Source organism: Pseudomonas sp. R4-39-08 (genome assembly GCF_003852275.1).
In the GTDB taxonomy this organism is placed as follows: domain Bacteria; phylum Pseudomonadota; class Gammaproteobacteria; order Pseudomonadales; family Pseudomonadaceae; genus Aquipseudomonas.
Map to the genome: position 1 here is coordinate 4,456,130 of NZ_CP027733.1, position 54,697 is coordinate 4,510,826.

Genomic DNA, 54,697 nt, shown 5'->3' on the forward strand with positions numbered 1-54,697 from the left:
ACTTCACGTCCATCTGCTTGCACAGGGCGTTGCCGATGTCGTAGTCAAAACCGACGATGCTGCCATCCGGCGCCTTCGAGGCAAACGGAGGGTAAGCGGCTTCGATACCAATTTTCAGCGGTTTGCCTTCAGCGAAAGCCTGCATGGACAGCACGGACAGCGCCAGGGCGCCCAACAGCACGAGTTTCTTCATCTTGGGACTCCATCGGTATAGGGCAAAACAGCAGTATGAGCCATGGCCCACGATGCGGCGAAGGTGAAACCGAAAGCGGTGCAGCGTCCTGCGCCAGTGCGTGCCAGCGACGACGAGCGAGTGATCGGCATTCTAACGACAGGCTGGAAGCCGATATTTCCTCAATGCGACAACAATTTACAGAAGCACCGAGAAAGCGGTTCCAACTCATTGACAGCCTCTGAATTTTATGCAGAGACAAAAGATATTAAACCAGCTGATGCTGCAAATTGCGGGCCTATTATTCGCAAACCCTTCTAGCACGGCAAGTGTGGCGTTTAATCTTATTTCAAAGGGTGTCTGAAACGCGGTTTTCCTGGGCGCGAGCGTAGCCGTTTGCCTCATGCGTGGGCGCGGGGTTACACATTTGCGTTAACCGGTAACATTCAGAAATGTCCTACTGTGAAAACCGATATTTATTTGTCAGCTGGCTATGCAGGCAGCAGCTGTACAGGCCTTGAAATGCAATCCAAATGTGGGAGGGGGCAAGCCCTAATGCCAGTCAGTTAAGGACGAACACTGTACCTGTGGCGAGGGAGCTTGCTCCCGCTGGGCCGCGAAGCGGCCCCAAAAATGGGACTGCTGCGCAGTCCAGCGGGAGCAAGCTCCCTCGCCACAGATTACTTTTTACCCTTTCTACTTCTTAACTGACTGGCATTAGGGCAAGCCCCCTCCCACATTGGATTTGTAGTGATTTCGAGAGACCATGAAAAAGCCCCACCCGGCCTACGCCGAATGGGGCTCTTTCCCATCCACTCCGCCTTACGCGACGTTCATGGTCTTGTGCGTCTCGATCAAATGCGCCACCACCCCCGGGTCGGCCAGGGTGGAGATATCCCCCAACCCGTCATACTCAGCCGTGGCAATCTTGCGCAGAATCCGCCGCATGATTTTCCCCGAACGCGTCTTCGGCAAGCCTGGCGCCCACTGGATCACGTCCGGTGAGGCAATCGGGCCGATTTCCTTGCGCACCCAGTTTTTCAGCTCCAGGCGCAATTGTTCGGTCGGCTCTTCGCCACCGATCAAAGTGACATAGACATAAATGCCCTGCCCCTTGATGTCATGCGGCACGCCGACCACCGCCGCTTCCGCGACTTTCGGGTGTGCCACCATCGCGCTTTCGATCTCGGCCGTGCCCATGCGGTGGCCCGACACGTTCAACACGTCGTCCACACGCCCGGTGATCCAGTAGTAGCCGTCCTCGTCGCGCCGCGCACCGTCGCCGGTGAAATACATGCCACGGAAGGTCTTGAAGTAGGTATCGACGAAACGGTCATGATCGCCAAACAGCGTACGCGCCTGGCCCGGCCACGAATCGAGGATCACCAGGTTGCCCTCGGCCGCGCCTTCGATCAGGTTGCCGAGGTTGTCCACCAACGCCGGCACCACGCCAAAGAACGGCCGCGCCGCCGAACCCGGCTTGAGCGCATGGGCGCCCGGCAGCGGGCTCATCATGTTGCCGCCGGTTTCGGTCTGCCACCAGGTGTCGACAATCGGGCAACGGGATTGGCCGACATTCTTGTAGTACCAGTCCCAGGCTTCCGGGTTGATCGGCTCGCCTACCGAGCCCAACAGGCGCAGGCTGCTGCCATCGGCGCCTTCAACGGCGGCGGTGCCCGATGCCATCATCGCGCGGATCGCGGTGGGTGCGGTGTAGAGAATATTGACCTTGTGCTTGTCGACGATTTTCGCCACCCGGGTGATGTCCGGATAGTTCGGCACACCTTCGAACAGCAAGGTGGTCGCGCCATTCGCCAGCGGGCCGTAGACAATATAGGTGTGGCCGGTGACCCAGCCCACGTCGGCGGTGCACCAGTAGATTTCGCCAGGGCGGTAGTCGAACACGCGCTCATGGGTCAGGGCTGCATACAGCAGGTAACCGCCGGTGGTGTGTTGCACGCCCTTGGGCTTGCCGGTGGAACCGGAGGTGTAGAGGATGAACAGCGCTTCTTCGGCGCCCATCTCTTTGGGCGCACACACAGTGCCCGCCACTTTCATCAGGTCTTCGTACCAGATGTCGCGATGCTGGTTCCACTTGATCGTGCCATTGGTGCGCTTGCACACAATGACCTTCTGGATGCTGCTGGTTTCCGGGTTGGTCAGTGCGTCATCGACGTTGGCCTTCAGCGGAATCTTCTTACCGGCGCGAATGCCTTCGTCGGCAGTGATCACCACCTTCGACTTACAGTCGATGATGCGACCGGCCAGGGCTTCCGGCGAGAAACCGCCGAACACCACGGAATGAATCGCACCGATGCGGGTGCAGGCGAGCATGGCGACCACAGCTTCGGGGATCATCGGCATATAGATAGTCACCACGTCGCCGCGATGCACATCCTGGCCGCGCAGGGCGTTGGCGAACTTGCAGACTTGTTCATGCAGCTCGCGGTACGTGATGTTGCGGCTCTCGGCAGGGTCATCGCCCTCCCAGATGATCGCGATCTGGTCGCCGCGCTCGGCGAGGTGACGGTCCAGGCAGTTGTAGGAAACGTTCAGGGTGCCATCGGCGAACCACTTGATGTCGACATGGTGATCGTCGAACGACGTCTGCTTCACCGTGGTGAAAGGCTTGATCCAGTCAAGACGCTTGGCTTGCTCGCGCCAGAAACCATCGGGATTGACCACCGATTGCTGGTACATCGCCTTGTAGGTCGCCTCGTCGGTCAGCGTGTTGGCTGCTACTTCGGGGCGAACGGGGTACAGGGAAGCCGCACTCATCTTTCTTACCTCGGTGACATAGTTGTTGTTGTATGGCCCCTGTTGTAGCCGGGGTGGGCCTATAGAACCATTCGACGATGGTAGTAACAAGACCCTACAAATTACCCAGCTATGCCCAGCTGCCGCTCTGGCCCGCGCCCCGTGGCGCTTCGCAGGTTTCTGAAAAAACCTTCATGGAGGGATTGTTACAAAAACTGCCAAAAGTGTTTATCAAAACCACGGGTATATGAATATAAGCCGCAGGCCTAGAATCAACCCCGTCAACACGACACCGAGATTAACACCGCAACAGCCCCCACGAAGGCAACGTTAATCCGAACTTCCCAACTCTCAAGTTACACACGCGGCCTCACAAGGGCCCCGTGACCCCTTTCGCCCTGAAGAAGGTAAATAGAGAAATGAAAGCGTTATTAGTTTTAGCCCTCAGCAGCCTGTGCGCCACCGCCGCCCTGGCCGACGAAGCCCCGACCGAGCTGGCTGGCCAGAACGCCCCGATTGTTGAGGACTATACCTACAGCACCCACTTGGACGTCGCTAAAGTGGTCTCCATGAGCAACATCCCGGAAGTATGCGAAGTTGTACCGGCGAAGATGGAATATGAAGATTCCCAAGGCCAGCGTCATATTCTTAATTATCATGTAATGGGTAATGGTTGCTCTAACGGTTGATTATTGGTTAGTGGATTCTTGTTCGCCGCAAGAAATCGTTCTTGCGGCAAAGAGCCGGTCCTTAATCCACCGCCCTCCCCTCCACAAAAAAACATCCCACCGCCCGTCAAAAAATTCCTCCCCCGCCAACCCCCTGCAAACCCTCGCCCTGGCCCAAATAGCAGCCTTTTTGTCCGCTCACCGGGACAATCCGCCACAACACAAACCCGAATTTTTCCCTATAATGCGCGGGTAAATCGGGCCTGCAATATCCCTTTACACAGGGACGAAGAGCCAGACCTGAGGCCTCCGCTGGAGCAAGCCCCCGCCGCTCCGCACCTCAAGCCTCATGCAGAACCCGTAACCCAATTGCGTTTAATGCCTGCGCTAGCTGCTGCAACAAACGATTCCTTAAGATCCACCGCGGCCCTGGGGCCGTGTGAACACCCAACCATCCGGGTTCACACGGGCACCTTTGAGCCCTCACGCAGGAGACGACACGTCATGCTGAGCTGGGACGAATTCGACAAAGAAGAAGAAGGCGAAGTAGCCACCAAAGGCGCCAACGCCGGCCACGCCACCGAAGCCAACATGGACCGCCTCGACGGGGCCGGCGCTGCCGCCGCCATCGAAGCCCGCGCCGTCACCGCCAATGACTCCGCCGCCATCGTGCGCGCCAAGGCCGCCCTGGACAAACTCGACGTCGCCGAAGGCCTCGCCGAACTCGAAGGCGCCTCCGCCCGCGTCGCCGTTGACGAAAAGCGCATGATCAACTGCCGCGCCGACCTCAACCAGCTCGTGCCCTTCAAGTACGACTGGGCCTGGCAGAAATACCTCGACGGCTGCGCCAACCACTGGATGCCGCAAGAGGTCAACATGACCGCCGACATCGCCCTGTGGAAAGACCCCGAAGGCCTGACCGACGACGAACGCCGCATCGTCATGCGCAACCTCGGCTTCTTCTCCACGGCGGATTCGTTGGTCGCCAACAACCTGGTGCTGGCCGTGTACCGCCTGATCACCAACCCGGAGTGCCGTCAGTACATCCTGCGCCAGGCCTTCGAAGAAGCGATCCACACCCACGCCTACCAGTACTGCATCGAATCCCTGGCCATGGATGAAGGCGAGATTTTCAACATGTACCACGAGATTCCATCGGTCGCCAAAAAGGCCGCCTGGGGCCTGAAGTACACCCGCTCGATCTCCGATCCGAAGTTCGAAACCGGCACCGTCGACACCGACAAGGAACTGCTGCGCAACCTGGTCGCCTACTACTGCGTGCTGGAAGGCATCTTCTTCTACTGCGGCTTCACCCAGATCCTCTCCATGGGCCGCCGCAACAAAATGACCGGCGTGGCCGAGCAGTTCCAGTACATCCTGCGCGACGAGTCGATGCACCTGAACTTTGGTATCGATGTGATCAACCAGATCAAAATCGAAAACCCGCACCTGTGGGATGCCGAGATGAAGGAAGAAGCGACCCAGATGATTCTGCAAGGGACGCAGCTGGAGATCGAATATGCGCGGGATACCATGCCGCGCGGTGTTCTCGGTATGAATGCGGCGATGATGGAGGACTATCTGAAGTTCATCGCTAACCGTCGTTTGTCGCAGATTGGGTTGAAGGAAGAGTATCCGGGGACTACTAATCCGTTCCCGTGGATGAGCGAGATTATGGACTTGAAGAAAGAGAAGAATTTCTTTGAGACTCGGGTGATTGAGTATCAGACTGGCGGGGCTTTGAGCTGGGACTAATTACAAAATAAAACAGCACTTAGCTGGTACTGATCAAAGTAATGAGTGAGCCCTCAAAGCGAGGGCTTATTTATCTTAAAACCGAACAAACCTTAAAGCGAACTTCCACCATTCAAAATTGTGTTCAGCCGAACCAACTCACTTTCAAGAAACTCATTGCGTTCTGACAACTTAAAATTCTCGTCTAATAGAAAATTTTTCGACGGCCTCTTGGGGTCATGATATACACCCAGGTCAAAAACTAACTCCACCTCATCTTTGTAAGGCATCAAAGGCTGATACAACTGATAAAAAGCTCGCCCCACCGCCCCTCTAAAGAGCTCAAGTTCCGGGCGCCTAGATCCCGCCGATAAAATATGGTCAGTTGCAATTCCAGGATACGGATCTATATAAACAATTTTCTTTAATCCTAGCTGATACGCTTTTTTGGCACAAAGCTCGCATGGACTAGCGGTAGTAAACAATACTCCGCCTGCAAGCTTTTGCCCTCCATGCTTCGATATTTGCATAAAGGCATTTTCTTCGGCATGTAAAGATCGAGTATGAACCTGATTTTTCTCACCTTCGATCTCGTTCTGTATTCCCTTAAAGCAGAACGATAGATTCCTATCCCCCTGCCCACTCTTAGCGATTATTTTGGAAAACTTATTACTTAATGCCGCCCTAAATTTAGGATCTTTTTGCTCGTAGTCACTATAGTCGTCTTTATTTAGCCCTAGCAGTAAGTCCTCTGCGCTTCTCAATATACATGGCGTTTGTCCTTGAGGTGTACTATTCCAACCAACTGATTTAATACTATAAGACTCATCTGTGACGACAGCCCCAACCTGTCTAGATATACAACCAGAATTTTGCTTCGCTGTGTACGCTATCTGCATACAGTTTTCCAAAGACGTAGGCATTATAATTCCAGGCCTAGCCATCAGCGTCACATACCAGGCTAACTGGCTTACCAAATCATTGTGATTAAACTCACTACCCTTCGAATTATGAATATGCACATCGGAGTTCTCTATGCACTCTTGCATATTTTGCGCAATGAATCTCTCTGCTCCGGAGAGCTTACTCGGATATTCCTTAGCATCTATTTCAGCAATCACTTCAATTGAAAACTTTCGAAACTCTCGCAAACTACGACGCCTCTCAACATCCGTAGTATTAATAGAGAACAAATAGAAGTTTGCATATCTACGCTTAAGAAAGAAAGCTTCATAAGGACTTCTGATAGCATCAATCACAATGCGACAAGGCAAACCCTCCAACTTCGTCTTCGCCCGAACAACTTTAATGATAAAATTAATATGCTTAGGAAAATTAAATATCTCCCCAGCAATAAACCCCGATACATCTGCTCGTGCAGATGCTCTTATATTATCCCCAGTTTTCTGGTAAAGCCGAGTAAAGTTCGCCCCACCTAGCACAACCCTTAATTTATTAGTTATTACGGGCAGCTCTTTCAAATAAAGATCAAACCAATCTAAAACTTGACTTTGAGCAAGCACCCCATAATTCAAATTAAGCTTAATTACTTTTTTTCTCACTGTATGAAATACCCTTGATGCCTCAACTATCTCTGACCTAGAAAAATCAGGAAAAAAATTCGTCAAATAAGTGCTAAAGGCACGAACAGATAAAATAGACAAGTGATACGTAATAACGCAACTAACCTCAACTCTATAAAATGATTGCCAGCCACTACCGTCGATATACCTCTTTATAATCCTATGTTTCTTTAACTCATTTTCAGTCAGCCCTTCATAACCTTCACCTGGAACATTTATCTCATCTGAAGACAATATCTTAGCTGCGGTAGTGCATCCTGATCCAGTTCGCCCTGTCAAGCCGATTATGAGAAAGTTTTTCGTTTCTTTATAAATATTGTCAATTGCTGACGCAGTACTACTATCCATAGATTCCTCGTTAGCACAGAAATTTTATTAATATCACAATCCAAAGAAAGTGGCGAATGGCCACTCTAGAGTAGATCACATATTGCACAACTGCACAGAAATCCAGGAAATTTCTTACTTATTTTTCACTACCTGAAGAGTTGATCGAAGTCCTTGTTTACAGCTAGCCTCGTTTCAGGTGCCTAAGAAACGCCCAACGTAGAAGCAACCCTCAATCGCACAGTCAAGAATCCGCCTGACCTCAGCTCAGCCGGAACTCATGTTGTATTGAGAGGCGCCCGTTGGGATTTCTTTAATCCACACTCTACGTTGGGGCTCTATCACTCCCAAAAATCACGTAGAGGTCATAAGAATGCATAGCCGGTATCTGCTCGACTCACCGACCACGGGAAGGGTGGCTATACCTGATCCGTTCATCGCTACCGTCTTCACCCGCCACACTCATTCGCTACATGCGCTTCTTCTAGAAAACCAACCCTGGTTCTGCGCTCGCGACCTTGGGCGTTTGATGGGCTGGTACCTGGATGAACGAACGACGCGCAAGCTCGATGAGGACCAACGAAGGACCATAAAACTGCTATTCCATGGTCAGCCGGAAGAAATGCTGATGATTAGCGAATCCGGCGCGTATGCATTGCTGGTCTATCACTACACACCGGGAAATCGCCTACTGCGTAGCTGGCTCACTCATGAAGTCGTCCCGACGTTGCGCGACGAGCGTCAGCCGCGAACGGTGGAGCGACCCCTATTGAGCATGCTGGATTGGCCAGAGATGTCGCTGAACCTGCTGCATTGGCAGGATGAAGGCTGGATTCGCCTCCGAGACATGCCATATCTGTTGGGCAATCGAACCTATCGGAAAGAGTCAGCAAGGGTTCCGTGGTGGCGCAAGGTTATTAAAACTTTCCGAATGAGGCAGCGAATCTACTAACGCAGACGACCGCCGAATCCCAGCGACTTGTAGGAAATTTCGTAGACGCAGTAGTGGCTACTCAGTATCGTCCGAGGGTTTTCTACCCTCGGCGGCTGTATGGATACGCAAAAAGGTAATCCCGGATGGAGCGATGAGGAGCTTGAAGCTTCCGTTGATGCTTATCTCAAGATGTTGAGGCTGGAGGACGCTGGCCAGCCATATAAAAAATCAGTCGAACACGAGCTTTTACGCGCCGGTGCGCTGGGCGCTAGGTCCTCTGCGTCAGTCGACTATCGCATGCGCAATATTTCCGCCGTGTTTGAGACTCTGAATCAGAAACCGATTGCTGGTTACACAGCCGCAAACAATGTCGGCTCGGGAATCGTCTCTCGTATCATTCGGATACTTGCACAGCGGGGCATCGTTGAATCTCAAGACAACGCCCCAACGTCTGATGACGGGTTACTGGAACGGCGTGCAGCAAAGCTTCAAAGCAAACCTATCAAGACCAAGCCCGAAGGCATCGCTACCCCCCAACAAGTCAGTACCACCAACACATCCTATGTACGCGACCCGGAAGTACGGGCCTGGGTACGCCAGCAAGCGGCAGGTATTTGCGAGGGTTGCGGACTGTTTGCGCCGTTTAATCTAGACGATGACCAGCCATTTCTTGAAGTACATCACGTCAAGCACCTAGCCCAGAAGGGTTCGGATCGCATCAGCAATGCTGTAGCCTTGTGCCCCAATTGCCATCAGCGTTGTCACCGGTCGAGTGACCGGGAGGCGTTCACCGAAGGGCTTTACGCCAAAATCGGAAGATTGGCACGGGAGTAGACTCCTGCTGTCACACCTGATGCACATTCAAAAAAATACTAGATAGGACCGAGGCCAACCCGTGAACCCAGACATGCTCGAAGCCGGCCCCGTTGACGCCAAAGTACTTTCCGTCTTTGACTTCGACGGCACCCTCACCCACCACGACAGTTTCGTGCCCTTCCTCAAGTTTGCCTTCGGCACTGGCGCGTTTTATGGCCGGATGGTCAAGCTGGCGGTGCCGGGGCTGCGCTTTTTGGTGCGGCAGATCAGCCGGGATGAGTTGAAGGCGCAGCTGATTCGCACCTTTATGACCGGGGTGGAGAAGGCGTGGGTGCAGCGCAAGGCCGAGGAGTACTGCCAGCGCAATTGGGCGCGGTTGATGCGCCCGGCGGGCGTGTTGTCGGTGGAGCAGGAGTTGGGCTCGGGGGCGGTGGTGACGCTGTGTTCGGCGTCGCCGGCGCTGGTGTTGCAGCCGTTTGCCGATCGGCTGGGGATCCGCTTGATTGGGACTGAGCTTGAGGTGGTCGACGGGGTGTTGACCGGCAAGCTCACCGGGAATAATTGCCGCTGTGAGAATAAGGTGCTGCGGCTTGAGGCGGTGTATGGGGATCTGGGCGAGTATCGGCTGCGGGCCTGGGGCGATACGCGCGGGGATCGGGAGTTGCTGGCGGCGGCTCAGGATGCGCATTTTCGGCATTTTCATGCGAAGAAGAAAAGGCGGGCCCGGTTGCAGCGGTGATGTGGGTCATTGGGATCGGCAGGGACAGCGAGGCGATCCCTTCGCAGCCTCGCTGGGGCTCGAGAGCTCTCACATTTGATCCCGTGCCGCTTATACCCAATCCTCTACCCGCAAACCTGGCACACGGTCGAACTCGCGCCGGTTGTTAGTGACCATAATCAGGCCCTGCGAACGCGCATGCCCAGCGATCATCTGGTCATATGGCCCTATCGGAGTACCTGCTCTCGCCAGCTCTGCGCGAAGCTGGCCTGTGTGCATGGCGGCATCCTGGTCGTATTTCAGGACTTCCAGACGTGCTGCAAAGCCTTCGATATCGGCCAGGTTTCGCTCTGGGTTGGATGATTTTTCCGCACCGTAAATCAGCTCCATCAGGGTCACTGTACTAATGGCCAATTGGCCATAGTGCTTTTTGAATGTTTCGCGCACCTGCTGGGGTCTGTTTTTGATGGTAAAGATGCAGATGTTGGTATCGAGCATGAACTTGAGCATTAAAAAGATTCCCGCTCTTGGTCAGCAGGCTGCTCGCGGTCGTTCATGAAGTCCGGCGTGACGCCCTCTCCATCAAACCAGCTGTCCCATGACTCACCAGCCGGAGTGATGATTCGTGCTCTGCCAATTGAGACAACATCTACACGTTTTACGTCATCCGGTAGTGCAGCGGCCTTTGGCAAACGCACAGCTTGGCTGCGGTTACTTTGGAATACAGAACCTTGGTCCATAATGACTTACCTCCAGCAATCAAGTGATTACGCAACGCTACACCACGGCATGGATATGTCAACGGGATATACATTTTCGTTACTGGTCAAGCGTCGATTGCTTCCTGAGTGGGCGACGGGTTGCAGGTTCTTGCTGATATTTGCGCAGGTTCTCGCTATTAATAGCCAAACCTCTCACGGACCCGAGCCCCATGAAATTCGACACGGCCTATAGCCTGAGTCTCGATGACAAACTGTCAATCTATGACGTACGAGACCTGAATTTCGACGAAACCGCCGATTTCGATTCCGACAACGACCGCTTTCTCTGCCCCAACGATGTGTGCCGTGCGGCATTTGATACGGGCAATACACTGAGCACCTTCAACGCGAAAAACGTCAACTACCAGCGCACGCCGCATTTCAAGAACAAGACCAGCACCCTGCATATCGATGGTTGCCGCTACGCCAGCACCCATAAGAGCGCGCCCGGTGAAAGCGATGACGAGCGCGAGGAAAATTTCCCGTCGGAGTTTGTGCTCACACGACGTCAATACACACGTAGGAGCCTTCTGACAGGCGCCGAGAACGTCGCCTTGCAAGACCCGGTGAAAGCCCCCGCGAATCGGGTCTCCACATCCCACGCCAACACCGACACTATCCCGGATAAAACCAGCGTATTCGCCCACCCGGTGGAATGCTACGTGTCGAATATCGACGACAAGGACAAGCTCAAATCAATGCCGTTGAAAATCGGCGAGCACACGGCGACGTACTGGACGTTTTTCAAGAAAATCGAATACCTGCAAGACAACCAGGGCCTGATCTATTGGGGCAAGATCAAAGCCATCAAGGACTACACCAATAGTGTTCGCATCGATTTTGAAAAGAAGGTATGGCTCGACAAGAAGCCCTACTCCGTCAACGTCTACCTGAGCAAGAAACTGCTCGATAGCTACCGCAAGCGCACGGCATTCCTGGAGCAGATCAAGGCCGCTGCAGGCAGCGAACGACCGTTGTATTGCTTTTTCTACGGCGTGACGCCGCAGCTCAAGCAGGTACCGAGCCAGAAGAACCCCGAACAGACGTTCGGGGTATTCAGCGCGAATATTGAAAACCTGGATCATCTGATCATCCGGGAGGCGCCGGGGATGGAGTAAACGCTCACTGAAAAATACCACCCATTGCCCTGAGTTGATGAGCGGTACAAACACCTGTATAAAAACACAGTATAGTTGTGCCTCCCCTGTCGAACCTGGAGAAATCCCCATGTCCTCTCTGGCAATGAGCTCTTACGTAGAACAGCAGATCGTCCTTCATCAATTCACCGCCAAACACTGCGCCCAGGCGCGCATCATGTTGGGCTGGAGCCGCGAAGACCTGGCCCGCGAGGCTGGCGTGGCGGTGCAAGCCATTCAACAATTGGAAAGCCACGGCGACGTGGATGATGACACTCGATTGGCCCTCGCATTTTGCCTAGAAGCTCAAGGGCTGGTGTTTTTCCCAGGGTTCGCACCGGGGTGGGGGATGAGTAAACGCCGGTTCGACAGCATATCGGCCGAACCGGCGGCGCCAGGCCTCCTCTCTCGGTTGCTGGGCTCACCCGCTGCAGCAAATGAGTCACCCACTCCCCAACCGAATGGTGCGTAGAGTCCAGCCTGATCAGCGGCAACGCGATGGATTAGCCCGCTTTCATGCTGCTTTCACGCAGAGGCTGAATCACATTCAGACGTTGCCTGCAGGCCCCCAACCGCGTTATCTGCCATTACGGGTGCTGGCGTAAAGGGAGTGCCAGGGCGGAATGCCGGCTGTTTAATCGCCCGTGTGGCTTGCTCATAAACATAGGCCGCCGACAGCACTGTGGCATCGTTGTTAGCCGACCCGTAAAGGTAAAGCGCCGTTGGCATCCCCTCATCATCAAGGCCGGACGGAATGGACATTGCCGGGTAACCTGCCGCAGCGCTGAAAAAATAGTTGTTTGAGAGGAAGTTCGACACCATCGCATCGAGCCTGTGCTTTTTCATCGGATCATCGATGGTTTTCTGGAAAACCGGAATGACGGCCGCCCACAGCTTATCGCGCTGGTCCTGAGTGCTCACCAGGCCATTGATAAGCTCCAACACTTTCTGGTCCGGCTCACCGGGCTGCTGGTGACGCTTATTAAAAGCAATCAGCTCCGAAAGCGATTTGACAGGCAAACCCTCGCGCCCGGCGAGATACTCTTCCAGTTGGTGCTTGACGTCTGAAAATAATGCTTCGTTGTAATCGGCGTAGGTTTGCTCAGCGACGCCATCCTCCAGCGTTCCCACGGGCACCAGGATCGCACCTTGAGACTTCAACACCTCAAGCGCATCCGCGTAATGCTTACGGTCCGCCCGCTTCGCGGGGTCTTTGGCCTCCTCTACGGACAATTCAGGCACAGGCGTGTAGCCAATTCGCTTGCCTTTCAAGGCATCGGAGCGCAGTCCCTCGGTGTAAAGCGTGGTCTCGGTCATGGCGTTGAGCGCTTCTGCCGCATCGCAGACATTGCGCGTGAACGTGCCAATCGTATCCATGCGTGAACTGGTCATGACACCCTCGGTACTCAGCAAGCCCACGGAGGTTTTCAAGCCAAAAACGCCGTTGTAGGCCGCGGGAGTAGTGATCGATCCGTTGGTTTCCACCCCTAACGCCAGCGGCACATGCCCTTGGGCAACCGCTACGGCAGAACCTGAGCTCGAACCCGCTACCGTCCCGCCCAGGCGATGCGGGTTCAGCGTCTGGCCACCTCGGGAACTCCAGCCATCCACCGGTAATTCAGAGCGGAAGTTCGACAGCTCGCTCATGTTGGTTTTACCTACAACCACCACGCCGGCCTTCAGCAAGTTGTCCACGACCTTGGCATTTTGAGTGGCGGCCTTGCCCACCAGAGCCTTGGAACCGGCGCTTGTCTGCATCCGGTCCTTGGTTTCGAATACATCCTTGAGCGCGATCGGAACGCCGTGCAAATACCCGCGCACCTGGCCTTTTTCCCGTTCAAGGTCCAGCGCCCTGGCTTGCTGGAGCGCATCCGGGTTGGTTTCTATGAACGCGTTACCGCCCTGCAGCCCATGATCAATATTGGCAATTTGTCGGAACGTGTCTTTCACCAGCGATTCTGAGGTGACCCCGCCGCGGCAGGCCATCTCCACAGACATTTGAGATGCGCCCTTGAAGCCCTGCGGCGGATTTGAAAGCGCTTGCAACAGGCCTGTCGCCCACCCACCTGCTGAAACTGGTCCGATCATGGAAATACCCCTAATTGACTGAAAGAGAGCTATCGGCCGATAACCCAACACGAGTCTAAGAGGCTGTTCCGGCGTCGCTATGCAGGCTAATCCTGCTGCCCGGTATGATCATTCCGTACCCGGTGTGGGCGCGACAGTTGATAGAAGCTGGCGGTAAGTTTGCAGCAGGACCTGCACGCGATCAGCCGCCCAACGGGCTCCGTAAAACCAGAGTTGGGTGCCATCCTCCAGTGCCTGGCAGGCGCTGGGGTATCCACCTCTGCGCGCTGCATGAAACGCCGCACTCTGAGCGTCTGACACCAGGGCATCCAAACGATGGCTGGCCACGAGCGCATCGATGGCCGTACCGGATTCGAGAGGGTCGTCCGTACGCGGCGCGTCCACTGCGACTAATTGCACACCCGCTTGGCCGAGGATAACGAAAGCACGGTGCAAGGTCGCACGCTGGTCCGTGGGTTCAACATGCCCACCGCGTACGTAGCGGATGGCATAGCCGATGCGCCACCCCGCCAGCACAGGGGAGCCAGTAAAAGCGCTGTTGTTTTGCACCAGGGGCACTTCAACCATCACGGGCCCAGTGGGGTCGACACCACTGAGGGCAACCAGTGATAACGCGGGGTCTCGCGTGGGCTTGATCATTGGAGGCAAGGCGTTGTAGCCGGGTATGAGTACCGTCCCCTCAGCGCGTCCGGCACCGAAAACGATAGCACCGGTGCTGGCGTTATCGGTTCGCGCCTGCGTGACGGTTGAAGAACCAGGATCGGCATGCTCGCCTGATACGGCGAGCGACGATGCCGAGAGGCACGGCATGCCCAATCGCCAGAGTTTCTTGCAGTCCTCGTTCATTGCAACGCCCCTCGAAATTAACTTTCCGACGGATCATCGCACTCTCTTCTGACGTTTGTCGCAGAGTCGAAACACCCTGAAAAACACCTTTTTCACAGGCTCTTCAGCTAACCCGCAGCCGGTTCTTTTACATCCTGAGTCTCTACCTCCAACCACCACGCATGCCCTCGTTCGGGCTGGTTGAGCCGGAACGCTTGCCCCATCGCCGGCGTAGTAATCGACACATTGCGCTCCCAGGCCAGCGCCATGATGCGGTCGAACGGCTCGTGCCAGGCGTGAAACGCCAAGTCGAAGGTGCCGTTGTGAATCGGTAGCAACCAGCGGCCCCTGAGGTCGATATGCGCCTGTAACGTTTGCTCCGGCTGCATATGCACATGAGGCCAGTCGACGTTATAGGCGCCGGTTTCCATCAGGGTCAGGTCAAACGGTCCGTATTGCTCGCCGATCCGCTTGAAGCCGTCGAAATAACCCGTGTCGCCGCTGAAAAAGATCCGCCGCGCGTCATCGATCATCACCCAGGAACACCACAGGGTCTGGTTGCCGTCAAACAGGCCACGCCCGGAAAAATGCTGCGCCGGCGTGGCAACAAAACGAATGCCATCGACCTCGGTGCCCTGCCACCAATCCAGCTGCCGCACCTTGGCGGCGTCCACTCCCCATTTGACCAAGGCGTCTCCCACGCCTAAGGGCGCAAGAAAGTACCGCGTCTTGGCGGCCAATTGGATCACAGCCGTGCGGTCGAGGTGGTCGTAGTGATTGTGGGAAAGGATCACCGCTTCCAACGGCGGCAACTCCTCCAGGCTGATCGGGGGTTGGTGAAAGCGCTTGGGGCCGGCCCAACTGAACGGTGAGGCGCGTTCGGCGAACACGGGGTCGGTGATCCAGAATTTACCGCGCATTTTCAACAACACGGTTGAATGGCCCAGGCGGAACACGCTGTGATCAGGGGCCGCCGCCAAGTGCTCGCGGGTCAGGGGTTGTACCGGGATGTTGCCCACAGGCCTTGTGGTGCGCGGCTTGTTAAACAACATGTTCCAAAAAATACGCAAGGTCTTGCCAAAGCCACCGTGGGGCACCGGCGCGTCGTTGGTGAAATGCCCCTGGCCGCGCTCGGCAGGCCTGAGCGCAGTGGATGTCGGGTCAACACGGGTTGAAATCGTAGCCATTACAGAGTGACTCCTGCGTCCGCTCATAAATTACACTGCACAGTGTAGTTTCTACATTGCAACAAAACCCGAAGCAAGTAAACTGCCAGTGTAATTTCATTTTTGAGCCGAACGCCTTCCATGACTGCCTCCCAACGCCTCACCGACCGTAAACGCGAAGCCATCGTGGCGGCGGCCATTGCCGAATTTCGCGAGAATGGCTTCGAGGTCACCAGCATGGACAGGATCGCCGCCACGGCCGGCGTTTCCAAGCGCACGGTCTACAACCACTTCCCCAGTAAAGAAGAGCTGTTCGCCGAAATACTCCACCAATTGTGGGCCAGCAGCGCCGCGCAACTGGATGTGGCGTACAGCCGCGACCAACCACTGCGCAATCAACTGCGTGGGTTGCTGGAAGCGAAAATGAAGATGATGGCGGATGCCAACTTCCTCGACCTGGCACGCGTGGCCATCGCGGCCACCATTCATTCGCCGGAACGTGCCCAAGACATGGTCAACCGCTTGAGTGAGCGCGAAGAAGGCTTTACCCAGTGGGTTCGCGCCGCCCAGGAAGACGGCCGCCTGAGTTGCAAAGACCCGGCGTTCGCGGCTCATCAGATACAAAGCCTGCTCAAAGCCTTTGCGTTCTGGCCGCAGATCACCCTTGGCCAGCCCACCCTCGACGCAACGTCCCAGGCTCATGTGATCGAATCGGCGATTGATCTGTTCCTTGCAGGCTATGAGGTCAGTCCGCCGCAGTAGCACAATGCCGCCATTGGTCGCCTCGCTAGAAATGTGTCCACCCGAAGGCGAACTTCCTGGCAGGCCGATCACTCTGAACCCGTTGTTCCACCCCCCTCTGTCAGCACAAGGAGCTGGCAATGAGCAAGTCAACCGTGAGGCCCAGGTGCCTTACGGGGTCAGGCGCATCTACATGGACTCCTCATACGCATGCCTGCTCGAGCTTCCGATCATGCTATTCAACGCTTACAAAAAAACCATCACCGCCTTGCAACACACCAGTGCGCAACAGGCCAGCCTGCTGGACGCGATCGAGCGTTCGATGGCGGTTATCGAATTCGATGTGCAGGGCACCGTGCTGCGCGCCAATGACAATTTCTTCAAGACCCTGGGCTACCGCGCCGACCAGATCCTGGGCCAGCCCCACCGGATGTTCTGCACACCGGCGTTTGCGCGCAGCGCCGACTACAACCAGCTGTGGACACATCTGCGCAACGGCCAATTCCAGTCCGGCACCTTTGAACGGGTAGGCGCCAACGGCGCATCGGTGTGGCTGGAAGCCAGCTACAACCCGGTACGCGATGAAGCCGGTCGCGTGGTCAAAGTGGTGAAGTACGCCATGGACGTCACCCTCCGCCTGCAAGCCGAAAGTGAAGCGAATGCCAAGCTGCAAGCCATCGACCGCGCCATGGCGATGATCGAATTCAACCTCGATGGCACCATCATCACCGCCAATGCTAACTTCCTGCAGCGCATGGGTTACAGCCTGGCGCAGATCCAGGGCAAGCATCACCGCCTGTTCTGCACCCCGGCGCTGGCCAGCAGCCCAGCCTATAGCGAGTTCTGGAAGCGCCTGAACCAGGGTGAACTGTTCAGCGGCCAGTTCGAACGAGTGGACAAGCACGGTAATACCCTGTGGCTGGAGGCCAACTACAACCCGGTGTACGACGCCAGCGGGCGCCTGTGCAAAGTGGTGAAGTTCGCCTCGGACGTCACGGCCCGTGTGCAACAGCATGCGGCCGACGCGCAAAGCGCTGCGCAGGCCTATCACCTGTCGCTGAACACCCAGGACATGGCCGAAAAAGGCGCCGAGGTGATTCAGAAAACCGCCACCGGCATGCGCGACATCGCCGTTGATATCGACGCCTCTTCGCAACTGATCGCCAAGCTGGGCGAGCGGTCGCAACAGATCACCACCATCGTCAACACCATTCGCGGCATCGCCGACCAGACCAACCTGCTGGCCCTCAACGCCGCCATCGAAGCGGCCCGCGCGGGCGAGCAAGGCCGCGGCTTTGCCGTGGTGGCCGATGAAGTACGCCAATTGGCGGCGCGTACCAGCGGCTCCACGGCGGAAATTTCCGGCATGATCGCCATGATCCAGGACGAAACCCGCCAGGCCATCGACAGCATGGACGCCACCCGCGACCGTGCGGCCCAGGGCGTGGAACTGGCCAACCAGGCCGGTACGGTGATCCTGCAGATCCGTGAAGGCACCAGCGAGGCGGTACAGGCGGTGAGCGCGTTTGCCAACGAGCGGGGCAACCGCTGACGGCTTCTTCATGTGCGGGCCGAGGGCTGGGTCTATAGTGCGTGATGCCTCACGCCACCGACTCGAGCCCGCCATGACCGATAAACCTGACCCAACCCCTGTCGACCCCTTGCGCTTCCACCGACATCACGCCCACCTGGCGCCGACCTTTGGCAACGATACCTTTGCTCTCAAGGCCGAAGCCTTTGCGCGGTTCTTTGGCACACCGACCTTCCTCGGCGCGCAAACCGCCATTGTGGTGCTGTGGGTGGTGCTGAACGCGACCGGCATCACCCACTTCGATGTATACCCATTCATCCTGCTCAACCTGGCATTCAGCCTGCAATCCGCTTACGCCGCGCCGTTGATCCTGCTGGCCCAGACGCGCCAGGCTGCGCGCGACAAAGCCCAGTCCGACGCCGACGCACAACACCGCGAAGCCCTGGCCACCGCCAACACCGCCCGCCAGGCCCAGGCCGCACAAACCACCAAACAGTTGCTGGAGCTACTGGAACAGAACACGCGGCTGACGGAAATGACTAAACAGCTGACCGAACGGATCGAAACCCTGACGTGCGAAATACATGAGCAATTTGTGCGTAAAACCTAATTGCGCAACCCGCTTACATGTCGCCCCAGCTCATCAAACAGGGTCACCACTGAACGCAACGCCCGGCAGTCGGGGCGCGTCAACAGCCACAGCGCCGTGTCATGCCCTGCCAATGCGCAGCCCAGTGGTTGCAGGCCATCGCCTATCAGAAAATCCGGCAGCGCCGCCACCCCCAGCCCGGCGCGCACCAACTCGGTCACCGACTGCATGCTGTTGCAACGATAACCGGGACGCACGCCCGGCAGATGCTCACGGCGCCAGGCCACTGTGGGGTGGTCGGGTAAAAAGTCGTCCGGCGCGATCCAGGCCAGGTCAGCCAGTTCCTGGCCTGCATGCCGAAGAGCATAGTCGGCGCTGGCGCACACCTGATACGTCACCGTCCCCAGGCAACGTCCGACGAGATGCTCCGGCGGCTTGCTGGTCAGACGCAGCGCGATATCGGCATCGCGGCGGCTGAGGTTGGCGAAATCATTGGAGGTGCTCAGTTCCAGGATCAACGCCGGATAATTCGCCATGAACCTGGCCAGGGCCGGCAACAGCAGACCTTGCAGCACAGCGTCGGTGCAGGTCAGGCGCACCGTGCCGCTGATCACTTCCCCGCCCTGCTCCACACCGATGCGCGCGGCCTCCAGGGCAAGTTCTGCGCGCTCGGCCTGTTGCGCCAAGTGGGTGGCCAATCCGGTGGGCAGATAACCGGCACGGTTTTTTTCAAACAACGTCTGGCCAAGAGCAGCTTCCAGGCGCCGCACCGCCCGGAACACCGTGGACACATCCACCCGCAGCAGCCCGGCAGCCCGCGCCAGGGTGCCGCCGCGAACCAGGGCGAGGACCAGCGACAGATCGTTATAGTCGACTTGATAGTGCACGGCTGCATTGAGCATGTGGGCAAATGCCAATATTGATTGCGTGAGCGCCAATCTATAGTGCCCCTGAGGACACCACAAGCCATGGGATCACACGATGAAAGACGCCCCGCTGCACCTCGCTCTGATCGGCGATTACAACCCTGACGTGATTGCGCACCAGGCCATTCCCGTGGCGCTGCAACAAGCAGCCCAAGCCTTGAAGCTGAGCGTCAAGGTGCAATGGCTCGACACCGACGCCATCACCTCCACGGCCTCGCTGCACGGGTTCGACGGTTTCTGGTGCGTGCCCGCCAGCCCGTACCGCGACACCGAAGGCGCACTGCGAGCCATCCGGTTCGCCCGCGAACAGCGGCGACCTTTCCTCGGCACTTGCGGTGGTTTTCAACACGCGGTGCTGGAATATGCCCGCAACGTGCTGGGCTGGGCGGATGCCGAACACGGCGAGTTGGTACCGGGCGCTAAACGTGCCGTCATCACGCCGTTGAGTTGTGCGTTGGTGGAGGCCGACGACACCGTGCGCCTGGAGCCCTACACCCGTATCGCGCAAGCCTATGGCAGCGTGGATATCCACGAAGGTTATCGGTGCCGCTACGGCATCAACCCCGAGTTCGCTCATGCACTGCTTGAAGGAGAGATGATTGCCAGCGGTCACGACGCTGCAAACGACCTTCGAGCGGTGGAGCTGCTGAACCACCCGTTTTTCGTCGCCACCCTGTTCCAACCCGAACGCACCGCCCTCAAAGGCATCACGCCGCCGCTGGCAATTGCCCTGCTCACGGCGTGCCAGGAGGCCTCGGCATGATCGCCAAGACACCGGCGCCGCCCTACTACGCGGTAATCTTCAGCTCACTGCGCACCGCTGGCGACCAGGGCTACGGTCAGGCCGCCGCGCGTATGCTGGAACTGGCGCATGAACAGCCGGGATTTCTGGGCGTGGAATCGGCGCGGGAAGAAGGCCTGGGGATCACCGTGTCTTATTGGAGCAGCGAAGCGGCGATCCTGGCCTGGAAACAGCAGGCCGAACATCAGCAGGTGCGCGAGCAAGGGCGCTCCCTCTGGTACACAGCGTTTCTTACCCGCGTGTGCAAGGTGGAGCGGGCCTATAGCTTCCACGCTGAATGATCGTGCGTCTGCAAAATGCATAGGTATCTACACAAGTGTGTAGCAGCCTACGGTAACCACGATGCGAAGCGAGCCGCTCTTGCTCTTGCTCTTGCTCTTGCTCTTAAGCGCCCCGTTAAACCACGCTGGCCGGAATTCGACAGTGATTTGGGGGGTAAACCGGCAGGGATGCCGGTTTAGCCGCCCCGCGCCATGGATGGCGCGTGGCGGCGGCCCCCCAAATCAATGTCGGATTACGGGCACACCGAGCCTAAGCGAGGTGCCGAGTGGTGGGGCAAGAGCGTTTTGCTTACTTTTGCGCTTTTCAAAAGTGAGACGCCGTAAGGGCGGAACCCATAGCAGCCGTTACCGCAGCAACGGATATGTACTCGCCCTGATCCAGCATCCTGGTCGGCTGTCAGGCCGCCATCGGGAGCAAGTCGAATCGTCGCACCGCCCCTCCCACATTTGGATCGCGCGGCATCAGTCAGATAGCTATAGGCCGCCAGGTCGCCACGGGAGCAAGCTCCCTCGCCACAGGTTCAGGACTACGCCAAAGTTGTGTAGATACCTACGCTGCAAATGGCCTGCGCTTAACTGACCAAACTACGCAACGCACTGATCTGCGGGATCTCAATCCGGCGCATATACACCCGCAGCGGTTCGCTGATGTTGATGCGATCGTCAATGTTTTGTGCGAGCAGCAACTGAATGCGCGCGCGGGACAGGATCATGCTGTGGTCGGCAGCCGGTTCCCAGACGAACTCGGCTGTGGGGATGATGCCGTCATCGGCCACGTCCATGCCGAAGGCATCTTCGCTGAAACGTACGATGTACTGGCCCGTCTTGCGGTTCAGGCCGACAAAACCGTGGAGTTGGTCGGCGGCCTGGCAGATAAGTTCGGAAGTGATGCGCATGGTAAACCTCACTGAAAAGTCCTACTGGGACTGGAAAGATGGTTTACACGCGTGGCAGAAAATACCGTCCTCTAACGGGGCAGCTTCGGCTAAGGGTACTGCAATGCGTCACAAAAAAATTCACAAAATTGGCCCGCGCGCACGTTAATGTCGGTTTGGTGATAGCGCCTTTCGCAATCAATTGCTAAAAAGGACACCTTCTCAAAGTCACCTCCACGAAAGGACTTCGCTTATGCCTGTCACGTTAACCAAAGGCCCGGTGCACGCCACGCTAGGGAGTACCTTGCTGCTGGCGCTGATGCTCGGCCTTGGCCCTGCACAGGCTGCCGACCCCATCAGCCCGGCTGAATTGGCGACAAACGAAGGCATTCCCTACCCTGCCGTGATCGCCCACCGTGGCGCTTCCTATGACGCCCCCGAGTCCACCGCCGCCGCTTACAAGGTCGCGCGCGACCTGGGCGCCGACTACCTGGAACTGGACCTGCAGCGCAGCAAGGACGGCGTATTGTTCGCCCTGCACGACAACAACCTGCAACGCACCACCGACGTGGCGACTAAGTTCCCCGAGCGCAAAGACGCGCCGGCCAACGAATTCACCTGGAAAGAGCTGCAAACCCTCGACGCCGGCAGCTGGTTCAACGCCGCCTACCCGGACCGCGCGCGCCCTGGTTTCGTCGGCCTGAAAATCCAGAGCCTGGATGACATCATCAAAATCGCCGAAGGCAATCCGCAACACAAACCCGGCCTGTACATCGAGACCAAGGAGCCCAAGCAATTTCCGGGCATCGAGGCCGACCTGAAAAACAAGCTGCTGGACAAGGGCTGGTTGAGTTCCGCCGGCTCCAAGCTGGGCAAGAGCAACACCGGTGTCGGCCAAGGCAAGGGCCGCGTGGTGCTGCAGACTTTCGAGGTGGACAGCCTGAAAGAACTGCAGAAAGAAATGCCCAACACGCCGAAGATCCTGCTGTTGTGGGTCGGTGAAGGCAGCATCGAACCGAAGTCCAAAGTGCCCTTTGCCGAGTCCGGCGAGCCGACCAAAGCCGCCTATTACGCCAAGCAGGAACCAAAGGATGCGGCCGAGTTCGAAAAATGGGTCGACCAGGCCAAGAGCCTCGGCGCCATCGGCACCGGCCCTTCGGCGGAGCTGACCGACCACGGCGACCAAAGCTACACCGACCTGGTCAAGCCTGAAATGAACAAGCTGACCCACGACAAGGGCCTGCTGGTGCATGTGTACACCGTGGATGAGCCAGTGGACTTCGACAAGGTGATGAAGGCCGGCGCCGATGGCATCTTTACCAACCGCGCTGCCGAACTGCTGAAGTTTTACAAGCGCTGGCCGTCGTCCAGCGTGCAGGACCTGCTGAACGACCATAAGTACTGAGGCGTTTGTGGCAGTCAGCCATTAAGCATGAGTTAAGTTGCGCCGGTTAATCTGGCGCCACTTAAACAGTTCAACCAGAAGGACACACACCATGAAAACCTTGACCACTCTGTTCGCCGCCACTGCCCTGACTCTGACTGCCGGTTTGGCACAGGCTGATGTTCGTCCGGATCAAATTGAAGGTCTGCTCAAGTCCGGTGCCGTGAAGCCATTCGATCAGTTGAACGCTGCGGCCACCGCCAAACACGCTGGCGCAACGATCAACGACACCGAGTTGGACCACAACAACAGCGGCGTATTGGTCTACGAAGTGGACCTGACCGACACCACCGGCAAGAAATGGGAAGTGAAGCTCGACGCCAAAACAGGCGCCGTGCTGGAAGACAAACTAGACACCTGAGTTCAAACTCAAAAAACGCGCCACCTTCGGGTGGCGCGTTTTTTTATGGGCGCTCGCCAAACCGTCACATAACCGTCATCGCGCCTTGCAATGATTCGCGCATGCGAACCTGTGAAACGTCCTACAGGCGCTTTGTCTGCGAGCCTCCATGAACCACAGCATCGATCACGCCCATCAGGATCCCGATCTGTTTGGCCTGCTTTACGGTTTCCGCTTTCTGCCCGGCGAAAAGGGCGAGCAGATTGACTCGGCCACCGCGCTTGCGTACCTGCAACAACCCGGCGATCCGCAAGCATTTCTTTGGTTGCACCTGAACCTGGCCCACGCCGCCTGTGAGCGCTGGATGCAGGCCCACCTGGAATTGCCCGAAGAGTTTTTCGAAGCATTGCACGAAGGCTCGCGCTCCACGCGCATCGAGCACGTCGATTCCGCCCTGTTGGCGGTGGTCAACGACGTGGTATTCAACTTCAGCAGCATGGTGTCGTCGGACATTTCCACGCTGTGGGTGTGCGCGCGCAGTCGCCTGCTGATCAGTGCGCGCCTGCAACCGCTGCATTCGGTGGATAAATTGCGCTCGTCGGTGAAGGCCGGCGAGCGCTTCCGCTCGCCGCTGGAATTGCTGGTGCACCTGCTGCGCGACCAGGGCGAAGTACTGACGCAAATCGTGCGCAAGACCAGCCTCAGCGTCGACCAGATCGAAGACCAGTTGCTGTCCTCGCGCCTGTCCACCAACCGCGCCGAACTCGGTGCCGCGCGCCGCGTGCTGGTGCGTTTGCAACGCCTGCTGGCGCTGGAACCGGGCTCGCTGTTGCGCCTGCTCAACCGGCCGCCGCAATGGCTGCAAAAGGAAGACGTGAAGGAGTTGCGCAAATCCACCGAAGAGTTCGCGCTGATCATCAACGACCTGACGGCCCTGGGCGAGCGCATCAAATTGTTGCAGGAAGAGATCGCCGCCAACCTCAACGAACAGAGCAACCGCACCCTGTTCACCCTCACGGTGGTGACGGTGCTGGCGCTGCCGATCAATATCATCGCCGGTTTTTTTGGCATGAATGTGGGTGGCGTACCGCTGTCCACCGATCCGGAGGGCTTCTGGATCCTGGTAGCGCTGGTGGCGACCTTCACCTTGATCGCCGGGCGCTGGGCATTCAGGAAGCGCAAGGATTACTGAATGACGATCGTGACGATCGTGACGATCGTGACGATCGTTCCCACGCTCCCGCGTGGGAATTCAGCCCGTGACGCTCTGCGTCCCCGTGCGCGGTTTTGGCGGTGCCTAATAGACCAGCGGCACCCGCATATCCATTAAACACTGACCTGCCGCAGCATCTCTGTAACATTCTGCAATGATCATGGGCGACATCCTCATCACACTGGATGCTCCGGCATGGCCACCCCTTCCCTGACTGCCTCGCCCCACGCCTCACCCACCGCCTCCGCACCCCGCCTGGACACCAAGCCCGGCCTGGTGACGGTGATCATGTTCTTCGCCGTACTCGCCATGGGCCTGTTGTTCACCGCCTATAGCCTGATGCATGACATGCACGAACTGGGCACGGTGGTTACCACCTGGACACCGTTCCTGCTGCTCGGCGTGGCGCTGTTGATCGCCCTGGGCTTCGAATTCGTCAACGGCTTTCACGACACCGCCAACGCGGTGGCGACGGTGATCTACACCAACTCGCTGCCGCCGCATTTCGCGGTGGTGTGGTCGGGCTTTTTCAACTTTCTCGGCGTGCTGCTTTCCAGCGGCGCAGTGGCGTTCGGCATCATCGCGCTGCTGCCGGTCGAGCTGATCCTGCAGGTGGGTTCATCGGCCGGCTTCGCCATGATCTTTGCCCTGCTGATCGCCGCGATCCTGTGGAACCTCGGCACCTGGTGGCTGGGTTTACCGGCGTCGTCGTCCCACACCCTGATCGGTTCGATCATTGGCGTGGGCGTGGCGAATGCCTTGATGCATGGCCGCGACGGCACCAGCGGTGTCGACTGGAGCCAGGCCACCAAAATCGGCTACGCCTTGCTGTTGTCGCCGCTGATCGGCTTCGCATTTGCCGCCTTGCTGTTGCTGGCCCTGCGCGCCTTCGTGAAAAACCGCTCGCTGTATAAAGCGCCCCAAGGCGATACGCCGCCGCCATGGTGGATTCGCGGCATGCTGATCGTGACCTGTACCGGTGTGTCGTTCGCCCACGGCTCCAACGATGGGCAAAAAGGCATGGGCCTGATCATGCTGATCCTGGTGGGCACCCTGCCGATGGCTTACGCGCTGAACCGCACCATGCCCGCCGACCAGTCGCTGCAATTTGCGGCGGTCGCCGAGGTAACCCAGGCCGCATTGGTGAAGGCGGTGCCGCAGCCGGCACCCGCAGACTCCCGTGCAACCTTGTCGACCTATGTGCGTACCAAGGAAGCCACCCCGGAACTGGTGCCCGCCCTCGCCGCCATCACCGGCCACATCGGTGCCGAGGTCAAAGGCTATGGCTCCCTGGCTGCGGTACCGGCTGAAGCGGTGGGCAACGTGCGTAACGACATGTACCTGACCAGCGAAACCATTCGCTTGATGGACAAGGGCAAGGTCGGCGGTTTCGACGCCGACACCCAAGACAAGCTGCAGCTGTTCAAGCAACAGATCGACAGCGCCACGCGCTTCATCCCGCTGTGGGTCAAGATCGCGGTGGCCATCGCCCTGGGGCTTGGCACCATGGTTGGCTGGAAGCGCATCGTGGTGACGGTGGGCGAAAAGATCGGCAAGACCCATCTGACCTACGCCCAAGGCGCCTCGGCCGAAACCGTGGCGATGCTGACCATCGGCGCGGCCGACATGTTCGGTCTGCCGGTGTCGACCACCCACGTATTGTCATCGGGTGTGGCGGGAACCATGGTGGCCAACGGCGGCGGCTTGCAGATGCGCACCATCCGCAATTTGCTGATGGCCTGGGTGCTGACGTTGCCGGCGGCAATTGTGTTGTCGGGCAGCCTTTACTGGCTGTTCACGCAACTGTTCTGAGCCACGTTCGCCTCTAGAGATGCGCGTGCAGCGTGGCCGCCAGCCACTCCATGAACACCCGCACGCGCAAGGGCAAATGCCGCTGGCCGGCGTAGAGCAACGACACGTCCAGCGGCGGCGCCGGGTAATCCGGCAGCACCGCCACCAGCTCGCCGCTGACCAACAATTCGCAGATGCCCAGCCGTGGCACTTGAATGATGCCAAAGCCCCCCAGGCACGCCGCTTGATACGCATCGGTGCTGTTGACGGTCACGCGCCCGGCCATCGGCAGCCGCTGCACCTTGCCGCCTTGCACGTATTCGAACCCCGCCGAGCGTGCGCCCAGCGGGCGTACGTAATGCACCAGTTGATGGTGCTCAAGGTCAGCCAGGGTTTCGGGCCTGCCGTAGCGCTGCACATACGCCGCGCTCACACAGTTGACCATGGGCAGGCTGCACACCCGCCGCGCCACCACGCTTTGATCGGGCTGGGCGCCCACGCGCACGACACAGTCGAAGCCTTCGGCGATCAGGTCCACCTGGCGGTCCGAGCTACTGATCTGCATGTCGATCAGCGGATGCCGCTCCATGAACGGGGGCAAGTTGGGCACGATCAAGGTGCGCGCCATCGCGTTGGGCATGTCCACCCGGATGCTGCCGGCCAATTGGGTTTCGTCCTGTCGGAACAGCCCTTCCAGTTCCTCCATATGCGCCAGCAAATCCTTGCTGCGCTCATACAAAACCCGGCCGTCCTGGGTGGCCTGCACCCTGCGCGTGGTGCGTTGCAACAGGCGCGCACCGAGCAGTTCTTCTAGAGTCCGCACCTGCTCGGACACGGTGGAGCGCGGCAGGCCAAGGCTCTCGCCAGCCTGGGTGAAACTCGACAGTTCGGTGACACGCACGAACGTGCGCAGCAGCTCCAGTTTATTCATGGGATTGTTCGCCTTGCCCGACCAGTGATTCCGATATAGCCCTGTTTATCACGTTGCCGGCGTACAAATACACTCAGTCCCACTACCACCTCAGAGGACTGCAGCATGACCACACGTAAAATCGCATTGATCACCGGCGCCAGCCGCGGCTTGGGCAAAAGCGCTGCACTGCACCTTGCCGCCCAGGGGGTCGATATCATCGGTACCTACCACAGCAAGGCCGATGAGGCCCAGGCGTTAGTGGCGCAGATCGAACAGCTGGGCGGCCGCGCGGCCATGTTGCAACTGGACGTGAGCCAGAGCGCGACGTTCGCAGGGTTCGTCAATGAAGTTACCGGCGCGCTCAAGGATGTTTTCGCACAGGACCGCTTTGATTTTCTGATCAACAATGCCGGCATCGGCCTGCATGCAAGCTTTGCCGAAACCACCGAAGCCCAGTTCGACCAACTGGTGGCGATTCATTTCAAGGGGCCGTTTTTTCTCACACAGAATCTGTTGCCGTTGATTCGCGACGGTGGGCGCATTCTCAATGTGTCCAGCGGCCTGGCGCGTTTCAGCCTGCCGGGCTACGCCGCCTACGCGGCCATGAAAGGCGCGATGGAAGTGCTGACCCGCTACCAGGCCAAGGAACTGGGCGCACGTGACATCAGCGTCAATATCCTCGCCCCCGGCGCGATTGAAACCGACTTCGGCGGTGGTGCGGTGCGCGACAACGCTGACATCAATGCCATGGTCGCCAACAACACCGCCTTGGGCCGCGCCGGTTTACCCGACGACATTGGCGGCGCCATCGCGCTGCTGCTGGCCGATGGCAGTCATTGGATCACCGGCCAGCGCATTGAGGCTTCCGGCGGCATGTTCCTGTAGGCGCCTGGCGCTCACAGGGAAATCAGGGTCTTGCTGGCAATTCTGTCGCGTATCACGTCATAGCCCCAGTGATAGACGTAGGTGTACGGCAGGAAAAACAGCAGCACCCCGATATCGAGGATGAAGGCGTCCAACAGGCTGATCTTCATCAAGGCGGCAATCAAGGGCACCGCCAGCAGGATCAGGCCACCTTCGAACAGCAGCGCGTGCAGCACCCGCGTCCAGCCGCCGCCGGGCAGTTGCAGGCGCACTTTAAGGCGGTCGAAGACGCTGTTGAAAATGACGTTCCAGCTCAGCGCCAGCAAGCTGATGCCCAGGGTCACCGCGCCCATTTCCAGGGCCGGCCGGCCGGTCACCCAGACCAGCAAGGGCGTACAGATCAACAAAGCCAAACCCTCAAAACCCAGGGCTTGCAGAACGCGTTCAGTAATCGACTTGGTAGGGTTCATGACCCAACTCCGTGAAGGACGTTGGTTGCCATGATTACCCCTTGAGCCGATACTTAATAACCAATAACCATCGATCAAGGCGATACTCATGGCGTCCCATGAAGTGCTCCAGGCGTTTGTCCAGGCGGCGACCCAAGGCTCGTTTTCAGCGGCGGCGCGTAAGCTGGGCAAGAGCCAGTCCACCATCAGTGCGGCGGTGGCGAGCCTGGAGATTGACCTGGACGTGGTGCTGTTCGACCGCAGCAGCCGCAAACCCACGCTGACCCCGGCCGGCCAGGTGTTGTTGCAGCGTGCGGAGCAGGTGCTGGAGGCCAGTAGCCGGCTGGAGCTGGCGGCGAGCCAATTGGCCCAGGGCTTGGAGCCGAAGCTGAGTATCGCCATGTCCGATACCTACCAGTCCGACCACTTCGAGGTGGCCCTCAGCGCCTTTGAACAACGCTACCCGGACCTTGAGTTGGAATGCCTGATCGCTGAATGCGAAGACTTGATCGCCTTGGTGCAAAGTGGCCGCACACACATCGCGTTTATCGAACAGCAGGAGGTTTACCCGCCGGACCTGACGTTTGCCCCTGTTGAAGAACGTACCGAAATCGCGCTGTTCGTCTCGCGTAAACACCCGTTGGCATGCCTGGCCAAGGTTCACCCGCAGACGCTGCAGCTGCACCGGGAATTGCGCCTGGCGAGCATCATCAATCCCAATGAAAACCGCGGCACCCAGCGCGTATGGTCGGCCCCCAGTTACCTGATGTTGATGGAGATGGCGCAACTGGGCTTCGGCTGGGCTCCGATCCCGCGCTGGCTGGTGGAGCGTTTTGGCGGTGGGCAATTGGTTGAACTCAAGGTGCGCAGCTGGCCCCGCTCGGTGGCGGTGGATGCGGTGTGGTCGCGACAGAACCCACCGGGGCCGGCGGGCAGTTGGTTGCTGGGCAAGATGCTCGAGTGAGTCACTGTTGATGGGCTTGGAGTTCGGCCAGGCGTTGCTCGAGGAAGCGCTGCTCAGGGGTTTGCCGGGTCAACGTCAGCGCCCGCGCATAGGCGGCGCGCGCTTCATCAACCCGCCCCAACTGTCGGCAGAATTCACCCCGCGCCGAATGCGCCAAGTGGTAATCCTGTAGCTCACCGCGCTGCAGAATGCCGTCTACCAGCGCCAGGCCCGCTAACGGCCCCTGCCCCATCGCCACTGCCACTGCCCGGTTCAGCTCGATCACCGGCGACGGCACGGCCCGAAGCAAGACATCGTAGAGCCCGACTATCTGCGGCCAGTCGGTTGTCTTTGCATTCGGCGCCTCAGCATGTACGGCGGCAATCGCCGCCTGCAGGCAATACGACCCGAAGCGCGGTGTCGTCAGCGCCTGTTCCACCAGTGCGCAGCCTTCAGCAATCAAGGACGCGTCCCACAGCGAGCGGTCCTGTTCATTCAGCAACACCAGTTCCCCGCTCGCCGAAGTGCGCGCCGGCCGACGCGATTCATGCAGCAGCATCAGCGCCAACAAGCCCATGACTTCGGGCTCCGGCAACAGCTCCATCAGTAAACGGCCGAGGCGAATGGCTTCGCGGGTCAAATCTTCGCGCGTGAGGTCGGCGCCGGTGGAGGCCGAATAGCCCTCGTTGAACACCAGGTAAATCACGCGCAGCACGCTGTCGAGGCGCCCGGGCAGCTCGGCCAGGGACGGCACTTGATAGGGAATTTTCGCGTCACGGATCTTGTGCTTGGCCCGCACGATGCGTTGCGCGATGGTGACCGGCGTGGCGAGAAACGCGCGGGCGATTTCTTCGGTGCTCAGGTCGCAGATTTCACGCAAGGTCAGCGCCGCCTGGGCGTCGGCCGCCAGGGCCGGGTGGCAACAGGTGAAGATCAGGCGCAGGCGGTCGTCTTCCACGTCTTCAGCACTCCAGTCAGCCGCCTCCAGCGCATCCGCCTGCTCCTGCAACAACGGGGCAAACCGCGCCTGGCGACGCAAGCGGTCAATGGCCTTGAAGCGTCCGGTCGACACCAGCCAGGCCCGTGGATTATCCGGTATGCCGTCGTGGGGCCAGCGTTGCACGGCGACGAAAAACGCCTCGTGCAAGGCCTCCTCGGCCAGGTCGAAATCACCGAGCAGGCGAATCAGCGTCGCGAGTACGCGGCGTGATTCGCTGCGGTAAATACGCTCGACCTGCAGGTTATGCGTCATCACGCCAGGTTCAATTCACGCACGGGACGCACTTCCACACTGCCGACCCGCGCTGCCGGAATGCCACCCGCCACCTGGATGGCTTCATTCAAATCCTTGGCCTCGATCAGGTAGAACCCGGCGAGCTGTTCCTTGGTTTCGGCAAAGGGGCCGTCGGTGATCGAAAGCTTGCCATCGCGCATGCGCACGGTGGTGGCGGTGCTGACCGATTCCAGCGGCTCGGCGGCGAGCATCCGGCCGCTTTTTTGTATCGCCTCGGCGTAAGCGAAACACTCGGTGTCAGCCGGGCTCTCGGGTGAGGTGTGCAACACCTGTTCGTTGCTGTAGATCAGGCACAGGTATTTCATGGCGTTCTCCGTGTTCGGATGACTGACTATAGTCCGCAACGCTCAAGGCTTGAGGTCGAACAGCGCAGCGCCGCTTTGCATATCGAAAGGTGCCGACCAGTGTTCATGCACCACCTTCCACTGACCGTCGATACGCTGATAGCCGGCAGTGACGCGCATCCAGCATGCCTTCACCTCGCCATCCGGCCCGGCGCCGCCGCAGTGGGCGAGCCAATGGGCAAACGCGCTCTCTTGCGCCTCCACGATGTGCAACTCATGAAACTCGAAAATACCCGGGCCGGGGCAATGCTCCATGCACGCTTCCCAGTGCGCCCGATAGGCCGCCTTGCCCTTGAATTGCAGCGCGGTCACGGCGTCGAACGAGACGATATCGTCGGCGTAAAAGCTGACAATCTTATCGACATCACGGCTGACGACGGCGTGCTTCCATTGCTCGATCAGGCTGTTGATGGCAGTGCTCATGGCGATGACTCCTTGGGGTTGGAAAATACGGAAGACACCCTTAGTCGAACGCGCTGCAGGCAAATCGACAGTCCGCACAAAAATAATGTCGCCTCCGGCAAAAACGCTAGAATCCGCCCCTCTTTGTAGGATTTCGGATATGCCGCACATGGACACCCGCCTCGTCCCCTATCAGGCGCTGAATGCTGTACAAAAACAGCAGCTCGACGGCCTGGAAGTCAATCCAGAACAACTGGCATATTCGGGTGATATCTATTGCGCGCTGAACAGCCTGCTGGTCAACCCCAACCCCGACGCTATCAAAGGCTTCGCCCTGCTCGCCGACGAGCTACCGGTAGCCTTCCTGCTCCTCAAACGTCCACCTTGCCTGCCCCATTGGGCCGACGAACACAGTGCGACGCTGCATGCGTTGCAGGTTGATCGGCATCAGCAGGGTCGTGGGTTTGGCAAGGCGTGTTTGCTGGCGCTGCCGGAGGTGGCGCTACAGGCGTGGCCGCAGATCAAGGCACTGGAATTGTCGGTGGATGCGGACAATGAAGCGGCGATGGGGTTGTATCTGGCAGCCGGTTGGGTGGATAGCGGTGAGGCTTACAGGGGAAGGATTGGGTATGAGCGCAGGTTGAGATGGGTGTTTAGTCAGCCCGGTGTTGACACCGCCAAAATGTAACGTATACATAACTTAACAACAGCAAAGTAATGTATACGCGACATGGACACTTCTGTAATTACTCAACGACTCGGCGTCCAGCTGCGCACCATGCGCTTGAATCGCGGATATAAGCAGGTGGATCTGGCGAAGTTGGCCGGAATTACCCGGCAAAAGCTGATCGAAATCGAAAAAGGCAGCCTCTCGGTCTCGATGAATGCCTATGCTCGGGTGGTTGCCGCCTTGGGCAGCGAATTCAAATTGGTGCCTGTGACCTTGCCGACCCTGGAGGAACTGGAGGACTTGTTCAATGAATAGCCCCACGCTACGCGTTCATACGCCTCAAGGGGACAGCGGCAGCGTGCTGGTTGGTGCTGACTATTTGTTCCGGTATAGCGATAACGCAAAAGCCGACAGCGCAATCAGCCTGTCGATGCCCGTCCGCGCGGAAGAATACCGTCGCCGGGACCTGCACCCTATCTTTCAGATGAATTTGCCCGAAGGCTACGTGCTGGAGCAACTGCGCAATCGCCTTGCCAAACACCACCGCTTACATCCCGGAAGACTCACTGGCATTGGACCTGGGCGGAAATAAATCGTTATTCGCCTCGCGCCTGGGCATCCTCGAATTTGCCAGGACCTGCGAAGTCGAACATCCCGAGGAGCGTATCCAGGCGCTGTTGCAGACCCTTGAAATGGTGCTCAAGCGCGAAGATGACTACTGCCGGTTGGCACCTGAGGTGGCGAGCGCCATACGTCAATCCGCTCAAGGTTATCAAAATAGCTTCGGGGGCTGAGTCGCCCCCGGTTCTGGCTCTCAGGCTTTCTGTCCAACCGGCAGCCAGATTTCCACCGTCCCGGTGCCCTTTTTCCCGTCAAAGTCCGCGCTATAACGCTCGAAATCCGCGCCCATCACCTTGTAGCCCGAATGCGGCAGCCATTCGAACATGATGCGCTCGTACGTCTGTTCCAGCGCCCGCACAGGCCCGTAATGCGTGAACACGGCGTAATTGAGCGGCGCAATTTCGATGAACTGGAAATTGCTCGGCACATCGCCCTTGGTCGGGACTTCAACACCGGCCATGTAGTCGAATTCGCCGTGCTTGGGGTTATGGCAAACACCATACGTCACGCCGCCGACGCGCTTTTTGATGTCCTTGATGCACGTGTCGAACAACTCCCACAGATTGGGGATATCGCCCACGGTAGCCTTCGAATAGCGCCCCTGAACGCCGGCGATCACCATGGCCTTGCCGGCTTCCATGCGTGGTTCCAACGGTTGTTTTGTCTGCTGATCCATACGAACAGTCTCCTTCTTATGAGGGAACAAACCCGCATCGAGTATAGGGGCATATCCGCGTCGCGCTCCATGTGGAAATTTTTCCTACGCATCTGGACAACTGGCCATCATCGACCGTATTGTCTGCCCGCAGGCCACCGCAGTGGCCGACGTCGCTCGGACGGTTCCGGGCGCTTACGTACCTCGAGGCAACAATGGCAGACCAAGGTTCGCCGCGCCGCTTTGCGCGCATAGATCGACTCCCCCCCTACGTGTTCAATATCACTGCCGAGCTGAAGATGGCTGCGCGTCGGCGCGGCGAAGACATCATCGACTTGAGCATGGGTAACCCCGACGGCGCCACGCCCCCGCACATCGTGGAGAAAATGGTCACCGTCGCCCAGCGTGAAGACACCCACGGCTACTCCACGTCCAAAGGCATTCCGCGCCTGCGCCGGGCGATTTCGCGTTGGTACAAAGATCGTTATGAGGTGGACATCGACCCCGAGTCGGAAGCCATCGTCACCATCGGTTCCAAAGAAGGCCTGGCGCACTTGATGCTGGCCACCCTGGACCAGGGCGATACCGTGCTGGTGCCCAACCCCAGTTACCCGATTCACATCTACGGCGCCGTGATTGCTGGCGCCCAAGTGCGCTCGGTGCCGCTGGTGCCCGGCGTGGACTTCTTCGCTGAGCTTGAGCGGGCGATTCGCGGCTCGATCCCCAAGCCGAAAATGATGATCCTCGGCTTCCCGTCCAACCCCACCGCGCAGTGCGTGGAGCTGGATTTCTTCGAGCGCGTGATCGCCCTGGCCAAGCAGTACGACGTGCTGGTGGTGCATGATTTGGCCTACGCCGACATCGTCTACGACGGCTGGAAAGCCCCGTCGATCATGCAAGTGCCCGGCGCCAAGGACATTGCGGTGGAGTTTTTCACCCTGTCCAAGAGCTACAACATGGCCGGCTGGCGTATCGGCTTCATGGTGGGCAACCCGGAACTGGTCAACGCCCTGGCGCGGATCAAGAGCTACCACGACTACGGCACCTTCACTCCGCTGCAAGTGGCCGCGATTGCGGCGCTGGAAGGCGATCAGCAGTGTGTGAAAGACATTGCCGAGCAGTATCGTCAGCGCCGTAACGTGCTGGTAAAGGGTCTGCATGAGCTGGGCTGGATGGTGGAAAATCCGAAGGCGTCGATGTATGTCTGGGCCAAGATTCCCGAGCAGTATGCCGCCATGGGCTCGCTGGAGTTTGCCAAGAAACTGCTGCTGGAGGCGAAGGTGTGTGTATCGCCGGGGATTGGCTTTGGTGAGTATGGCGACGATCACGTGCGCTTCGCGCTGATTGAGAACCAGGACCGGATTCGCCAGGCGGTGCGGGGAATTCGCGGGATGTTCCGGGCGGACGGGCTGGTAGCAAAACCTGGCGTCTGACTCGGTCAAAAAGTGGGAGGGGCTTGCTCCCGATCGCGGTGAATCAGCCACCCGACGCAGTGGCTGACACCCTGCTATCGGGGGCAAGCCCCCTCCCACATTTGATTGGGTTTTCAGCTTTGTTGGGTGGTATGGCTTACACCACCAACGACAGCAGCATGATGAAGATCAGCGCCTGACTCGGTCAAAATTGTGGGAGGGGGCTTGCCCCCGATGGCGGTGAATCAGTCACCACATGCGGTGGCTGACACCCTGCTATCGGGGGCAAGCCCCCTCCCACATTTGATTGGGTTTCCAGCTTTGTTGGGTGGTGTGGCTTACACCACCAACGACAGCAGCATGATGAAGATCAGCGCCCGACTCGGTCAAAATTGTGGGAGGGGGCTTGCTCCCGATGGCGGTGACTCAGCCACCACATGCAGTGGCTGACACCCTGCTATCGGGGGCAAGCCCCCTCCCACATAGTTTCAGTGGCGTGGCCTACACCACCAACGACAGCAACATGATGAAGATCAGCGCCACCACCGACAGAATGGTCTCCATCGCCGTCCAGGTCTTGAATGTCTCGGCCACGGTCATGTTGAAGTACTGCTTCACCAACCAGAACCCCGCGTCGTTGACGTGCGACAGGATCAACGAACCCGCCCCCGTCGCCAGCACCAGCAGCTCGCGGTTAACCCCTGGGATCATGCCCACCACCGGCACCACGATGCCCGCGCCGGTAATGGTCGCCACGGTGGCCGAACCGGTTGCCACACGAATCACCGCCGCCACCAGCCACGCCAGCAGGATCGGGTTGATCTGCGCATTCACCGCCATGTGGCCGATCACGTCACCCACGCCGCTGGTCACCAGCATCTGCTTGAAGCCGCCACCGGCACCGATGATCAGGATGATCGCGGCGGTCGGCGCAAGGCTGGCGTCGAGCAGTTTGAGGATCTGCTTGGAATGGATGCCCTGGCGATGGCCGAAGGTGTACAGCGACAGCAGCAACGCCAGCAACAGCGCGGTGATCGGGTGACCGATCATGTCCATCCAGTTGCGCACCACGTTGCCTTCGGCGAACGCGATGTCGGCGAAGGTTTTGAGCAGCATCAAAAACACCGGCAGCAGCACGGTGACCAGGGTGATGCCGAAGCTTGGCAGCGATTTGTTATCGGTCTCGCGGGCCAGTTGATCCACCAGTTCCTGGGACGGATTGCCCGGAATGTACTTGGCGATGAACGTACCGAAGATCGGGCCGGCGATAATGGCGGTGGGCAGTGCGACGATCAGGCCATACAGGATGGTCTTGCCGATATCCGCGCCAAACACGCCGATGGCCAGCAGCGGGCCCGGGTGCGGCGGCACCAGGCCGTGCACTGCCGAGAGGCCGGCGAGCAGCGGAATACCGATCTTGATCAGCGACACACCGGTACGCCGCGCAACGATAAACACCAGCGGGATCAGCAGCACAAAGCCAATCTCGAAGAACAGCGGGATGCCCACCAGGAACGCGGCGAACATCATGGCCCACTGGACCTTGTCCTTGCCAAAGGCGCGGATCAACGTCTGGGCGATCTGATCGGCGCCGCCGGATTCGGCCATCATCTTGCCGAGCATGGTACCCAGCGCGAGGATGATGCCGACAAAGCCGAGCACACCGCCGAACCCGTCCTGGAACGCCTTGATGATCTTGTCCACGGGCATGCCCGAGGTCAGGCCGAGGAAACCGGCCGCGATGATCAGTGCAATGAACGGGTGCACCTTGAACTTGGTGATCAGAATGATCAACCCGATGATAGTGACTACTGCGTCTAGCAGCAGGTATGACTCGTGGGACATGCCAAACATGGGGGGTCTCTCCTGTTTGTTGTTGTTATTAAAGCGGGTGTTGAACTTCCTGCCGGGGATAGCGCTATCTTTCCGGCAAAAAATTACTGATTAGGTTCAAAGCCGTGCTCGAGCCACCAGGTGTTGGTCTGCTCGGCCAGCTTCTCGACGCTGTCTTCGCTGGCGTTGAGAGCCAGGGTCAGCGGCTCGCCCTTGGGCGATTCAAGGGTGGCGAACTGGCTGTCGATCAGGCTGGCCGGCATGAAATGGCCCGGGCGATGGGACACGCGGTCGGCGGCCACTTCACGGGTCAGCTCCAGGAATACAAAGCCCAGGCCCGGCGCGGCTTCGCGCAGGTGGTCGCGGTATTTCTTTTTCAGGGCCGAACAGGTGAGCACCGGATGCTCCCCGGCCTTGAGCGAACGGCGCAGTTCATCGCAGAGGATGTCGAGCCAGCCGGCGCGGTCGTCGTCGTTGAGGGGGTGGCCGGCGCTCATCTTTTCGATGTTCGCGGCGGGGTGAAAGCTGTCGCCTTCAATGGCGGTGGCGCCGTTCAGGCGGCACAGGGCCTCGCTGACGCTGGTTTTGCCACAGCCGGCAACACCCATGATGACCAGGGCAGTAACAGGTTGACTCATAAACACCTCAGGACGCAGATAGCGCTACCTTTGCACAGCGTAAGGCTAGTGCAAAAACAGGCTTTTCCCGCGCCGTCTTGTCTTTTTTTATGGAGTGACGCGTGCATCCGCTCCAATCATTTGAACGGGATCAGGCAACCCAACGTTCAAGCATTTGCAGCCGTTTGGAGACAGCGCTACCTTAGTGCCTCGATTTTTGTTTGGCAAGCCGCCTGATGACCTCTAAGAACGATAAAAATACCCGTACCACCGGTCGCCCCACATTGAATGAAGTTGCCCGTCTGGCCGGCGTCAGCCCGATCACCGCCTCCCGCGCCCTGCGCGGTATCAGCACCGTCGCCGCCGAACTGGTGGAAAAAGTCCAGCAAGCCGCCGCCGAACTCAACTACGTGGTCAACCCCGCTGCCCGTGCGCTGGCGTCGGCCCAGAGCCATTCGGTAGTGGTGCTGGTGCCGTCTTTGTCCAACCTGCTGTTTATTGAAACATTGGAAGCCATTCATCAAGTACTGAGGCCCAAGGGCTTTGAAGTACTGATCGGTAACTTCCACTATTCCCGTGACGAAGAAGAAAACCTGCTGCGCAACTACATGGCCTACCAGCCTCGAGGTTTGCTGCTGACCGGGTTCGACCGCACCGAAAGCGCGCGACGGATGGTCGAGGCCAGCAACGTGCCCTGCGTATATATGATGGACCTGGACCCGAATGCCGGAGTGAACTGCGTGGGTTTCTCGCAGTTGGCGGCGGGTGAGACGGCGGCGGCGCACCTGCTGTCCCGTGGGTACAAACGCTTGGCTTACATCGGCGCGCAACTGGATCAACGCACGTTGCTGCGTGGCGAAGGTTTCCGCCGAGCACTGCAAAACGCCGGCCTGTATGACCCGGCGCTGGAATTGCTGACCCCGCGCCCTTCGTCGGTCGGCCTGGGTGGCGAACTGTTTTTGCAACTGCTCGCAGCCCATCCGGATGTGGACGCAATTTTCTTCGGCAACGACGACCTGGCCCAGGGCGCCCTGCTCGAAGCCATGCGCCACGGCATCAATATCCCGCAGCGTGTAGCGGTGCTGGGCTTTAACGACTTGCCCGCATCCTCCTTCATGGTGCCGCGCCTGAGCAGCATCAGCACCCCCCGCGAAGCCATCGGCCGGCGTGCGGCGGAGCACTTGCTGACGATCATGGCGGGTAACAGGATCGCCAAGCCGGTGGTGGATATGGGGTTTGAGTTGCAGGTGCGGGAGAGTACGTGAAGGCTCGCGCTTAGTCGGACGGAGGGAGCCTGTAGCCGCCGCCCTCTGCGCCTTCGTGCAACGCTGCCTGGATACGCTCGTATAGCGCGTTGGCCTCCCGCGAACCGATGGATCGCGAGCAATCGCGTAACACGATACGAAGCAGGATGTTCTCTTGCCCAGGCAACAACCCCAGGCGAGCGATTGCTTGCGCTGGCAACTCATCTCGAGACCAGCGCCCCTTGATCTGCATTTCTTCCACCCACGCTGCGTCCTCACCTGCGGCGAGCAGCATCTTCTCAGTGATAACTTCTTCGCTTTGCCCCGGCGTCACCGCAAGAGAAATGTCTCGGGTAATCGAAGGCAATCGAGAAATCGGCTGCCACGGCTTCAAGTCGAACATTTGCGCCCTGACGCGGGGATGGGTATCACGCAGGAGTCGAATATCCGGAATGCCCTTGCGCAGCATGGTCAAACGATCCAGGCCCATCCCCAAAGCCAGGCCGCCGTGGTGGTGCGGATCGATATTCAAGCGTTCAAGTAACGACCGGGCGATGCACCCGCACTCCAACACCTCGATCGGTTCTCCATCAAGGATCAAGTTCACCTCGATACCACCTTCGGTGTAATGGTGGGGGCTGTCCGAGAACACCCATTCCATGGCGGGCACCGCAATGTCCAGGATGTCTCCCACCAGGCGCAGTAGCTGGTCCCGCTCAGCAAGCTGCGGCTCGCCCAATACCCACAGGTCCATCTGATGCGGTTCCGCGCAATGCCAGCGATCACGGCTATCACGTCGAAATGTCATGCCGGGCGCCGCCAACAGCCTCATCTGCCCAGTCTGGCGGTTTTCACTGGCTCGCTGTAACGCTGCCGGGATCAAACTGGTGGTTTGAGTACGCAACAGGCTGGTGTCATCGACCCAACGGGTGTGGGCACTGCCCAGGGTAATTTCGCAGGTGTCGTAGCCGAGCAGTCCGTAGTTATCGTGGGCCGAAACCACACGCGGCCCTTGCAGCCACTGAGGGTCAGGCCAATGACGCGAGGTCAGACCTTGGAGAATTTGATCAAGCAATAGTCGCACTGCGTGCGGCTCGGGGTTGAGGTCGGTGAGATCCTCTAATGTCAGGGCTCGTTTCAGTTCGGCGGCACTTATAACTTTTCTGCTTGGATACATATCTGCATCTCCTGCACCGTAAAAGCCAGAAGTACAAAAACTACGCCTTGGAATTTTACTAGAGCAACAGCTAGAACTTGAAAAACTATGTTTTCAGACTCTACCTACAAATATCACCTACAAACCTAGTTCGTACTAATGGCTATCACATTGATTTTCTACGCCCGGATGTCATTGTTCGTAAAGCGTTCACATGATCTGTACCAAGCAAGGCGTAGGAACGATCACGCGCACGTAGGATGCCTATAGGAAGCGGCTGACATCATGCCAAGTGCCTTGCTCCATTACCTACGGTTACGTCAGAATCCGCCGGCTTGTGTGACGGGGTGGCGGTCTTTAAGGTTTGCCGGTCGCTGAATTTCTCGGTGATCGGGTTTAGTAGCCCATTTTTGGACCTCCTAAACCAGGAGCATTGCAATGTTCAAAGAAATCGACACGCCGCCAAACACCCTCTTCACCGTCTTCCCCGATATTTCTACCGAAACCCTGCTGATCAACAGCTACGAAACCGTGTGCTCCGTCAGCACCTTGCTGCTCGACCTGTCCGATGACCTCACTGGCAAGCAACGCGACGTAGCCCTGGCCATCCACCAATTGAGCGAGCTGAGCGTCTTGCTGGTGGGCAAGGCCATGGACCAACACACACCACGCGCTTAAGTCCCTACTCGGTCAAAATGTGGGAGGGGCTGCCCCCCCATGCTAAACATGGCTGTTTTCCTCCCCTTACCTGTCAACTTTGACAGTAGGCAAGCGCCGGTGGGCGCCTTATAAGTACATCGTCAAGGATATCTCCTGACACTTGATTCTCACTGAAAAGGATCTTGCCATGTACTCGCTCACCTCCAATAAAACGCTGTTCGTCAAAGGTGTGATCGGCTGCAATATATCGATTACCCCCCTCCCATTCACCTCAGAGTCAGTGACTCTTCAAGACGCGAGCGCTACCCAATTTGTAATCGTTGGCCACGACAGATCATGGGGTCGAGTTGTACTCATCTACCTGGATAAAGATATCTCCTGTGGAACTTTCAACATTGGACGAGGCGAGAAAGTGTTTGCCTATTATTATCATCGTTACTCGGAATTTGGATGGAACTACTATGCGGAGAGTGGAACCTTCACGCTATCCAGTGTTGATTTCGCCAACTCGCTATTGGAGGGGACGTTTAACTTCAACGCGCCAGGCATGGAAGAAGGTGAACCGGAAATGAAGATAACGAACGGTGTTGTTAATCTGACTGGCCCTTCACGTTGAAGAAGTATTTTTTATTCATTTGACGCGCTAAGGGCCCTTCGCTTGCCAGAGAGCTCTTAACGCCAACGCCTGACAAGAACCTCGCCCCCCCACCCCATGCCTCTGCTAAATTGAACCCCTTGTCATCGCCAAGGAAGCACCATGGGACATTCACTGAAAATATTGGGCCGCGCCTCCTCCATTAACGTACGAAAAGTACTGTGGACCTGCCAGGAACTGGGTATCGACTACGTGCGTGAAGACTGGGGCATCGGCTTCAAGCCCACCCAATCCCCCGAATTTCTCGCCTTGAACCCCAATGCCCAGGTGCCGGTGCTGATCGACGACCATGGCGTGCTGTGGGAATCCAATACCATCTGCCGCTACCTGGTCGGCCTCTATCAACGCACTGACCTGCTGCCCGTCGAGCCCGCGCCACGGGCGCGCGTCGAACAATGGATCGACTGGCAAGCGGTCGAACTCAACCGTGCCTGGGGCGATGCGTTCACCGCGCTGGTGCGTAACAATCCCGACGGCCTGGACGCAGCACAGATTGCCGCCGCCGTGCAGCGCTGGAACAGCGTGATGGGCATTCTGGAACAACAGTTGGCCAAGACCGGCGCTTACGTAGCGGGCGATGAATTCACCCTCGCCGATATCCTGATCGGCCTCTCGGTACACCGCTGGCAAGTGACGCCCATGGAGCGTCCGCCCTACCCCGCCATCGCGGCGTATTACCAACGACTCGGCGGGCAGCATGCAGGCTTCAAGACCTTCGCGCTCGACGGCCATAATTAACAAGGACACACCATGAACGGACTCAACGTACTGCTGACCGGCGCCTGCGGCAAAATCGGCAAGACCTTTTTCGAAGCGTCGAAAGACCGCTACCGCTTCACCTTGACCGACCGTGTCGAGCCGGATTTCGCTCTGGGCGAACACCGTTTCGTGCGCGCTGACCTGAGCGACAAATCCGTCCTCGCCAGCCTGCTCGAAAACATCGAGGTGGTTGTACACCTCTCGGGTATCCCAGACCCCGCTGCGTCGTTCGAGGAGCTGCTACCCAATAATATCCTCGCCACCACCTACCTGTTCGAGGCCGCCGTGGCCGCTGGCGTGCAGCGCCTGGTATATGCCAGCAGCGCGCAAGCTGTCGAAGGTTATCCGGTAGACCGTGAGATCACCCCCGACATGCAAGTGATGCCCGCCAACCTGTATGGCGTGACCAAATGCTACGGTGAGGCGCTGTGTGGCTATTACGCGACCAAAACCCCGCTCTCGACCATTGCCGTGCGCATTGGCGCGTTCGAGTTTCCCCAGCACGCAGACCTGAACAACGCCCGCGACCTCAGCGCGTGGCTCACCCCTCGCGATGCGGTGCAATTGCTGCAGTGCGCGGTGGACACCCGCGATGTGAAACACCTGGTCGCCCATGGCATTTCCAATAACCGCTTCAAGCGCCTGGACCTGAGCGAAACCATACGTGTACTGGGTTACCAACCGGTGGATGATGCGTTCCAGGTCTTTGAAATCCCCATCACTTACTGAGTGTTCTGACCCATGCCTGCACGCTCTACCACTGACGGCATCGACCCGACCCGCGCCGCCCACATCAGCGCACGTATCGACCGCCTGCCCGCCGTCGCCAGCATCTGGCGCCTGGTGGCATTGCTGTCGATCGGCGGTTTTTTCGAGCTGTATGACCTGTTCCAGACGGCCTATATCAGCCCAGGCCTGATCAGCGACGGGATTTTCCACACGGGCAGCCAAGGCGTGTTCGGCTTTTCCGACCAGGCCGCGTTCGCCTCGGCCACCTTCCTCGGCCTGTTCCTCGGCGCCAGCCTGCTGAGCCCCATCGCCGATCGGTTCGGGCGCCGGGCGATCTTCACCTTTGCGCTGATCTGGTACACCGTCGCCACGGTGCTGATGGGCATCCAGACGTCCGCCCTGGGCATTATCTGCATGCGCTTTCTGGTGGGGATCGGACTGGGTATTGAACTGGTGACGATCGACGCCTATCTGTCGGAACTGGTGCCCAAGCGCATGCGCAGTTCGGCGTTTGCCTTTGCATTTTTCATCCAGTTCCTGTCGGTGCCGGCGGTGGCGCTGATGTCATGGTGGCTGGTGCCCCAGGCGCCGTTCGGGATCTCCGGCTGGCGCTGGGTGGTGCTCAGCAGTGCGGTGTTTGCATTGTTTATCTGGCAACTGCGCAAGCGCCTGCCGGAATCACCGCGCTGGCTGGCGCAGAAAGGTCGTTTCGAGGAAGCCGGCACGATCATGGACACCCTTGAAGCGCGCTGCCTGAAGGATCACGGCAAGCCTCTGGATGCGCCGGAACCCGAGGCTGTCAGCGTGCAGGGCAGCGGCCGTTTCGCCGATATCTGGCAACCGCCCTACCGCCGTCGCGCCTTGATGCTGATCGTCTTCCATGTGTTCCAGGCCATCGGTTTCTTCGGTTTTGGCAACTGGTTGCCCGCCTTGCTGTCGGGCCAGGGCGTCAGCGTAACCCATAGTCTGCTCTACGCCTTTATCATCACGCTCGCCTATCCGCTGGGCCCGCTGCTGTTCGTGAAGGTCGCCAACCGTTTTGAGAACAAGTGGCAGATTGTCGGCTCGGCCTTGGGTGCGGTGATCTTCGGCAGCCTGTTCGCTGTGCAAACCACGGCGGTGGGGCTGATCTTCTGTGGGGTGATGATCACCTTCTGCAACGCCTGGCTGAGCTTCAGCTATCACTCGTATCAGAGCGAATTGTTCCCCACCAATATCCGTGCGCGGGCGGTAGGGTTCTGCTACTCGTTCAGCCGCTTGTCCACGGTGTTCAGCAGCCTGCTGATCGGTTTTATCCTCGAACACCTGGGCACACCGGGCGTGCTGGCGTTTATCGCGAGCAGCATGTTGATTGTGATGATCACCATCAGTTGGTTCGGGCCGCGAACGCGTAACCTGGCACTGGAGAATATCGCCCACTGACGGCAAGGGTTGGCCGTCGACAGGACAGTGTTTGCCGCGACGGCGGCTTGCCTCCCAATAAAAGCGGGCACGTCGTGCCCGGCATGCTAATTGCTCCAGCTGTCACACCGAACATTCCCCCAGGTGACCGATCATGCTGGTTAACAACGACACCCAAGCCGCGTCGACCGTCCAACAGCTCAAGCGCTCCGACATGGACCCGGCCAACGCCGCTGCCAGCGCGCTGTACAGCGGCGCCCTGCAAACGGCGCAGCAAAGCGTGACGGTGCCGGCCGCCCAGAAGGACCTGGACAAGGCGAGCGATCGCATCGACGAGGCCTTCGCCAAGACCCGCGTGCAGTTGCAAGCCACAGCGACGACCTCCGGGGCGCGGGCTGAACTCAGCGAATACATGAGCAAATCCCCGGCCGAGCGCATCCGCGAGCAGTTGCTCAAGGAGCAGGGGATGACAGAAGAGCAAGTGCAGGCCCTGCCGCAGCAACAACAGGACGCGATTGCCCGGCAAGTGGCTGAGCGTTTAAAGGAGCAGCAACAGCAGCAGGTAGCGGCGAAGGCGGCTGCTCCACAGGCCCAGGCAGTGAAAGACACCCTGGCAGCAATCTAAGCCACACAGCTGAACAAAAAATGTGGGAGGGAGTTTGCCCCCGATAGCAGCGTATCAGCCACCGATTCATTGATTGATCCACCGCCATCGGGAGCAAGCCCCCTCCCACATTTTGAATTTCTTTCACATCAGGTCAGCGGCGTTTTCAGTTATCAGCCAGCATTGCCAGCAACGCATCGGCGGCCGCAGAAGATGAGCGGTTTGGCGAGCCGACCAGGGCGAACTCGCGGTGTATCGGCACGCTCAGGGGCAGCACGCGCAGGCCCTGGCACTGGGCCGGCAGGGTCGTTTCCGGCACCAGGGTCACGCCGACATCCTCGCGTACCAGGCTGAAAGCGCTGCTCCATTCACGCACTTCGGCACGCACATCGCGCAGCGTCAGTCCGGCGTCGGCACTCAGGCTGCGGGCGTTTACGCTGCAGCCGCCGGTGGCAAGCACGAAGGGCTGCTCCAGCAACTGCGCAAGGGTCACCGTGACCTGCTGCGCCAGCGCGTGCCGGGCTGGCACCACCGCCAGCCAAGTGTCCCGCCCCAATAGCGTGGGGTTGCGCTCGGGTTCTGGGTTGAGCACCACGCCCAGGTCGACCAGGTCGGCGTCGAGCAAGGCATGCACTTCGTCGTCGGTGACCTCAAGGGTGGTGACCTCAATGCCCGGATACAACTGCGCAAAACGCTGCAACCTGGGGCTCAGAAACTTCGCCAATACCTGAGGGAAACACGCGATGCGCAGGTTCCCACGCAGCATGGGTCGGGCTTCCTCCACGCGGCAGCGTATCGCCTGCAGGGCGCTGAGCATCACCCTTGCCTGTTCGATCACGCTCGCTCCCAAGGCGGTGGGCAAGGTCTTGCGCGGCTCGCGGGTGAACAGCTGCGCGCCCAACGCGGTCTCCATGGATGCCATGGCCTGGCTGGCGGCGGACTGGGTCATGCCCACCCGTTCGGCAGCGGCGGTGATGCTGCCGTGATCGGCCACCGCCACCAGCAGGCGCCAATGCATCAAGTTCATCATGGCAGTAGCTGTCCTTATGGGTGGGGTATGAAGCTTTAATTTTACCCACGGTGCCATGCCCGCGAGACTGGCGCAAACCCGACATAGAGGCCCTCCATGAAACTGTATTTTTCCCCGAATGCCTGCTCGCTCGCCCCCCATATCGTGCTGCGGGAATTGGCCTTGCCCTTCGACCTGGTGCGCGTGGATAACCAAGCCAAGACCACGGCCGACGGCAGGGATTTCCTGCAGATCAACCCCAAAGGTTACGTAGCGGCACTGCAACTGGACAACGGCCAGGTGTTGACCGAAGCCAGCGCGATCCTGCAATACCTCGCCGACCTGAAGCCCGATGCCCATCTGGCCCCGGCCAACGGCAGCTGGGAGCGCGTGCGCTTGCAAGAGTGGTTGAATTTCATCGCCACCGAAGTGCATGGCGGGCTGGCGGTCTTTTTCAACAGGGCAATCCAGGGCGAGGTGCGGGCCCTGTTCCAGGCCACATTATTCAAACGTTTTGCGGTGCTGGTGCAAACGTTGGAGCAACAGGATTATTTGCTGGGCGCGCAGTATTCGGTAGCGGATGCGTATCTGTTTGTGGTGCTGCGTTGGGCGGCGGTTCATGGGATTGAGCTGAATGAATGGCCGGCGTTGGTGGCATTTCAACAACGGGTGGGCAAGCGGCCCACTGTGGTTGCGGCCCTGGCAGCGGAAAATCCATGAGCGGTCAGGTGATCAAGTAGTGGCGAGGGAGCCGCTCCCTCGCCCCAGGGCTTATGGACCTTTGAACACAACCTGCTGCACATCAACCTTTTTCGGGATCAAGCCATTGGCGAAAAACAAATCGGCGGTGCGTTGCTGATTGGCGATGTCGACCGCCTGCAGCGGCCGGATCGGCTCGGGCGAGCGGTGTTCGAAGTAGCGTTTGACCACCGCCGGTTGCAGGCCCAGGGTCTTGGCCATCAGCGCGATGCTGTCTTCGGGTTGGTCCAGGGACAGACGCTGCGCCTTGCCGAGGGTTTGCAGGATGGTGGCAATGGCTTGGGGATTTTGCCGGGCAAACGCGCTGCTGGTCACGAAGAAGCTGCCGGCCGGATTGAGGCCCTCGCCGGTGCCCAACACGCGGGCGGCACCGTCGACCACGGCGGCCGAGTAGTAAGGGTCCCACACCACCCAGGCGTCCACCTTGCCTTGCTCGAACGCGGCGCGCCCGTCGGAGGGCGACAGGTACACCACGTTCACATCTTTCCACTGCAAGCCGGCGCGCAGCAGGCTCTTGAGGAACAGGTTGTGCGCACTGGAACCCTTGAGCAGCGCCACGCGCTTGCCCTTGAGTTCGGCCACGCTCTGAATGGGGCTGGCTTGAGGCACCAGCACGGCTTCGGTTTTGCCCTCATTGGGCTCGACGGCGATGTACTGCAACTCGATACCCGCGGCCTGGGCGAAAATGGGTGGGATGTCGCCGATATTGCCGATGTCCAGGCTGCCGGCGTTCAGCGCCTCGATCAGCGGCGGGCCACCGAGGAACTCGGTCCACTGCACCTGGGTGCCGGGCAGCGCGGCTTCGAACAGCTTGTGCTCACGGGCGAGGACCATGCTTACCGAGCTTTTCTGATAGCCAATGCGCAGCGTGGCTGGATCGGCGGCCAAGGCGTTTGCGGCGACCAGCGAAAGAACGGCGACAGCAATTATTTTCAGCATAAGAGCGCTTCCTTGACCTTGACGGCGGGTGCGGTTGGGCACGGTATGTCGGGTGCTTCGAAGCAGCGATCCTAGCAAGCCATCTTATTCATTAATAATATTAAAAAGTCATCTATTTATAACTTTATATGCGGACTCGCAGGCCGATGTTTGCGCCCTGCCGGCAACGGCTACAATGCCCGCCTCGCCCTTTCATTGGTTTGAACATGCACATCGAACGCTTGGCAGCGCCGCTATGGCCGCTGCTGAACAAGTTTTACCGCAGCCACAACTCGTCGATGAAGGCGCTCAAGGACGGGCAATTGTGGGTGGCGAGGGACACGCAGATCGTTGCCGGGTTATGCCTGACCCCCGTGGTCGGTGGGCAATGGCTGACCGGCGTGTTCGTTGACCCGGCTTATCGCGGCCAGGGGCTGGCGGCGCGGTTGATTCAACAGGCGGTGGCGGGTGTGGACGGCAAGGTCTGGCTGTTGTGCCATCCGGACCTTGAAACGCTGTACCAGCGCATGGGTTTTTCCCAGGACACGGTGTTGCCGCAATCGCTCAGTGAGCGGTTGGTGCGCTACAAGCGCAACAAACCGATGATCGCGATGGGCCTCGATAACCTGATGGCTTGCGCCCGATAGAAGTGGGTAGGAGCGAGCTTGCTCGCGAAAAACTCACAGGCACCGCGTTCATTCAGCAAGCACGCGTTATCGTTGACATCTTTCGCGAGCAAGCTCGCTCCTACAGGGAGCAAGCCCCCTCTCACATTTGGACCTGTTGCAGTCTGCTGGTCATTCGTCGGCGGTTGGGTCCATTTCCGGGAACATCACTTCGATAAACCCGAACTTGCTGAAGTCGGTAATCCGCGACGGGTACAACCGCCCGATCAGGTGATCGCACTCATGCTGCACCACCCGTGCATGGAAGCCGTCGGCGAAGCGTACGATCGGCTCGCCCTTGGGGTCGAAACCTTCGTAGCGGATCTGCTGATAGCGGTCCACAGCGCCGCGCAGGCCGGGGACGGACAGGCAGCCCTCATATCCCTCTTCCAGCACCGGGCTGAGCGGTGTGATCAACGGGTTGATCAGGATGGTCTGCGGTACCGGTGGTGCCTCCGGGTAGCGTTCGCTGGCCTCGAAACCAAAGATCACCAATTGCAGGTCCACACCGATCTGCGGCGCAGCCAGGCCGACGCCGCCCACGTGTTCCATGGTCTGGAACATGTCATCGATCAGTTGCCACAGCTCGGGGCTGTCGAACATTTCCGGCGGCACTGGCGGGGCGATGCGCAGCAGACGTTCATCGCCCATTTTCAGGATTTCACGGATCATTGATCAGGCTCAACGGTAAGAGGCTTGGAATGGTCCCGGCCCAGGCCTGAGACATGTTGTTTTTCACCGGTATGGCCCGGTTCGTCGATTTCTTTTTCGCCGGGGTCCTTGCCTTCGGCGGACATGTGTTCGATCACGGCGTTCATCTCCGCGCCAAGCAACAGCACGGCGGCGGAAATATAGAAGTACAAGAGCAACACGATGATCGCGCCGATACTGCCGTACATGGCGTTGTAGTCGGCGAAGGTCTTGACGTAGTAGCCAAAGCCGAGGGAAGCGACGATCCACACCACCACCGCCAATACGGAACCGGGGGTGATAAAGCGAAACTCCTGTTCGACGTCCGGCATCACGTAGTACATGAGGGCCACGGCAAACATCAGCAGGATCACGATCAGCGGCCAGCGCAGGATGGTCCACAGCGTGACGACGAACTCCTGCATACCGATCTGCCCCGCCAGCCATTCCATCACCTGCGGGCCGAGCACCATCAGCGCGGCGGCGGCGAGCAGCATGCCGGCGATGCCGATGGTGTAGAAAATCGATAGCGGGAAACGCTTCCAGATCGGCCGCCCCTCCACCACGTCATAGGCCGCATTCATCGCGCTCATCATCAGGCGTACGCCAGCGGAGGCGGTCCACAGGGCGATCACGATACCCACCGAGAGCAGCCCGCCCTTGGATTGCTGCAACTGGTCGATCACCGGGTTGACCTGCTCCAGTGCCTGGGGCGGCAATACCAGCTCCGACTGCAGGCGCAGCCAGGTGAAGAAGTCCGGCAGGTGCAGGAAACCGATCAGGGCAATCAGGAACAACAGGAAGGGAAACAACGAGAACAGCATCTGGTAGGCCAAAGCCGAGGCGTAGGTGGGCATCTCGTCGTCGACGAATTCCGTTACGGTGCGCACCAGCACCTTGTGCAGCTTGAGACCATCGAGTACCGGAAAAATCATAGCGTCTCCTTTCGCCGCAAAGAGGTTGGGGTCGCGGGCGACTCAGGGGCCGTTTTCTACATCAAAGTAGCCCATTTGGCGACTTTGAAACAATTTCTAAACTTTAGTTGCAGCCTTGGATACAAAAACGGCCATCCGTAGATGGCCGTCGGGCTGCTGGGATGAGCCAGCCGGACCGTCTTACTCGGTCGCTTTTTTCACTGCGTCCTTGGTCTTGCCCACTGCCTGCTGAGCTTCGCCTTTCTTTTCCTGGATCACGCCTTCAGCACGCAGTTTGTCGTTGTCCGTCACCTTGCCGACACCTTGCTTGATGTTACCGGCGGCTTCATTAGCTACGCCTTTTACCTTATCGGAAGTGCTGGTCATGGTATTACTCCTGATAACAATCAAATGGTTTTAGGTCACTACGTAGCGGTTGACTGGAAGCCAAGCGCCAGAGTTTCAATTATTTTTAAGTGTGCATTTGATCGAAAGGGGCAGGTTTGCCTTTATGTTTTGCGGCCAACCCACGAGAATGCCCGGCAGATTCAGGCTCGAACGCTGAATAACAGATCCCGTAGGAAGGTTATGAAACTCAATAAAGCACAGGCCATCGCCCGCAGAAACCAGGAACTGGGCGGCGCCGTACTCGGCGTCAACAACTGCCATTTCACCGACCTGGACCCCAAACGCAATATCTGGTGGTTCGACTTGCCAGTGGCGCGGATTGGCGTGGGCCAGTACGAGTGGATCCACTTGTTGATGCACAACGCCGAGACTGACCAACTGCTGCACCTGAAAGTGCCAACGGCGTTCCTGCGTGAGAACCTCGAAGGGTTGGTGGTGCGCAATGCCGGCAAGCGCAAGCCGGAAATCACCCTGGAACTGAGCGCCGACAAGGACTCGTTCCTCAAGGACGTGCGCCCTGCCGGTGCGGGAATCAGCTTTGCGCAGTTCGCCCTGTAATAACGCAGTCATAAATGTGGGAGGGGGCTTGGTCCCGATAGCTAAGTGTCAGTCACGTTATCTGCGACTGGCCCACCGCTATCGGGAGCAAGCCCCCTCCCACATTTGAAGTGCGTTACTTTTTGAAACCGAGCTTCTTCAGTTCTTCATCGCGCAATTCACGCCGCAGAATCTTGCCCACATTGGTGGTCGGCAGCGCATCGCGAAATTCGACGGCCTTGGGCACCTTGTAGCCGGTGACGTTGGCGCGCATGTGTTCCATCACCTGCTCCTTGGTCAGGGTGGCGCCAGGCTTTACCACGATGAACAGCTTGATGTGCTCCCCGGACTTTTCATCCGGCACGCCGATGGCCGCACACTGCAACACGCCCGGCAGGCCTGCCAGCACGTCTTCCAGTTCGTTGGGATACACGTTGAAACCCGAGACCAGGATCATGTCTTTCTTGCGATCGACAATACGCATGTAGCCGTCGGGCTGGATGATCGCGATGTCGCCGGTCTTCAGCCAGCCTTCGCTGTCGAGCATTTCGTCGGTTGCGTCCTGGCGCTGCCAGTAGCCCTTCATGACCTGGGGGCCCTTCACGCACAGCTCGCCGGTTTCGCCCAGCGGCAGCTCGGTGCCGTCGTCGGCGATCACTTTACACACGGTGGAGGGCACCGGGATGCCAATGGTGCCGATCTGGATATGCTGGATCGGGTTGACCGTGGCCACCGGGCTGGTCTCGGTCATGCCGTAGCCTTCGCAGATGCCACAACCGGTCACGGCTTTCCAGCGTTCGGCGGCCGCCAGCTGCAACGCCATGCCGCCTGAAAGAGTGACCTTCAGCGCGGAGAAATCCAGCTTGCGGAAAGCTTCGTTGTTGCACAGCGCCACGAACAGGGTATTAAGGCCGACAAAGCCGCTGAACTTCCACTTCGAGAGCTCCTTGACCATCGCCGGCAGGTCGCGCGGGTTGCTGATCAGGATGTTGTGGTTGCCGATCAGCATCATCGCCATGCAATGAAAGGTAAACGCATAGATGTGGTACAGCGGCAGCGGCGTGATCAGGATCTCGCACCCTTCGTTGAGGTTGGAGCCCATCAGCGCCTTGCATTGCAGCATGTTGGCGACCAGGTTGCGATGGGTGAGCATCGCGCCCTTGGCCACGCCGGTGGTGCCGCCGGTGTATTGCAGCACCGCCACATCGCCGCTGGCCGGGTTGGCATCGCTGACCGCCCGGCCCTGCCCCTTGGCCAGCACGTCATTGAACTTGATCGCTTGCGGCAAATGATAGGCCGGGACCATTTTCTTCACGTACTTGATCACGCTGTTGATCAACAGGCGCTTGAACGGCGACAGCAGGTCGGCGACTTCGGTCACGATCACGTGTTTGATGGCGGTCTTGGGCACGACTTTTTCAGCCAGGTGCGCCATGTTGGCCAGGCAAACCAGGGCCTTGGCCCCGGAGTCATTGAATTGGTGTTCCATTTCCCGCGCGGTGTACAGCGGGTTGGTGTTGACCACGATCAGCCCGGCACGGATAGCGCCGAATACGGCGACCGGGTATTGCAGGACATTGGGCAGTTGCACGGCGATTCGGTCGCCAGGCTTCAAGTCGGTGTGCTGTTGCAGGTAGGCGGCGAATGCGCCGGACAATTCGTACAGTTCACCGTAGGTGATGGTCTTGCCCAGGTTGCTGAAAGCCGGTTTGTTGGCGAAGCGCTGGCAGGACTGCTTCAGTACCGCCTGAATATTCGGATACTCGTCTGGATTGATTTGTGCAGCAATCCCGGCGGGGTACTTATCCTTCCAAAAGTCTTCGTTCATGGAAGCCCACTCCTCAGCGACGCGAATTCATCATCGCATTTGATGCGATTATTATTGGTGTATGTTTTTTTAAGGTGAATCTGGCGCTTCAAGCAGGCCTAGACGTCACAAAGCGCGCCGAGAGTAGCAGCTTTGCCAAGGGCCGACTAGAGCCAAAAGAGGGCCCCACGGTCACTAACACGACTGTCCTACAATAATTGGTCACACTTTTAACGCAGACAAAATAACCCACTGAAAGGCTCTGTAATGGGGCTTTGCGGGCAATACAAAACAATGTGGGAGGGGGCTTGCCCCCGATGGCGGAGTGTCAGTCACTGCATCTGTGCCTGAAACACCGCAATCGGGAGCAAGCCCCCTCCCACATTTTGTAGCTATTCGGTTCAGGCGATGTCGCGCAGCTCCCGCCGCAGGATTTTCCCCACCGGCGTCATCGGCAGCGAATCCCTGAGCACAATATGCTTGGGCACTTTGTACCCGGTGAAGTTGGTCTTGCAGTAGGCCTTCAATTCCTCAAGGCTCACACCTTCGGCACGCGCGACCACAAACAGCTTCACCGCTTCTCCCGTGCGCTCATCCGGCACGCCGATCACCGCGCAGTTGGCCACGGCCGGATGGGCCATCACCACGTCTTCGATCTCATTGGGGTAGACGTTGAAACCCGAGACGATGATCAGGTCTTTCTTGCGGTCGACGATGCGTATAAAGCCGTCGGTATCGATCACGGCGATATCGCCGGTCTTGAGCCACCCCTCGGCGTCCAGCGCCTCGGCCGTGGCCGCCGGTTGCTGCCAATAGCCCTTCATCACCTGCGGGCCCTTGATGCACAGTTCGCCGCGTTCACCCAACGGCAACTCAACGCCCTCGTCATCGATCACCTTCATGGCCGTGGCCGGCACCGGAATGCCTACTGTGCCCAGCCGCGATTGATTGCCATAGGGGTTGGTGCTGGCCACCGGTGAAGTTTCGGTCAGGCCGTAGCCCTCGCCAATCGTACAACCGGTGATCTGCTGCCAACGCTCGGCGGTGGCCTTGATCAGCGCCGTGCCGCCGGAATTGGTCAACTTGAGATGAGAGAAGTCCAGGCTCTTGAAGTCCGGATGCTCCATCAGCGCCACAAACAGCGTGTTGAGCCCCAGCAGCCCGGTGAAGCGCCACTTCTTCAGTTCCTTGATGAACCCGCCGATGTCGCGCGGGTTGGTGATCAGCACGTTGTGGTTGCCGGACACCATCATGCACATGCAATTCGCGGTGAATGCATAGATGTGGTACAGCGGCAGCGGCGCAATCATCACCTCCTGCCCTTCCTTGATCAGCGGATGGCCGTCGTCCCCCAGTTGCGACATGCACGCCCGCGCCTGCTGCATATTCGCCACCAGATTGCCGTGGGTGAGCATCGCGCCCTTGGCCTGGCCGGTGGTGCCACCGGTGTATTGCAGCACGGCGATGTCCTCGAGGCTCACCGGATGTCGCGTCACGCCCAGGCCCGCGCCCATGTGCAAGGCGCGCTTGAACGACACCGCACGCGGCAGGTGGTAGGCCGGGACCATCTTCTTGACTTTGTCGACCAGGGTGTTGACCAGCCAGCCTTTGGCGGCGGGCATGAAATCGCCCATTTTGGCTTCGATCAGGTAGTCGATCTCGGTGTCGGTACACACCTCCTGTACCCGCGAACCGAACAGGTTGAGGTAGACCAGCGCACGCACGCCGGCGTCCTTGAACTGGTGGCGCATTTCACGCGGGGTGTACAACGGGTTGGTATTGACCACAATAAGCCCGGCGCGCAGTGCGCCAAAAACCGCAATCGGGTAATGCAACACGTTGGGCATCTGCACCGCGATGCGCTCGCCGGGCTTGAGGTCGGTGTGCTGCTGCAGGTAACCGGCGAACGCCGCACTCTGGCGCTCAAGCTCGGCGTAGGTCAGGGTAATGCCCATGTTGCTGAACGCCGGACGGTCGGCAAAGGTCTTGCAGGAACGCTCGAAGACTTCGATCACTGACTGATAGGCAGTAAGGTCGATGATGTTGGGCACACCCGCCGCGCGTTTGTCATTCCAAAAATCAGGTTGCATTATTCTTGTCCTCTTTACCTGAGTGTGTCCGGCCGCTTTTCTATGCAGCTACAAAGAGCGGAGCTTTGAGGACGTTAGCAGTAATGGCCAAACAGGCAATACACTCAACTGTGTCATTGATTGTATGAATCTTGTCGCTGAGGCGCAGGCAGATACCCCGCCCCCCACCCGATGAGCTATACACTGCAACGACCCTGCGCAAAGGAACCGCCATGAACCACAGCACTTTCTGGCTGACCGCGAACGACCACAGCCGCCTGTACGTCAATCAATGGATGCCCGCCGAGCCTCCCAGGGCCTTGGTGATGCTGTCCCATGGCATGGCCGAGCACAGCGGCCGCTATGGGCGCCTGGCGCAGGCGTTGTGCGGCGCCGGCTATGGTGTGTATGCGCTGGACCAACGTGGGCATGGCCGTACCGCCGACGAAGGCACCTTGGGGCTGTACGCCGAAGAGGA

60 protein-coding genes and 1 pseudogene (2 of these 61 cut by a window edge) are annotated in these 54,697 nt (G+C 58.7%); 35 read left to right on the forward strand and 26 right to left on the reverse strand.

Features of this window, described 5'->3' with window-relative positions; genetic code table 11:
* A protein-coding gene (locus C4J88_RS20525) for an ABC transporter substrate-binding protein (protein WP_124368067.1) crosses the window boundary here: on the reverse strand, positions 1-193 show its 5' end (the start). Its footprint begins 593 nt before the window's first position; only the first 193 of its 786 coding nucleotides appear in the window; its start codon is at positions 191-193; its stop codon lies beyond the left edge, outside the window.
* Positions 194-235: 42 nt separating this feature from the next.
* Between C4J88_RS20525 and C4J88_RS20530 the strand changes: the two genes are divergently transcribed.
* A complete protein-coding gene (locus tag C4J88_RS20530; RefSeq protein ID WP_124364057.1) occupies positions 236-493 on the forward strand; it encodes a hypothetical protein in 258 nt (85 codons plus the stop codon).
* A gap of 501 nt (positions 494-994) precedes the next feature.
* Here the strand turns inward: C4J88_RS20530 and acs are convergent.
* Positions 995-2,950 carry an acetate--CoA ligase gene (gene acs / locus C4J88_RS20535; RefSeq protein WP_124368069.1) on the reverse strand — a complete coding sequence of 652 codons (1,956 nt, stop codon included), beginning with the start codon at positions 2,948-2,950 and terminating at the stop codon, positions 995-997.
* Positions 2,951-3,348: 398 nt separating this feature from the next.
* Between acs and C4J88_RS20540 the strand changes: the two genes are divergently transcribed.
* Both C4J88_RS20540 and C4J88_RS20545 read left to right on the forward strand, forming a co-directional pair.
* Positions 3,349-3,618, forward strand: coding sequence for a DUF2790 domain-containing protein (locus C4J88_RS20540; protein ID WP_124364059.1), 270 nt, complete (start codon positions 3,349-3,351; stop codon positions 3,616-3,618).
* 483 nt (positions 3,619-4,101) lie between these two features.
* Complete coding sequence (locus C4J88_RS20545) at positions 4,102-5,352, forward strand: ribonucleotide-diphosphate reductase subunit beta (RefSeq protein ID WP_124364060.1); 1,251 nt, start codon at positions 4,102-4,104, stop codon at positions 5,350-5,352.
* 92 nt (positions 5,353-5,444) lie between these two features.
* Here the strand turns inward: C4J88_RS20545 and C4J88_RS20550 are convergent, their stop codons facing one another.
* Complete coding sequence (locus C4J88_RS20550; protein WP_124407970.1) at positions 5,445-7,262, reverse strand: deaminase; 1,818 nt, start codon at positions 7,260-7,262, stop codon at positions 5,445-5,447.
* 352 nt (positions 7,263-7,614) lie between these two features.
* On the opposite strand from C4J88_RS20550, the gene C4J88_RS20555 reads away from it, so the two are divergent.
* The 3 genes from C4J88_RS20555 (at position 7,615) to C4J88_RS20565 (ending at position 9,730) form a co-directional block, all read left to right on the forward strand.
* Positions 7,615-8,193 carry a Bro-N domain-containing protein gene (locus C4J88_RS20555; protein ID WP_124407971.1) on the forward strand — a complete coding sequence of 193 codons (579 nt, stop codon included), beginning with the start codon at positions 7,615-7,617 and terminating at the stop codon, positions 8,191-8,193.
* Between the two features lie 99 nt (positions 8,194-8,292).
* On the forward strand, positions 8,293-9,009 hold the full coding sequence (locus tag C4J88_RS20560; protein ID WP_124407972.1) for an HNH endonuclease: 717 nt from the start codon (positions 8,293-8,295) through the stop codon (positions 9,007-9,009).
* A gap of 73 nt (positions 9,010-9,082) precedes the next feature.
* Complete coding sequence (locus C4J88_RS20565; protein ID WP_124365199.1) at positions 9,083-9,730, forward strand: HAD-IB family hydrolase; 648 nt, start codon at positions 9,083-9,085, stop codon at positions 9,728-9,730.
* Between the two features lie 90 nt (positions 9,731-9,820).
* Here the strand turns inward: C4J88_RS20565 and vapC are convergent, their stop codons facing one another.
* Both vapC and vapB read right to left on the reverse strand, forming a co-directional pair.
* A complete protein-coding gene (gene vapC / locus C4J88_RS20570) occupies positions 9,821-10,219 on the reverse strand; it encodes a tRNA(fMet)-specific endonuclease VapC (protein WP_124407973.1) in 399 nt (132 codons plus the stop codon).
* A complete protein-coding gene (gene vapB, locus C4J88_RS20575) occupies positions 10,219-10,449 on the reverse strand; it encodes a type II toxin-antitoxin system VapB family antitoxin (protein ID WP_124407974.1) in 231 nt (76 codons plus the stop codon). Before vapB ends, vapC begins: the two co-directional genes overlap by 1 nt.
* A gap of 191 nt (positions 10,450-10,640) precedes the next feature.
* Between vapB and C4J88_RS20580 the strand changes: the two genes are divergently transcribed.
* On the forward strand, positions 10,641-11,588 hold the full coding sequence (locus C4J88_RS20580) for a hypothetical protein (protein WP_124407975.1): 948 nt from the start codon (positions 10,641-10,643) through the stop codon (positions 11,586-11,588).
* Between the two features lie 109 nt (positions 11,589-11,697).
* Positions 11,698-12,078 (forward strand): helix-turn-helix transcriptional regulator, encoded by a 381-nt coding sequence (locus C4J88_RS20585; protein ID WP_124407976.1) that lies wholly within the window; start codon positions 11,698-11,700, stop codon positions 12,076-12,078.
* A gap of 53 nt (positions 12,079-12,131) precedes the next feature.
* On the opposite strand, the gene C4J88_RS20590 is transcribed toward C4J88_RS20585, so the two are convergent.
* From C4J88_RS20590 to C4J88_RS20600, 3 genes are all read right to left on the reverse strand, one after another.
* Complete coding sequence (locus tag C4J88_RS20590; protein ID WP_124408662.1) at positions 12,132-13,604, reverse strand: amidase family protein; 1,473 nt, start codon at positions 13,602-13,604, stop codon at positions 12,132-12,134.
* Positions 13,605-13,802: 198 nt separating this feature from the next.
* Positions 13,803-14,540, reverse strand: a complete 738-nt coding sequence (locus tag C4J88_RS20595; protein ID WP_177412924.1) for a hypothetical protein — start codon at positions 14,538-14,540, stop codon at positions 13,803-13,805.
* 107 nt (positions 14,541-14,647) lie between these two features.
* A complete protein-coding gene (locus tag C4J88_RS20600) occupies positions 14,648-15,706 on the reverse strand; it encodes an MBL fold metallo-hydrolase (protein WP_124407977.1) in 1,059 nt (352 codons plus the stop codon).
* Between the two features lie 120 nt (positions 15,707-15,826).
* On the opposite strand from C4J88_RS20600, the gene C4J88_RS20605 reads away from it, so the two are divergent.
* The 3 genes from C4J88_RS20605 (at position 15,827) to C4J88_RS20615 (ending at position 18,567) form a co-directional block, all read left to right on the forward strand.
* A complete protein-coding gene (locus C4J88_RS20605; RefSeq protein WP_124371621.1) occupies positions 15,827-16,447 on the forward strand; it encodes a TetR/AcrR family transcriptional regulator in 621 nt (206 codons plus the stop codon).
* 211 nt (positions 16,448-16,658) lie between these two features.
* Complete coding sequence (locus tag C4J88_RS20610; RefSeq protein WP_124407978.1) at positions 16,659-17,978, forward strand: PAS domain-containing methyl-accepting chemotaxis protein; 1,320 nt, start codon at positions 16,659-16,661, stop codon at positions 17,976-17,978.
* A 73-nt stretch (positions 17,979-18,051) separates the two neighbouring features.
* Positions 18,052-18,567, forward strand: a complete 516-nt coding sequence (locus C4J88_RS20615) for a DUF1003 domain-containing protein (RefSeq protein WP_124371623.1) — start codon at positions 18,052-18,054, stop codon at positions 18,565-18,567.
* On the opposite strand, the gene C4J88_RS20620 is transcribed toward C4J88_RS20615, so the two are convergent.
* Positions 18,564-19,448 carry a LysR family transcriptional regulator gene (locus C4J88_RS20620; protein WP_124407979.1) on the reverse strand — a complete coding sequence of 295 codons (885 nt, stop codon included), beginning with the start codon at positions 19,446-19,448 and terminating at the stop codon, positions 18,564-18,566. The genes C4J88_RS20615 and C4J88_RS20620 overlap by 4 nt on opposite strands.
* Before the next feature lie 79 nt (positions 19,449-19,527).
* On the opposite strand from C4J88_RS20620, the gene C4J88_RS20625 reads away from it, so the two are divergent.
* Positions 19,528-20,235, forward strand: coding sequence for a CTP synthase (locus tag C4J88_RS20625; RefSeq protein WP_124407980.1), 708 nt, complete (start codon positions 19,528-19,530; stop codon positions 20,233-20,235).
* Positions 20,232-20,555 (forward strand): antibiotic biosynthesis monooxygenase, encoded by a 324-nt coding sequence (locus tag C4J88_RS20630; protein WP_124407981.1) that lies wholly within the window; start codon positions 20,232-20,234, stop codon positions 20,553-20,555. The genes C4J88_RS20625 and C4J88_RS20630 overlap by 4 nt, the downstream gene beginning before the upstream one ends.
* Positions 20,556-21,127: 572 nt before the next feature.
* On the opposite strand, the gene C4J88_RS20635 is transcribed toward C4J88_RS20630, so the two are convergent.
* The gene (locus C4J88_RS20635) at positions 21,128-21,451 is read right to left on the reverse strand and encodes a DUF2025 family protein (RefSeq protein ID WP_124368078.1); all 324 of its coding nucleotides are present in this window, start codon (positions 21,449-21,451) and stop codon (positions 21,128-21,130) included.
* Between the two features lie 232 nt (positions 21,452-21,683).
* Between C4J88_RS20635 and C4J88_RS20640 the strand changes: the two genes are divergently transcribed.
* The 4 genes from C4J88_RS20640 (at position 21,684) to C4J88_RS20655 (ending at position 26,239) form a co-directional block, all read left to right on the forward strand.
* Positions 21,684-22,835, forward strand: a complete 1,152-nt coding sequence (locus tag C4J88_RS20640) for a glycerophosphodiester phosphodiesterase family protein (RefSeq protein ID WP_124407982.1) — start codon at positions 21,684-21,686, stop codon at positions 22,833-22,835.
* A 91-nt stretch (positions 22,836-22,926) separates the two neighbouring features.
* Positions 22,927-23,235: a PepSY domain-containing protein gene (locus C4J88_RS20645; RefSeq protein ID WP_124407983.1), complete on the forward strand. Its 309-nt coding sequence runs from the start codon at positions 22,927-22,929 to the stop codon at positions 23,233-23,235.
* Between the two features lie 148 nt (positions 23,236-23,383).
* Positions 23,384-24,406, forward strand: coding sequence for a transporter (locus C4J88_RS20650; RefSeq protein WP_124364081.1), 1,023 nt, complete (start codon positions 23,384-23,386; stop codon positions 24,404-24,406).
* A 216-nt stretch (positions 24,407-24,622) separates the two neighbouring features.
* Complete coding sequence (locus C4J88_RS20655; protein WP_124371630.1) at positions 24,623-26,239, forward strand: inorganic phosphate transporter; 1,617 nt, start codon at positions 24,623-24,625, stop codon at positions 26,237-26,239.
* Positions 26,240-26,252: 13 nt separating this feature from the next.
* Here the strand turns inward: C4J88_RS20655 and C4J88_RS20660 are convergent, their stop codons facing one another.
* Positions 26,253-27,149: a LysR family transcriptional regulator gene (locus C4J88_RS20660; RefSeq protein WP_124407984.1), complete on the reverse strand. Its 897-nt coding sequence runs from the start codon at positions 27,147-27,149 to the stop codon at positions 26,253-26,255.
* Positions 27,150-27,254: 105 nt separating this feature from the next.
* Between C4J88_RS20660 and C4J88_RS20665 the strand changes: the two genes are divergently transcribed.
* Complete coding sequence (locus tag C4J88_RS20665; RefSeq protein WP_124407985.1) at positions 27,255-28,016, forward strand: SDR family NAD(P)-dependent oxidoreductase; 762 nt, start codon at positions 27,255-27,257, stop codon at positions 28,014-28,016.
* An 11-nt stretch (positions 28,017-28,027) separates the two neighbouring features.
* Here C4J88_RS20665 and C4J88_RS20670 read toward each other — a convergent pair whose 3' ends face one another.
* Positions 28,028-28,465, reverse strand: a complete 438-nt coding sequence (locus C4J88_RS20670; RefSeq protein ID WP_124407986.1) for a multidrug/biocide efflux PACE transporter — start codon at positions 28,463-28,465, stop codon at positions 28,028-28,030.
* A gap of 88 nt (positions 28,466-28,553) precedes the next feature.
* On the opposite strand from C4J88_RS20670, the gene C4J88_RS20675 reads away from it, so the two are divergent.
* Positions 28,554-29,408, forward strand: a complete 855-nt coding sequence (locus C4J88_RS20675) for a LysR family transcriptional regulator (RefSeq protein WP_124407987.1) — start codon at positions 28,554-28,556, stop codon at positions 29,406-29,408.
* 1 nt (position 29,409) lies between these two features.
* Here C4J88_RS20675 and C4J88_RS20680 read toward each other — a convergent pair whose 3' ends face one another.
* From C4J88_RS20680 to C4J88_RS20690, 3 genes are read right to left on the reverse strand one after another with little or no spacing between them, the layout of a single operon-like run.
* Entirely contained in the window at positions 29,410-30,639 is a 1,230-nt protein-coding gene (locus C4J88_RS20680; protein WP_124407988.1) for an RNA polymerase sigma factor, read from the reverse strand.
* Positions 30,639-30,986 (reverse strand): YciI family protein, encoded by a 348-nt coding sequence (locus C4J88_RS20685; RefSeq protein ID WP_124407989.1) that lies wholly within the window; start codon positions 30,984-30,986, stop codon positions 30,639-30,641. The genes C4J88_RS20680 and C4J88_RS20685 overlap by 1 nt, the downstream gene beginning before the upstream one ends.
* A 42-nt stretch (positions 30,987-31,028) precedes the next feature.
* Positions 31,029-31,448, reverse strand: coding sequence for a nuclear transport factor 2 family protein (locus C4J88_RS20690; RefSeq protein ID WP_124407990.1), 420 nt, complete (start codon positions 31,446-31,448; stop codon positions 31,029-31,031).
* 148 nt (positions 31,449-31,596) lie between these two features.
* Here C4J88_RS20690 and C4J88_RS20695 point away from each other — a divergent pair, with 148 nt between their 5' ends.
* The 4 genes and pseudogenes from C4J88_RS20695 to C4J88_RS28145 all read left to right on the forward strand — a co-directional run bounded on the left by C4J88_RS20695 (position 31,597) and on the right by C4J88_RS28145 (position 32,891).
* Positions 31,597-32,115, forward strand: coding sequence for an N-acetyltransferase (locus tag C4J88_RS20695; protein ID WP_124407991.1), 519 nt, complete (start codon positions 31,597-31,599; stop codon positions 32,113-32,115).
* Positions 32,116-32,157: 42 nt separating this feature from the next.
* Entirely contained in the window at positions 32,158-32,412 is a 255-nt protein-coding gene (locus C4J88_RS20700; RefSeq protein ID WP_124364088.1) for a helix-turn-helix domain-containing protein, read from the forward strand.
* Positions 32,405-32,653: pseudogene (locus C4J88_RS28140) on the forward strand (HipA N-terminal domain-containing protein); the annotation flags it as partial. The gene C4J88_RS20700 and the pseudogene C4J88_RS28140, both read left to right, overlap by 8 nt.
* Positions 32,628-32,891, forward strand: coding sequence for a hypothetical protein (locus C4J88_RS28145; protein ID WP_164487702.1), 264 nt, complete (start codon positions 32,628-32,630; stop codon positions 32,889-32,891). The pseudogene C4J88_RS28140 and the gene C4J88_RS28145, both read left to right, overlap by 26 nt.
* Before the next feature lie 20 nt (positions 32,892-32,911).
* Here the strand turns inward: C4J88_RS28145 and C4J88_RS20715 are convergent, their stop codons facing one another.
* Entirely contained in the window at positions 32,912-33,394 is a 483-nt protein-coding gene (locus C4J88_RS20715; RefSeq protein WP_124364090.1) for a GyrI-like domain-containing protein, read from the reverse strand.
* A 194-nt stretch (positions 33,395-33,588) separates the two neighbouring features.
* On the opposite strand from C4J88_RS20715, the gene alaC reads away from it, so the two are divergent.
* Positions 33,589-34,806 carry an alanine transaminase gene (gene alaC / locus C4J88_RS20720; protein ID WP_124364091.1) on the forward strand — a complete coding sequence of 406 codons (1,218 nt, stop codon included), beginning with the start codon at positions 33,589-33,591 and terminating at the stop codon, positions 34,804-34,806.
* A gap of 480 nt (positions 34,807-35,286) precedes the next feature.
* Here alaC and C4J88_RS20725 read toward each other — a convergent pair whose 3' ends face one another.
* Together C4J88_RS20725 and C4J88_RS20730 are read right to left on the reverse strand one after the other, a co-directional pair.
* Positions 35,287-36,639 carry a GntP family permease gene (locus C4J88_RS20725; RefSeq protein WP_124364092.1) on the reverse strand — a complete coding sequence of 451 codons (1,353 nt, stop codon included), beginning with the start codon at positions 36,637-36,639 and terminating at the stop codon, positions 35,287-35,289.
* Between the two features lie 83 nt (positions 36,640-36,722).
* The gene (locus tag C4J88_RS20730; RefSeq protein ID WP_124407993.1) at positions 36,723-37,256 is read right to left on the reverse strand and encodes a gluconokinase; all 534 of its coding nucleotides are present in this window, start codon (positions 37,254-37,256) and stop codon (positions 36,723-36,725) included.
* 212 nt (positions 37,257-37,468) lie between these two features.
* Here C4J88_RS20730 and C4J88_RS20735 point away from each other — a divergent pair, with 212 nt between their 5' ends.
* Complete coding sequence (locus C4J88_RS20735; protein ID WP_164487747.1) at positions 37,469-38,500, forward strand: LacI family DNA-binding transcriptional regulator; 1,032 nt, start codon at positions 37,469-37,471, stop codon at positions 38,498-38,500.
* 10 nt (positions 38,501-38,510) lie between these two features.
* Here the strand turns inward: C4J88_RS20735 and C4J88_RS20740 are convergent, their stop codons facing one another.
* Positions 38,511-39,656 carry a hypothetical protein gene (locus C4J88_RS20740; RefSeq protein WP_124407995.1) on the reverse strand — a complete coding sequence of 382 codons (1,146 nt, stop codon included), beginning with the start codon at positions 39,654-39,656 and terminating at the stop codon, positions 38,511-38,513.
* A gap of 417 nt (positions 39,657-40,073) precedes the next feature.
* Between C4J88_RS20740 and C4J88_RS20745 the strand changes: the two genes are divergently transcribed.
* The 6 genes from C4J88_RS20745 to C4J88_RS20770 all read left to right on the forward strand — a co-directional run bounded on the left by C4J88_RS20745 (position 40,074) and on the right by C4J88_RS20770 (position 44,464).
* On the forward strand, positions 40,074-40,313 hold the full coding sequence (locus C4J88_RS20745) for a DUF6124 family protein (protein ID WP_124368096.1): 240 nt from the start codon (positions 40,074-40,076) through the stop codon (positions 40,311-40,313).
* 169 nt (positions 40,314-40,482) lie between these two features.
* Positions 40,483-40,911 carry a DUF6252 family protein gene (locus C4J88_RS20750; RefSeq protein ID WP_124407996.1) on the forward strand — a complete coding sequence of 143 codons (429 nt, stop codon included), beginning with the start codon at positions 40,483-40,485 and terminating at the stop codon, positions 40,909-40,911.
* A 141-nt stretch (positions 40,912-41,052) separates the two neighbouring features.
* Positions 41,053-41,688, forward strand: coding sequence for a glutathione S-transferase family protein (locus tag C4J88_RS20755; protein WP_124407997.1), 636 nt, complete (start codon positions 41,053-41,055; stop codon positions 41,686-41,688).
* A 12-nt stretch (positions 41,689-41,700) separates the two neighbouring features.
* Positions 41,701-42,438, forward strand: coding sequence for an NAD(P)-dependent oxidoreductase (locus tag C4J88_RS20760; protein WP_124407998.1), 738 nt, complete (start codon positions 41,701-41,703; stop codon positions 42,436-42,438).
* 12 nt (positions 42,439-42,450) lie between these two features.
* The gene (locus tag C4J88_RS20765) at positions 42,451-43,860 is read left to right on the forward strand and encodes an MFS transporter (protein ID WP_124405085.1); all 1,410 of its coding nucleotides are present in this window, start codon (positions 42,451-42,453) and stop codon (positions 43,858-43,860) included.
* Positions 43,861-43,993: 133 nt separating this feature from the next.
* Positions 43,994-44,464, forward strand: a complete 471-nt coding sequence (locus tag C4J88_RS20770; protein WP_124405086.1) for a hypothetical protein — start codon at positions 43,994-43,996, stop codon at positions 44,462-44,464.
* A gap of 145 nt (positions 44,465-44,609) precedes the next feature.
* On the opposite strand, the gene C4J88_RS20775 is transcribed toward C4J88_RS20770, so the two are convergent.
* Positions 44,610-45,473, reverse strand: coding sequence for a LysR family transcriptional regulator (locus C4J88_RS20775; protein WP_124407999.1), 864 nt, complete (start codon positions 45,471-45,473; stop codon positions 44,610-44,612).
* A gap of 96 nt (positions 45,474-45,569) precedes the next feature.
* On the opposite strand from C4J88_RS20775, the gene gstA reads away from it, so the two are divergent.
* Complete coding sequence (gene gstA, locus C4J88_RS20780) at positions 45,570-46,172, forward strand: glutathione transferase GstA (protein WP_124408000.1); 603 nt, start codon at positions 45,570-45,572, stop codon at positions 46,170-46,172.
* Between the two features lie 51 nt (positions 46,173-46,223).
* On the opposite strand, the gene C4J88_RS20785 is transcribed toward gstA, so the two are convergent.
* The gene (locus C4J88_RS20785; protein ID WP_124368104.1) at positions 46,224-47,150 is read right to left on the reverse strand and encodes an aliphatic sulfonate ABC transporter substrate-binding protein; all 927 of its coding nucleotides are present in this window, start codon (positions 47,148-47,150) and stop codon (positions 46,224-46,226) included.
* Positions 47,151-47,356: 206 nt separating this feature from the next.
* Between C4J88_RS20785 and C4J88_RS20790 the strand changes: the two genes are divergently transcribed.
* A complete protein-coding gene (locus C4J88_RS20790; RefSeq protein ID WP_124408001.1) occupies positions 47,357-47,776 on the forward strand; it encodes a GNAT family N-acetyltransferase in 420 nt (139 codons plus the stop codon).
* Between the two features lie 150 nt (positions 47,777-47,926).
* On the opposite strand, the gene def is transcribed toward C4J88_RS20790, so the two are convergent.
* The 3 genes from def to C4J88_RS20805 form a co-directional block, all read right to left on the reverse strand.
* Positions 47,927-48,466: a peptide deformylase gene (gene def, locus C4J88_RS20795; protein ID WP_124408002.1), complete on the reverse strand. Its 540-nt coding sequence runs from the start codon at positions 48,464-48,466 to the stop codon at positions 47,927-47,929.
* A complete protein-coding gene (locus tag C4J88_RS20800) occupies positions 48,463-49,419 on the reverse strand; it encodes a YihY/virulence factor BrkB family protein (RefSeq protein WP_124368107.1) in 957 nt (318 codons plus the stop codon). The genes def and C4J88_RS20800 overlap by 4 nt, the downstream gene beginning before the upstream one ends.
* A gap of 180 nt (positions 49,420-49,599) precedes the next feature.
* Positions 49,600-49,785, reverse strand: coding sequence for a CsbD family protein (locus C4J88_RS20805; RefSeq protein ID WP_124408003.1), 186 nt, complete (start codon positions 49,783-49,785; stop codon positions 49,600-49,602).
* Between the two features lie 201 nt (positions 49,786-49,986).
* Here C4J88_RS20805 and C4J88_RS20810 point away from each other — a divergent pair, with 201 nt between their 5' ends.
* On the forward strand, positions 49,987-50,364 hold the full coding sequence (locus tag C4J88_RS20810) for a hypothetical protein (protein ID WP_124368109.1): 378 nt from the start codon (positions 49,987-49,989) through the stop codon (positions 50,362-50,364).
* Positions 50,365-50,479: 115 nt separating this feature from the next.
* Here C4J88_RS20810 and fadD1 read toward each other — a convergent pair whose 3' ends face one another.
* A complete protein-coding gene (gene fadD1, locus C4J88_RS20815; RefSeq protein ID WP_124408004.1) occupies positions 50,480-52,171 on the reverse strand; it encodes a long-chain-fatty-acid--CoA ligase FadD1 in 1,692 nt (563 codons plus the stop codon).
* 380 nt (positions 52,172-52,551) lie between these two features.
* Positions 52,552-54,240 (reverse strand): long-chain-fatty-acid--CoA ligase FadD2, encoded by a 1,689-nt coding sequence (gene fadD2 / locus C4J88_RS20820; protein ID WP_124408005.1) that lies wholly within the window; start codon positions 54,238-54,240, stop codon positions 52,552-52,554.
* 212 nt (positions 54,241-54,452) lie between these two features.
* On the opposite strand from fadD2, the gene C4J88_RS20825 reads away from it, so the two are divergent.
* On the forward strand, positions 54,453-54,697 hold the 5' end (the start) of the coding sequence (locus C4J88_RS20825; RefSeq protein WP_124408006.1) for an alpha/beta hydrolase. Its footprint extends 700 nt past the window's final position; 245 of the gene's 945 nt are visible here — the first part of the coding sequence; it begins with the start codon at positions 54,453-54,455; its stop codon lies beyond the right edge, outside the window.

Bases quoted from the DNA above. Each gene is read 5' to 3' on its own strand.
- C4J88_RS20530 (WP_124364057.1), top strand. From the start codon at position 236: ATGGCCCACGATGCGGCGAAGGTGAAACCGAAAGCGGTGCAGCGTCCT.
- acs (WP_124368069.1), bottom strand. From the start codon at position 2,950: ATGAGTGCGGCTTCCCTGTACCCCGTTCGCCCCGAAGTAGCAGCCAAC.
- C4J88_RS20540 (WP_124364059.1), top strand. From the start codon at position 3,349: ATGAAAGCGTTATTAGTTTTAGCCCTCAGCAGCCTGTGCGCCACCGCC.
- C4J88_RS20545 (WP_124364060.1), top strand. From the start codon at position 4,102: ATGCTGAGCTGGGACGAATTCGACAAAGAAGAAGAAGGCGAAGTAGCC.
- C4J88_RS20550 (WP_124407970.1), bottom strand. From the start codon at position 7,262: ATGGATAGTAGTACTGCGTCAGCAATTGACAATATTTATAAAGAAACG.
- C4J88_RS20555 (WP_124407971.1), top strand. From the start codon at position 7,615: ATGCATAGCCGGTATCTGCTCGACTCACCGACCACGGGAAGGGTGGCT.
- C4J88_RS20560 (WP_124407972.1), top strand. From the start codon at position 8,293: ATGGATACGCAAAAAGGTAATCCCGGATGGAGCGATGAGGAGCTTGAA.
- C4J88_RS20565 (WP_124365199.1), top strand. From the start codon at position 9,083: ATGCTCGAAGCCGGCCCCGTTGACGCCAAAGTACTTTCCGTCTTTGAC.
- vapC (WP_124407973.1), bottom strand. From the start codon at position 10,219: ATGCTCAAGTTCATGCTCGATACCAACATCTGCATCTTTACCATCAAA.
- vapB (WP_124407974.1), bottom strand. From the start codon at position 10,449: ATGGACCAAGGTTCTGTATTCCAAAGTAACCGCAGCCAAGCTGTGCGT.
- C4J88_RS20580 (WP_124407975.1), top strand. From the start codon at position 10,641: ATGAAATTCGACACGGCCTATAGCCTGAGTCTCGATGACAAACTGTCA.
- C4J88_RS20585 (WP_124407976.1), top strand. From the start codon at position 11,698: ATGTCCTCTCTGGCAATGAGCTCTTACGTAGAACAGCAGATCGTCCTT.
- C4J88_RS20590 (WP_124408662.1), bottom strand. From the start codon at position 13,604: ATGTCTGTGGAGATGGCCTGCCGCGGCGGGGTCACCTCAGAATCGCTG.
- C4J88_RS20595 (WP_177412924.1), bottom strand. From the start codon at position 14,540: ATGAACGAGGACTGCAAGAAACTCTGGCGATTGGGCATGCCGTGCCTC.
- C4J88_RS20600 (WP_124407977.1), bottom strand. From the start codon at position 15,706: ATGGCTACGATTTCAACCCGTGTTGACCCGACATCCACTGCGCTCAGG.
- C4J88_RS20605 (WP_124371621.1), top strand. From the start codon at position 15,827: ATGACTGCCTCCCAACGCCTCACCGACCGTAAACGCGAAGCCATCGTG.
- C4J88_RS20610 (WP_124407978.1), top strand. From the start codon at position 16,659: ATGCTATTCAACGCTTACAAAAAAACCATCACCGCCTTGCAACACACC.
- C4J88_RS20615 (WP_124371623.1), top strand. From the start codon at position 18,052: ATGACCGATAAACCTGACCCAACCCCTGTCGACCCCTTGCGCTTCCAC.
- C4J88_RS20620 (WP_124407979.1), bottom strand. From the start codon at position 19,448: ATGCTCAATGCAGCCGTGCACTATCAAGTCGACTATAACGATCTGTCG.
- C4J88_RS20625 (WP_124407980.1), top strand. From the start codon at position 19,528: ATGAAAGACGCCCCGCTGCACCTCGCTCTGATCGGCGATTACAACCCT.
- C4J88_RS20630 (WP_124407981.1), top strand. From the start codon at position 20,232: ATGATCGCCAAGACACCGGCGCCGCCCTACTACGCGGTAATCTTCAGC.
- C4J88_RS20635 (WP_124368078.1), bottom strand. From the start codon at position 21,451: ATGCGCATCACTTCCGAACTTATCTGCCAGGCCGCCGACCAACTCCAC.
- C4J88_RS20640 (WP_124407982.1), top strand. From the start codon at position 21,684: ATGCCTGTCACGTTAACCAAAGGCCCGGTGCACGCCACGCTAGGGAGT.
- C4J88_RS20645 (WP_124407983.1), top strand. From the start codon at position 22,927: ATGAAAACCTTGACCACTCTGTTCGCCGCCACTGCCCTGACTCTGACT.
- C4J88_RS20650 (WP_124364081.1), top strand. From the start codon at position 23,384: ATGAACCACAGCATCGATCACGCCCATCAGGATCCCGATCTGTTTGGC.
- C4J88_RS20655 (WP_124371630.1), top strand. From the start codon at position 24,623: ATGGCCACCCCTTCCCTGACTGCCTCGCCCCACGCCTCACCCACCGCC.
- C4J88_RS20660 (WP_124407984.1), bottom strand. From the start codon at position 27,149: ATGAATAAACTGGAGCTGCTGCGCACGTTCGTGCGTGTCACCGAACTG.
- C4J88_RS20665 (WP_124407985.1), top strand. From the start codon at position 27,255: ATGACCACACGTAAAATCGCATTGATCACCGGCGCCAGCCGCGGCTTG.
- C4J88_RS20670 (WP_124407986.1), bottom strand. From the start codon at position 28,465: ATGAACCCTACCAAGTCGATTACTGAACGCGTTCTGCAAGCCCTGGGT.
- C4J88_RS20675 (WP_124407987.1), top strand. From the start codon at position 28,554: ATGGCGTCCCATGAAGTGCTCCAGGCGTTTGTCCAGGCGGCGACCCAA.
- C4J88_RS20680 (WP_124407988.1), bottom strand. From the start codon at position 30,639: ATGACGCATAACCTGCAGGTCGAGCGTATTTACCGCAGCGAATCACGC.
- C4J88_RS20685 (WP_124407989.1), bottom strand. From the start codon at position 30,986: ATGAAATACCTGTGCCTGATCTACAGCAACGAACAGGTGTTGCACACC.
- C4J88_RS20690 (WP_124407990.1), bottom strand. From the start codon at position 31,448: ATGAGCACTGCCATCAACAGCCTGATCGAGCAATGGAAGCACGCCGTC.
- C4J88_RS20695 (WP_124407991.1), top strand. From the start codon at position 31,597: ATGGACACCCGCCTCGTCCCCTATCAGGCGCTGAATGCTGTACAAAAA.
- C4J88_RS20700 (WP_124364088.1), top strand. From the start codon at position 32,158: ATGGACACTTCTGTAATTACTCAACGACTCGGCGTCCAGCTGCGCACC.
- C4J88_RS20715 (WP_124364090.1), bottom strand. From the start codon at position 33,394: ATGGATCAGCAGACAAAACAACCGTTGGAACCACGCATGGAAGCCGGC.
- alaC (WP_124364091.1), top strand. From the start codon at position 33,589: ATGGCAGACCAAGGTTCGCCGCGCCGCTTTGCGCGCATAGATCGACTC.
- C4J88_RS20725 (WP_124364092.1), bottom strand. From the start codon at position 36,639: ATGTTTGGCATGTCCCACGAGTCATACCTGCTGCTAGACGCAGTAGTC.
- C4J88_RS20730 (WP_124407993.1), bottom strand. From the start codon at position 37,256: ATGAGTCAACCTGTTACTGCCCTGGTCATCATGGGTGTTGCCGGCTGT.
- C4J88_RS20740 (WP_124407995.1), bottom strand. From the start codon at position 39,656: ATGTATCCAAGCAGAAAAGTTATAAGTGCCGCCGAACTGAAACGAGCC.
- C4J88_RS20745 (WP_124368096.1), top strand. From the start codon at position 40,074: ATGTTCAAAGAAATCGACACGCCGCCAAACACCCTCTTCACCGTCTTC.
- C4J88_RS20750 (WP_124407996.1), top strand. From the start codon at position 40,483: ATGTACTCGCTCACCTCCAATAAAACGCTGTTCGTCAAAGGTGTGATC.
- C4J88_RS20755 (WP_124407997.1), top strand. From the start codon at position 41,053: ATGGGACATTCACTGAAAATATTGGGCCGCGCCTCCTCCATTAACGTA.
- C4J88_RS20760 (WP_124407998.1), top strand. From the start codon at position 41,701: ATGAACGGACTCAACGTACTGCTGACCGGCGCCTGCGGCAAAATCGGC.
- C4J88_RS20765 (WP_124405085.1), top strand. From the start codon at position 42,451: ATGCCTGCACGCTCTACCACTGACGGCATCGACCCGACCCGCGCCGCC.
- C4J88_RS20770 (WP_124405086.1), top strand. From the start codon at position 43,994: ATGCTGGTTAACAACGACACCCAAGCCGCGTCGACCGTCCAACAGCTC.
- C4J88_RS20775 (WP_124407999.1), bottom strand. From the start codon at position 45,473: ATGATGAACTTGATGCATTGGCGCCTGCTGGTGGCGGTGGCCGATCAC.
- gstA (WP_124408000.1), top strand. From the start codon at position 45,570: ATGAAACTGTATTTTTCCCCGAATGCCTGCTCGCTCGCCCCCCATATC.
- C4J88_RS20785 (WP_124368104.1), bottom strand. From the start codon at position 47,150: ATGCTGAAAATAATTGCTGTCGCCGTTCTTTCGCTGGTCGCCGCAAAC.
- C4J88_RS20790 (WP_124408001.1), top strand. From the start codon at position 47,357: ATGCACATCGAACGCTTGGCAGCGCCGCTATGGCCGCTGCTGAACAAG.
- def (WP_124408002.1), bottom strand. From the start codon at position 48,466: ATGATCCGTGAAATCCTGAAAATGGGCGATGAACGTCTGCTGCGCATC.
- C4J88_RS20800 (WP_124368107.1), bottom strand. From the start codon at position 49,419: ATGATTTTTCCGGTACTCGATGGTCTCAAGCTGCACAAGGTGCTGGTG.
- C4J88_RS20805 (WP_124408003.1), bottom strand. From the start codon at position 49,785: ATGACCAGCACTTCCGATAAGGTAAAAGGCGTAGCTAATGAAGCCGCC.
- C4J88_RS20810 (WP_124368109.1), top strand. From the start codon at position 49,987: ATGAAACTCAATAAAGCACAGGCCATCGCCCGCAGAAACCAGGAACTG.
- fadD1 (WP_124408004.1), bottom strand. From the start codon at position 52,171: ATGAACGAAGACTTTTGGAAGGATAAGTACCCCGCCGGGATTGCTGCA.
- fadD2 (WP_124408005.1), bottom strand. From the start codon at position 54,240: ATGCAACCTGATTTTTGGAATGACAAACGCGCGGCGGGTGTGCCCAAC.